The 57,671-nt window shown below is 36.6% G+C and carries 53 protein-coding genes and 1 tRNA gene; 32 read left to right on the top strand and 22 right to left on the bottom strand.

Going from position 1 to position 57,671, the window contains the following annotated elements; genetic code table 11:
- Positions 1 to 85 precede the first annotated feature (85 nt).
- From A2290_00755 to A2290_00745, 3 genes are read right to left on the bottom strand one after another with little or no spacing between them, the layout of a single operon-like run.
- Positions 86 to 1,024, bottom strand: coding sequence for a hypothetical protein (locus A2290_00755; protein ID OGC14190.1), 939 nt, complete (start codon positions 1,022 to 1,024; stop codon positions 86 to 88).
- 2 nt (positions 1,025 to 1,026) lie between these two features.
- Positions 1,027 to 1,251: a hypothetical protein gene (locus A2290_00750; protein OGC14189.1), complete on the bottom strand. Its 225-nt coding sequence runs from the start codon at positions 1,249 to 1,251 to the stop codon at positions 1,027 to 1,029.
- Positions 1,252 to 1,268: 17 nt separating this feature from the next.
- Complete coding sequence (locus tag A2290_00745; GenBank protein ID OGC14188.1) at positions 1,269 to 1,565, bottom strand: hypothetical protein; 297 nt, start codon at positions 1,563 to 1,565, stop codon at positions 1,269 to 1,271.
- 103 nt (positions 1,566 to 1,668) lie between these two features.
- Here A2290_00745 and A2290_00740 point away from each other — a divergent pair, with 103 nt between their 5' ends.
- The gene (locus A2290_00740; protein ID OGC14187.1) at positions 1,669 to 2,076 is read left to right on the top strand and encodes a hypothetical protein; all 408 of its coding nucleotides are present in this window, start codon (positions 1,669 to 1,671) and stop codon (positions 2,074 to 2,076) included.
- 34 nt (positions 2,077 to 2,110) lie between these two features.
- Here the strand turns inward: A2290_00740 and A2290_00735 are convergent, their stop codons facing one another.
- Both A2290_00735 and A2290_00730 read right to left on the bottom strand, forming a co-directional pair.
- Positions 2,111 to 2,740, bottom strand: coding sequence for a hypothetical protein (locus tag A2290_00735; protein ID OGC14186.1), 630 nt, complete (start codon positions 2,738 to 2,740; stop codon positions 2,111 to 2,113).
- A 280-nt stretch (positions 2,741 to 3,020) separates the two neighbouring features.
- Entirely contained in the window at positions 3,021 to 3,518 is a 498-nt protein-coding gene (locus A2290_00730) for a hypothetical protein (protein ID OGC14185.1), read from the bottom strand.
- A gap of 252 nt (positions 3,519 to 3,770) precedes the next feature.
- On the opposite strand from A2290_00730, the gene A2290_00725 reads away from it, so the two are divergent.
- The gene (locus A2290_00725) at positions 3,771 to 5,342 is read left to right on the top strand and encodes a hypothetical protein (protein ID OGC14184.1); all 1,572 of its coding nucleotides are present in this window, start codon (positions 3,771 to 3,773) and stop codon (positions 5,340 to 5,342) included.
- Positions 5,343 to 5,354: 12 nt separating this feature from the next.
- Here A2290_00725 and A2290_00720 read toward each other — a convergent pair whose 3' ends face one another.
- Genes A2290_00720 through A2290_00705 form a run of 4 tightly spaced genes read right to left on the bottom strand, consistent with a single transcriptional unit; the run spans position 5,355 to position 7,838 of the window.
- A complete protein-coding gene (locus A2290_00720) occupies positions 5,355 to 6,815 on the bottom strand; it encodes a glutamate--tRNA ligase (protein OGC14183.1) in 1,461 nt (486 codons plus the stop codon).
- A complete protein-coding gene (locus A2290_00715) occupies positions 6,812 to 7,141 on the bottom strand; it encodes a hypothetical protein (GenBank protein ID OGC14182.1) in 330 nt (109 codons plus the stop codon). The genes A2290_00720 and A2290_00715 overlap by 4 nt, the downstream gene beginning before the upstream one ends.
- Positions 7,125 to 7,487, bottom strand: coding sequence for a hypothetical protein (locus A2290_00710; GenBank protein ID OGC14198.1), 363 nt, complete (start codon positions 7,485 to 7,487; stop codon positions 7,125 to 7,127). Before A2290_00710 ends, A2290_00715 begins: the two co-directional genes overlap by 17 nt.
- Before the next feature lie 33 nt (positions 7,488 to 7,520).
- Entirely contained in the window at positions 7,521 to 7,838 is a 318-nt protein-coding gene (locus A2290_00705) for a hypothetical protein (GenBank protein OGC14181.1), read from the bottom strand.
- A 395-nt stretch (positions 7,839 to 8,233) separates the two neighbouring features.
- On the opposite strand from A2290_00705, the gene A2290_00700 reads away from it, so the two are divergent.
- The 9 genes from A2290_00700 to A2290_00660 all read left to right on the top strand — a co-directional run bounded on the left by A2290_00700 (position 8,234) and on the right by A2290_00660 (position 22,632).
- Positions 8,234 to 8,941, top strand: coding sequence for a hypothetical protein (locus tag A2290_00700; protein OGC14180.1), 708 nt, complete (start codon positions 8,234 to 8,236; stop codon positions 8,939 to 8,941).
- Between the two features lie 4 nt (positions 8,942 to 8,945).
- On the top strand, positions 8,946 to 14,654 hold the full coding sequence (locus tag A2290_00695; protein OGC14179.1) for a hypothetical protein: 5,709 nt from the start codon (positions 8,946 to 8,948) through the stop codon (positions 14,652 to 14,654).
- 37 nt (positions 14,655 to 14,691) lie between these two features.
- Positions 14,692 to 15,039 carry a hypothetical protein gene (locus tag A2290_00690; protein ID OGC14178.1) on the top strand — a complete coding sequence of 116 codons (348 nt, stop codon included), beginning with the start codon at positions 14,692 to 14,694 and terminating at the stop codon, positions 15,037 to 15,039.
- A 36-nt stretch (positions 15,040 to 15,075) separates the two neighbouring features.
- Positions 15,076 to 16,566, top strand: a complete 1,491-nt coding sequence (locus A2290_00685; GenBank protein OGC14177.1) for a hypothetical protein — start codon at positions 15,076 to 15,078, stop codon at positions 16,564 to 16,566.
- Positions 16,567 to 16,645: 79 nt separating this feature from the next.
- Positions 16,646 to 19,006 carry a glycosyl transferase gene (locus A2290_00680; protein OGC14176.1) on the top strand — a complete coding sequence of 787 codons (2,361 nt, stop codon included), beginning with the start codon at positions 16,646 to 16,648 and terminating at the stop codon, positions 19,004 to 19,006.
- A 59-nt stretch (positions 19,007 to 19,065) separates the two neighbouring features.
- Positions 19,066 to 19,296 (top strand): hypothetical protein, encoded by a 231-nt coding sequence (locus tag A2290_00675; protein OGC14175.1) that lies wholly within the window; start codon positions 19,066 to 19,068, stop codon positions 19,294 to 19,296.
- The gene (locus A2290_00670) at positions 19,297 to 19,668 is read left to right on the top strand and encodes a hypothetical protein (GenBank protein OGC14174.1); all 372 of its coding nucleotides are present in this window, start codon (positions 19,297 to 19,299) and stop codon (positions 19,666 to 19,668) included.
- An 88-nt stretch (positions 19,669 to 19,756) separates the two neighbouring features.
- The gene (locus A2290_00665; protein OGC14197.1) at positions 19,757 to 21,925 is read left to right on the top strand and encodes a phosphoribosylformylglycinamidine synthase II; all 2,169 of its coding nucleotides are present in this window, start codon (positions 19,757 to 19,759) and stop codon (positions 21,923 to 21,925) included.
- A 68-nt stretch (positions 21,926 to 21,993) separates the two neighbouring features.
- Positions 21,994 to 22,632 (top strand): hypothetical protein, encoded by a 639-nt coding sequence (locus tag A2290_00660; GenBank protein ID OGC14173.1) that lies wholly within the window; start codon positions 21,994 to 21,996, stop codon positions 22,630 to 22,632.
- Positions 22,633 to 22,713: 81 nt separating this feature from the next.
- Here the strand turns inward: A2290_00660 and A2290_00655 are convergent, their stop codons facing one another.
- On the bottom strand, positions 22,714 to 22,908 hold the full coding sequence (locus A2290_00655; protein ID OGC14172.1) for a hypothetical protein: 195 nt from the start codon (positions 22,906 to 22,908) through the stop codon (positions 22,714 to 22,716).
- A gap of 75 nt (positions 22,909 to 22,983) precedes the next feature.
- Between A2290_00655 and A2290_00650 the strand changes: the two genes are divergently transcribed.
- From A2290_00650 to A2290_00640, 3 genes are read left to right on the top strand one after another with little or no spacing between them, the layout of a single operon-like run.
- Positions 22,984 to 23,874 (top strand): hypothetical protein, encoded by an 891-nt coding sequence (locus A2290_00650; GenBank protein OGC14171.1) that lies wholly within the window; start codon positions 22,984 to 22,986, stop codon positions 23,872 to 23,874.
- Positions 23,875 to 23,895: 21 nt separating this feature from the next.
- On the top strand, positions 23,896 to 24,486 hold the full coding sequence (locus A2290_00645; protein OGC14170.1) for a hypothetical protein: 591 nt from the start codon (positions 23,896 to 23,898) through the stop codon (positions 24,484 to 24,486).
- Complete coding sequence (locus A2290_00640; GenBank protein OGC14169.1) at positions 24,486 to 26,354, top strand: DNA internalization-related competence protein ComEC/Rec2; 1,869 nt, start codon at positions 24,486 to 24,488, stop codon at positions 26,352 to 26,354. Before A2290_00645 ends, A2290_00640 begins: the two co-directional genes overlap by 1 nt.
- 79 nt (positions 26,355 to 26,433) lie before the next feature.
- Here the strand turns inward: A2290_00640 and A2290_00635 are convergent, their stop codons facing one another.
- The 3 genes from A2290_00635 to A2290_00625 are packed head-to-tail and all read right to left on the bottom strand — an operon-like array spanning position 26,434 to position 31,163.
- A complete protein-coding gene (locus A2290_00635) occupies positions 26,434 to 28,512 on the bottom strand; it encodes a hypothetical protein (GenBank protein ID OGC14168.1) in 2,079 nt (692 codons plus the stop codon).
- On the bottom strand, positions 28,509 to 29,234 hold the full coding sequence (locus A2290_00630) for a hypothetical protein (GenBank protein ID OGC14167.1): 726 nt from the start codon (positions 29,232 to 29,234) through the stop codon (positions 28,509 to 28,511). Before A2290_00630 ends, A2290_00635 begins: the two co-directional genes overlap by 4 nt.
- 9 nt (positions 29,235 to 29,243) lie before the next feature.
- Positions 29,244 to 31,163 (bottom strand): hypothetical protein, encoded by a 1,920-nt coding sequence (locus A2290_00625; protein OGC14166.1) that lies wholly within the window; start codon positions 31,161 to 31,163, stop codon positions 29,244 to 29,246.
- Positions 31,164 to 31,241: 78 nt separating this feature from the next.
- On the opposite strand from A2290_00625, the gene A2290_00620 reads away from it, so the two are divergent.
- The 10 genes from A2290_00620 to A2290_00575 all read left to right on the top strand — a co-directional run bounded on the left by A2290_00620 (position 31,242) and on the right by A2290_00575 (position 40,138).
- Complete coding sequence (locus tag A2290_00620; protein ID OGC14165.1) at positions 31,242 to 31,820, top strand: dephospho-CoA kinase; 579 nt, start codon at positions 31,242 to 31,244, stop codon at positions 31,818 to 31,820.
- A complete protein-coding gene (locus A2290_00615) occupies positions 31,807 to 33,789 on the top strand; it encodes an excinuclease ABC subunit B (GenBank protein ID OGC14164.1) in 1,983 nt (660 codons plus the stop codon). Before A2290_00620 ends, A2290_00615 begins: the two co-directional genes overlap by 14 nt.
- Positions 33,790 to 33,843: 54 nt before the next feature.
- Positions 33,844 to 34,728 (top strand): 4-hydroxy-tetrahydrodipicolinate synthase, encoded by an 885-nt coding sequence (locus A2290_00610; protein OGC14163.1) that lies wholly within the window; start codon positions 33,844 to 33,846, stop codon positions 34,726 to 34,728.
- Complete coding sequence (locus A2290_00605; GenBank protein ID OGC14162.1) at positions 34,725 to 35,246, top strand: hypothetical protein; 522 nt, start codon at positions 34,725 to 34,727, stop codon at positions 35,244 to 35,246. Before A2290_00610 ends, A2290_00605 begins: the two co-directional genes overlap by 4 nt.
- Complete coding sequence (locus A2290_00600; protein ID OGC14161.1) at positions 35,230 to 35,862, top strand: hypothetical protein; 633 nt, start codon at positions 35,230 to 35,232, stop codon at positions 35,860 to 35,862. Before A2290_00605 ends, A2290_00600 begins: the two co-directional genes overlap by 17 nt.
- Positions 35,863 to 35,936: 74 nt before the next feature.
- Positions 35,937 to 36,653 (top strand): hypothetical protein, encoded by a 717-nt coding sequence (locus A2290_00595; protein ID OGC14160.1) that lies wholly within the window; start codon positions 35,937 to 35,939, stop codon positions 36,651 to 36,653.
- A 17-nt stretch (positions 36,654 to 36,670) separates the two neighbouring features.
- Positions 36,671 to 37,240: a hypothetical protein gene (locus tag A2290_00590; protein ID OGC14159.1), complete on the top strand. Its 570-nt coding sequence runs from the start codon at positions 36,671 to 36,673 to the stop codon at positions 37,238 to 37,240.
- Between the two features lie 226 nt (positions 37,241 to 37,466).
- Positions 37,467 to 38,297: a hypothetical protein gene (locus A2290_00585; GenBank protein OGC14158.1), complete on the top strand. Its 831-nt coding sequence runs from the start codon at positions 37,467 to 37,469 to the stop codon at positions 38,295 to 38,297.
- On the top strand, positions 38,275 to 39,366 hold the full coding sequence (locus A2290_00580) for an alanine racemase (GenBank protein OGC14157.1): 1,092 nt from the start codon (positions 38,275 to 38,277) through the stop codon (positions 39,364 to 39,366). The genes A2290_00585 and A2290_00580 overlap by 23 nt, the downstream gene beginning before the upstream one ends.
- 208 nt (positions 39,367 to 39,574) lie before the next feature.
- Positions 39,575 to 40,138: a septum formation protein Maf gene (locus A2290_00575; protein ID OGC14156.1), complete on the top strand. Its 564-nt coding sequence runs from the start codon at positions 39,575 to 39,577 to the stop codon at positions 40,136 to 40,138.
- Here the strand turns inward: A2290_00575 and A2290_00570 are convergent.
- A complete protein-coding gene (locus A2290_00570; GenBank protein OGC14155.1) occupies positions 40,124 to 44,722 on the bottom strand; it encodes a hypothetical protein in 4,599 nt (1,532 codons plus the stop codon). The two genes, A2290_00575 and A2290_00570, sit on opposite strands and share 15 nt — an antisense overlap.
- Positions 44,723 to 44,832: 110 nt before the next feature.
- On the opposite strand from A2290_00570, the gene A2290_00565 reads away from it, so the two are divergent.
- Positions 44,833 to 45,558: a hypothetical protein gene (locus A2290_00565; protein OGC14154.1), complete on the top strand. Its 726-nt coding sequence runs from the start codon at positions 44,833 to 44,835 to the stop codon at positions 45,556 to 45,558.
- Positions 45,559 to 45,585: 27 nt separating this feature from the next.
- Here A2290_00565 and A2290_00560 read toward each other — a convergent pair whose 3' ends face one another.
- The 6 genes from A2290_00560 to A2290_00535 all read right to left on the bottom strand — a co-directional run bounded on the left by A2290_00560 (position 45,586) and on the right by A2290_00535 (position 50,157).
- Positions 45,586 to 46,461 carry a dihydroorotate dehydrogenase B catalytic subunit gene (locus A2290_00560; GenBank protein ID OGC14153.1) on the bottom strand — a complete coding sequence of 292 codons (876 nt, stop codon included), beginning with the start codon at positions 46,459 to 46,461 and terminating at the stop codon, positions 45,586 to 45,588.
- Positions 46,452 to 47,234 (bottom strand): hypothetical protein, encoded by a 783-nt coding sequence (locus A2290_00555; protein ID OGC14152.1) that lies wholly within the window; start codon positions 47,232 to 47,234, stop codon positions 46,452 to 46,454. Before A2290_00555 ends, A2290_00560 begins: the two co-directional genes overlap by 10 nt.
- Before the next feature lie 75 nt (positions 47,235 to 47,309).
- Positions 47,310 to 48,389 carry a hypothetical protein gene (locus A2290_00550; protein ID OGC14151.1) on the bottom strand — a complete coding sequence of 360 codons (1,080 nt, stop codon included), beginning with the start codon at positions 48,387 to 48,389 and terminating at the stop codon, positions 47,310 to 47,312.
- A 9-nt stretch (positions 48,390 to 48,398) separates the two neighbouring features.
- The gene (locus A2290_00545) at positions 48,399 to 49,109 is read right to left on the bottom strand and encodes an anaerobic ribonucleoside-triphosphate reductase activating protein (GenBank protein ID OGC14196.1); all 711 of its coding nucleotides are present in this window, start codon (positions 49,107 to 49,109) and stop codon (positions 48,399 to 48,401) included.
- A gap of 4 nt (positions 49,110 to 49,113) precedes the next feature.
- Positions 49,114 to 49,548, bottom strand: a complete 435-nt coding sequence (locus tag A2290_00540) for a pyridoxamine 5'-phosphate oxidase (GenBank protein OGC14150.1) — start codon at positions 49,546 to 49,548, stop codon at positions 49,114 to 49,116.
- A gap of 66 nt (positions 49,549 to 49,614) precedes the next feature.
- A complete protein-coding gene (locus A2290_00535; GenBank protein OGC14149.1) occupies positions 49,615 to 50,157 on the bottom strand; it encodes a hypothetical protein in 543 nt (180 codons plus the stop codon).
- Positions 50,158 to 50,235: 78 nt separating this feature from the next.
- Here A2290_00535 and A2290_00530 point away from each other — a divergent pair, with 78 nt between their 5' ends.
- The 3 genes from A2290_00530 to A2290_00520 all read left to right on the top strand — a co-directional run bounded on the left by A2290_00530 (position 50,236) and on the right by A2290_00520 (position 52,919).
- A complete protein-coding gene (locus A2290_00530) occupies positions 50,236 to 51,795 on the top strand; it encodes a hypothetical protein (protein OGC14148.1) in 1,560 nt (519 codons plus the stop codon).
- Positions 51,796 to 51,854: 59 nt separating this feature from the next.
- Entirely contained in the window at positions 51,855 to 52,163 is a 309-nt protein-coding gene (locus A2290_00525) for a nucleoid-associated protein, YbaB/EbfC family (protein OGC14147.1), read from the top strand.
- Positions 52,164 to 52,313: 150 nt separating this feature from the next.
- Positions 52,314 to 52,919, top strand: a complete 606-nt coding sequence (locus A2290_00520) for a recombination protein RecR (protein OGC14146.1) — start codon at positions 52,314 to 52,316, stop codon at positions 52,917 to 52,919.
- 35 nt (positions 52,920 to 52,954) lie between these two features.
- On the opposite strand, the gene A2290_00515 is transcribed toward A2290_00520, so the two are convergent.
- Positions 52,955 to 54,553: a hypothetical protein gene (locus A2290_00515; GenBank protein ID OGC14145.1), complete on the bottom strand. Its 1,599-nt coding sequence runs from the start codon at positions 54,551 to 54,553 to the stop codon at positions 52,955 to 52,957.
- Between the two features lie 178 nt (positions 54,554 to 54,731).
- Between A2290_00515 and A2290_00510 the strand changes: the two genes are divergently transcribed.
- Complete coding sequence (locus tag A2290_00510) at positions 54,732 to 55,175, top strand: deoxyuridine 5'-triphosphate nucleotidohydrolase (protein OGC14144.1); 444 nt, start codon at positions 54,732 to 54,734, stop codon at positions 55,173 to 55,175.
- Positions 55,176 to 55,223: 48 nt separating this feature from the next.
- Here the strand turns inward: A2290_00510 and A2290_00505 are convergent, their stop codons facing one another.
- On the bottom strand, positions 55,224 to 55,973 hold the full coding sequence (locus tag A2290_00505; GenBank protein ID OGC14143.1) for a hypothetical protein: 750 nt from the start codon (positions 55,971 to 55,973) through the stop codon (positions 55,224 to 55,226).
- Between the two features lie 273 nt (positions 55,974 to 56,246).
- On the opposite strand from A2290_00505, the gene A2290_00500 reads away from it, so the two are divergent.
- From A2290_00500 to A2290_00490, 3 genes are all read left to right on the top strand, one after another.
- On the top strand, positions 56,247 to 56,927 hold the full coding sequence (locus A2290_00500) for a 4-hydroxy-tetrahydrodipicolinate reductase (protein OGC14142.1): 681 nt from the start codon (positions 56,247 to 56,249) through the stop codon (positions 56,925 to 56,927).
- A gap of 35 nt (positions 56,928 to 56,962) precedes the next feature.
- A complete protein-coding gene (locus tag A2290_00495) occupies positions 56,963 to 57,505 on the top strand; it encodes an orotate phosphoribosyltransferase (protein OGC14141.1) in 543 nt (180 codons plus the stop codon).
- A 29-nt stretch (positions 57,506 to 57,534) separates the two neighbouring features.
- Positions 57,535 to 57,607 (top strand) — tRNA-Thr (locus tag A2290_00490).
- The last annotated feature ends 64 nt before the right edge of the window (positions 57,608 to 57,671 follow it).

Here is a 57,671-nt window from a genome sequence, read left to right as displayed (position 1 = left end):
TGTTCTAGTAGTATTATTGTATTTTGTTGCGGCACTGGTGTTTATCGGGTGCAATCAGGCGCCGTCTCCTTTTTGATAATCGGGGTTAATATATCAGATTAAAGAAATATCCAATACAAATTATTCCAATTGTGACTATGCTAAAGAAGATCAGCAATAGTCTTGTTTTCATGACACTTTTTAGCATCACAGCTTCAGGGAATGAGAGCCCCGCTACAGCCATCATCAACGCTAAAGCGGTTCCGGTTGCTATCCCTTTTTGAGTAAATGCGAAAATTATCGGGACAAGAGTTGAGCACCCAGCATAGAGTGGCACTCCGATTAATACCGCTATGGGGACGGCAAAAAGAGACTTTGATTTTATATGTGTTGTTATAAAATCAGTTGGTACATAGCCATGGATAAAAGCTCCGATTGCTATTCCTATTAGAATATATGGAAAGATTCTTTTTAAAATCGAAGCTGTTTCAGAAATTGCATATTCTAGTTTGCCAGATAAGGTTTTAGGCAGATATTCTTCTTCGGCTTTTTTATCAACGCCTATTATATCTTTATCTAATCCAGTCCTTTGTAAAATCATTCCGCCTACAATGCCAAGCAATATTCCAAAAGAAGAATATAGTAACGCTGTTTTTAATCCAAAGGTTCCAATCATTAAAACAAATACTATTTCGTTTACAAGGGGGGATGTGATAAGAAAAGCAAAAGCGACTCCTATTGGGACTCCTGCTTTTGCAAAGCCTATAAATATCGGAACGGATGAACATGAACAAAAAGGAGATATAGCGCCAAATAAAGAGGCAATAAGGTAACTTAAGCCGAATTTCTCTTTCGAGAGGATTTGTTTTATATTTTGAGATGAAAGATATGTTCTTAAAAAACTGATAATTGTTATTATTATAATTATAGAAAAAGTTATTTTTAGTGAATCGTATATAAAAAAATTGACACTTTGACCCAAAGTAGATGCGGGATTAAGCTTAAACAGACCAAAAGATATAATATCCGCTATATATTGAAACATTTTTATTTCTCCTTGCAACAGCAACCGCTGCTTTTTCCACTGCAACAGTTGCTTTCTTTATTTCCTAGGCCCAAAAGTGTTGCAAAAGAAAACTTTTGTTTTATGTTTGTTGATTTGCATTTTGGACAAAAAAACTTCTTAGGATCTTTTTCCTCTTTTTCTTTAATAGACGCGTTGATTTCAAACTTAGAGTTGCAACTTTTACATAAAAATTTATATGTTGGCATTTTTTATTCCTCCCTTTTTAATTTAGTAAGCAGTTTATCTCTTTTAAAAGCTTTTTATATTCTTTATTGTTAATTTTGTAATATGTAAAGTTTCCTTTTTTTGTTGATATTAATATTTTGATTTTTGTGAGTTTTTTTAAATGGTGGCATATCAGGTTGTGAGGGAGATTTAGAAACTCTCCTATCTTGCAAACACACTTTTCTGATTTTTTAAGCAAGCAGATGATTTTTAGCCTGTTTTCCTCTGAAAGAGCCTTTAACGCTTTTACAAGCGGGGTTAGATTTATGTCGCAGCACCTCGGTCCTTTATTCATTATATATATAATAACATTAATTTTTATCTATGTCAATATGTGTTGACATGCTTATTGTTCTTGCGCTCTGTCTGCTTGGCTTGGTATCATTAGGGTGTAAATTATGATTTTATTAAAACGCTTTATAATTTCATTTATGCTTTTTGATAATCTGGTTGTACAATCTTTACGGCATATATTTCCTGCTCGACATAAAATAGGCGGTAAATGCAAGCGATGCGGCAGATGTTGTGAGGAGATACTTCTTCGTGGGACAAATAGGCAGATAAATAACAAGCTTTTTAGAAATATAGCAATTTCCTTTATATCCTGGCTTTATGGTTTTTATATTTTATATGTGGATTATGAAAAAAATTACTTGGCATTTTCATGTAAACACAGGGGGAAAGATGGAAAATGCCAGAACTATTTTTGGAGGCCTTCGATTTGCAGGAATTATCCGATTTTAGATTACTTTGATAAACCAAAACTTTTACCTTGGTGCGGTTTCATCTCCATATCAAAAAAATAATTTGGGGAAGAAACTTTAAGCCTCTAATCGGGGTTTATTCAAAAGTGATAGGCAATCCAAGAGCTTGTTTTAACTTGATGTTATAAGCATCGGCTTTTTCTTGCGCCATGTCCGGATCTATATAGTGTTTTTGAGGAGAATTAAACGCGCTAAGTAAAAATCCCACAGCTGTTATTATCCCTCCTGTTGTTACAGAATAGGAAGAATTATCCGTTCCTGCCGATAGTAACATATATCCTATCCCTCCGAGGCTTATAACATTGCCAATAAATCTCATTTTGTCTTTGTTATTTTCTTTTTCTTTTATTTCAGCGGCCAATTTATAATCTTCTACCAATGAGAGAAATTCGTTATCAGAAAGGGTCTTAATGCCCCCTTTAACAATTATCCAGTCTTCTATCTCTTTTACTTCTGACCTTTGGTTTGATAACGTGGATCCATATCCCCATGTGGAGGAGTAAGCTTCTTGTGTGTATGTTGTAGTGTAAAAATCTGTTTTACTATAACCTGTATTTTCGTTGACCAGGCGTTTTTTTACTAAAATCTCAATTTTATTTCGCTTGTAATTAAGCTCGTTAACATATTGATTTTCCTGTGGGCTTAACGCAAAACCTGTTGAGATTAAATTTAATAAAATTAATAATAAAGCAGCTGATCTTTTCATAATTATAAATAATTATATCACTTAACCCTGATTATTTACAGACTAACCAGAAAAATTCATCCCGATTATGGGACTGTTGCATAATGGTCATTCCCGTGTGGATCCCCGCTTTCGCGGGGATGACAAATTGCAAAAACTGTCATTACGCAACAATCTCATAATTATAATCGGGGTTCAGTCGCAGGTTTCCTCGACAAAAAAAAGGCCAGGGTTTTAATCTGGCCTTTAAAATAAACAATATGAACTCCTATTATGATAATCGGGGTGAAATTATTTTTTCTTATTCACTTTTTGTTGATTCATCATAGACAGCTTTGCCGACATCTTTTCTGAATTCTTCTCTTCCTTCAACCCCGCGGATATCTTCCTTTGTTTTCCCTGATTGTTTGACAACCTCTTTTCCTACAGTCCTTCTGGTATCCTGTCTCCCTTCAACCCCACGGATATCTTCCTTTGTTTTCCCTGATTGTTTAACGGCCTCTTTTCCTACCGCTCTCCTGGTTTCAGTCCTGCCCGATCTACCTCTATAATCTTCCACTGTTTTGCCTGATGCTTTGAGCGCTTCTTTTCCTACAGTCCTTCTGGTATCCTGTCTCCCTTCAACCCCACGAATATCTTCTGTTGTTTTGCCCGATTGTTTAACAACCTCTTTTCCTACGGTTCTTCTGTCATCTGCCCTGCCTGATCTCCCTCTTGGGCTTTTTTGAGCGGATGCTGCCATTGCAAAGATTACAAAACAGAATACAACACAAAGCGCGGTTAATTTTTTGCTATTCATAAAAACCTTTCCTCCTTTATTGATTTGGTTACTCATTATATGTTTGTTATGTTGATTTTGTCAAGGTGACTGACAGGTGAAGACTTTTCTTTTTAAGTTTTTCAAAATAAAGTTTTTTTGGCAGGAGAAAAGTTCGTAACAAACAAACTTTTCGGATGACAACAAAAACTTTTATTTTGAACATTTGACAACACTGACATTGTACTTTTTAAAATCTTGACTCTGGATAGTACCATCTGATAGGATAAAAGAATGTCTGTTGATCCCTTAATTGAAACAGGTAAGAGGGTTATTGTATTGGGTGGAGGCCCTAATCGTATAGGGCAGGGGATTGAATTTGATTATTGTTGTTGTCATGCCTCTTTTGCATTAAAAGAGGAGGGGTATGAAGCTATAATGATAAATTCAAACCCCGAGACCGTTTCTACTGACTTTGATACATCAGACCGACTCTATTTTGAGCCTTTAACTTGTGAAGATGTTTTACACGTGGTAAAAAGAGAGAAACCTATCGGAGTTATTGTTCAATTTGGCGGTCAAACTCCCCTTAATTTGTCCTGGAAATTAAAAGAGGCGGATGTTCCGATCCTTGGAACTTCTGTTGATTCAATTGATCGGGCGGAAGACAGAAAACTTTTCCAGGCCCTTCTTAAAAAATTAAAGCTTACACAACCTCCTAACGGAACAGCTGTTTCCGCGGAAGAGGCAAAAAACGTCGCCCAGGAGGTTGGATATCCTGTTGTTGTTCGTCCTTCATATGTTTTAGGCGGTCGCGCAATGATGATTGTTTATGATGATGCTGATCTTGAAGAGTATATGAACAAGGCTGTTATCGCATCGCCCAAAAAGCCGATTTTAGTTGATAAGTTTATTGAAGACGCGATTGAAGTTGATGTTGATAGCGTATCAGACGGGAAGGACTCTATAATTTGTGGAATTATGGAGCATATTGAAGAAGCGGGCATTCATTCCGGAGATTCTGCTTGTGTTATACCGACTTTTTCTCTGTCAAAAACGATGCTTGATAAAATTCGCAAGGCTACACATGCTTTATCAAAAGAGCTTGAAGTTGTAGGCTTGATGAATATTCAATATGCTGTTAAAGGCGATATCTTGTATGTTTTGGAGGTAAATCCTAGAGCATCTCGAACCGTCCCCTTTGTAAGTAAGGCAACTGGCATTCCATGGGCAAAAATCGCCACAAAAGTTATGGTTGGGAAGACATTAAAGGAACTTGGAATTGAAAAAGAGGTTATTCCTCCTTATTTTTCGGTAAAAGAGGCGGTATTTCCCTTTAATCGCTTTCCCGGAGTTGATCCTGTCCTTGGACCTGAAATGAAATCGACGGGAGAAGTTATGGGGATAGACTCTGATTTAGGGCTTGCTTACATGAAGGCTCAAATTGCCGCGGGGCAGAAACTTCCTATGGAAGGTAAAATTTTTATCTCCGTTGACGATAAACATAAAAGATCAATAGTCGGACTTTCAAAAAGGATTGACACTTTGGGATACAAAATTGTTTCGACATCCGGTACTGCTGATGTTTTGCGTAAAAATGGTTTGGAGGTTGAGGTTGTAGAAAAACTTGGGGAAGGGAGGCCTAATATTTTAGATCTTATCAAAAACAATGAGATTAAACTTGTTATAAACACTCCAGGAGACAAAAAGACAAAGGTTGATGAGACCAAAATACGTTCAGAAGTTATAATGCGGATGATACCCATTGTCACCACTCTATCAGGCGCCCGCGCGACCGTAAACGGTCTGGAATCCTTCAAGAAAAAAGGTTTTGGCGTAAAGGCTTTGCAGGATTATCATTCTTGACCCCGATTATTTTTATCGGGGTGAATAATCGGGGTTAACAAGACTTGTTGTTGAAAGCGTCTTGTCAATCCTTTTTACTGTTTTTTCTTTGCCTAAAACTTCGATAACATCATAAATACCCGGAGATTCCGTGCGGCCGGTTAGGGCGGCGCGGCAGGGGTGGATAATTACGCCGAGTTTTACTCCTCTTTCTGCTGCGAGACCCTTAAAAGTCTTTTCGAGTTCCTCTTTGTTGAAAGGTTCGACTTTTGGAATTTTTTCTCTCAATTCTTTTAAAATTTCGATAGCCCCTTCTTTTTTTAGATTATCCAGCCCTTTTTCCGTAAAGCTGAAATCATCTTTAAAGAAATATTCAGTTAGTCCTACAATGTCGGGAATAACAACAAGCCTATCCAAAAAGAGAGCTACTATTTTTGATATATATCTTATATCATGGTTTTCATATGCATTTATTAAAAGGGGTTCGCAAAGGTCAACAATCCTCTCAGGAATGGCCTTCCTTATATATTGGCCATTTAACCAGTTTAATTTTTCCATATCAAATATGGCGGGGTTTTTGGTGACCCCTTCCAAAGAGAACATTTTTAAGAGTTCATCCCTTGAAAATAGCTCCTCATCTTTGTGTCCCCACCCGAGACGAGCCAAATAATTAATCATAGCTTCCGGCAGATATCCCATATCTTTGTAATCAATTACAGATGTTGCCCCATGGCGCTTGGATAATCTTTTTTTATCATTTCCTAAAATCATGGGAATATGCGCGAATTTTGGCAATTTAAACCCGAACGCTTCATACAAAACTATCTGTCTCGGCGTGTTTGACAGGTGGTCGTCTCCTCTAATAATATGAGTTATTTTCATTAAGTGGTCATCTACTACAGCTGCGAAATTATAAGTTGGAAAACCATCCGATTTCATGATGACAAAATCATCGAGCAGATCGCTGTCAAAGACAACTTTTCCCCGTATTAAATCGTCTATCTCTATTTTTATAGAGGGGGGCATAGAAAATCTTATAACATAAGGAAGATTGTTTTTTATTCTTTCCAACGCCTCTTCTGTTGTCAACCTTCTGCAGTTTTGGTTGTATTTTGGAGCCTCTTTTTTCTCTGCCGCTTCTTTGCGCTGTCTGTTAAGTTCTTCTGTCGTGCAGAAACAATAATAAGCTTTCCCCTCTTTTAAAAGTTTTTCGGTATATTCTTTATAGATGTTTAATCTTTCTGTTTGCATGTAAGGGCCTAAATCTCCTCCTGTTTTTGGCCCTTCGTCCCAGTCCAATCCTAAAAAGCCCATACCATCATAAATTGCTTTTATAGCTTCGTTTGTTGATCTTATTTTGTCTGTGTCTTCAATCCTCAGGATGAATTTTCCTCCCTGAATTCTTGCAAACAACCAATTAAACAGAGCTGTGCGGGCTCCTCCAACATGAAGCGCTCCTGTTGGGCTTGGCGCGAATCTTGTGCGGACTGTCATTTCTCTTCCCCCTTTAATATTATATAATGAACATCTTTAGGATAGTCCATATTTAATTCTTCTTTTGCTGTTTTTTCTATTTTTTGAAGGGATTTTTCAGATGCGAAGTTACTTTTAAGTATCCTGTTTTTACTTTTGAGCTCTTTTTGTTTGATTTTTAAATTTGCCACTTCATACTTTATGGTTATATTTTTTGTATATATATATAAATGTAGCAGGATTAAACATAAAATAATCCCTGACAATATAATGTAAAGTGTTTTTATGTTGAAAGATTGCTTTCTTTTCATGGTGGTTCTTAAATAAGGCTTATTTTCTTCTTTCAATATATTTTTTTATAGAATCTAAAATTAATGAAGCATCATCTATACATTTTACAGCATCATCTCTTGAAACTTTTTTTTCATAATCATAATCACCTATTTCTCTATTTTTCCAAAGTTTCTTGATTTTATTTGCAAAATCAGAGGGGAAAACCCCTTCTTTAATAAAACTTTTTGAAAATCCACCTATGACACCTGAATGTTTTGAAAAGGAAAGATTTTTAGTCAATAAAACAGATTGCAGTATATGAAAGACGGCATAATAAGAACGAGAGGCTGAAGCTCCATAGCTTCCTATATCAAGCAAAGCTTTAGCATCTTCTAACGCTCTTTCTGATTTTTCAATCATTAAAGATATCTGGAGAGAAAGTTCTTCATTCATTTATAGATATATTCCTTCTTTTTTGGCGTTCATTAAAAAAGGTTCATATTTTCTTTGATTAAACTTGTATTCTTCTGTCAAGAAGGTTGAAAATAGGATGTTCTTTTCCAATAACAGTTTAATTTCAATTTCATCAATAAATTTTTCATCTTGGCTTCCTATTTCGTCAACCAATAAAATACAATCATAATCTGATTCAGGAGAAGCATTTCCTCTTGCTCTTGACCCAAAAAAAAGGATTTTTTTTAAGCGCTTGCCAAAATAATCTTTTACATTAACTAAAAACTCCCTTACATTTTTATCTTTTTTTAGTTCCATATGCTTTTATTATACAACATTTTTTATGAACGTGTATCTTGCCAATTTATTGATGGTGTATAAATAGTTGTGTAAATTGTCATTCTGACGAAAGTCAGAATCCATTTCTCTAGTAAAACATAGATTCCTGCTTCCGCAGGAATGACATAAATAGAATTTACACAACATTCTTGACACTATCAATTTATTTGTCTCAAGTATTTTTGTTTTGTTTTTTTGAATTTAAAAAAACATTGAAATTCTAATTTTTTTCATACGATAAAAAACTATGGAAGTGTTGAAACAGATAAGTTTTTGCAAACATACGACTAAATCCCGATTATCTTTATCGGGACGGCTTCCAAATTAGTTTTGATTCATTGGAAATCGGTCATTAAAAATAGGAGGAAACAAAAATGAATACGAGTGTAAATTTAGTTAGGTTTGTAGTAGGCGGTTTGGCAAGAAGGGTGGTCTCTGCTGCCGCAAAGAAAGCATCTTTATCTGTTGGCGTTATCGCGGCCCGCGCGCAGTTTTTATTTATTGATCCTCCTCAGACACTTATGGTTGCAACATGTAATACGAAAGAAATTATTTTTGCAAATTTAGGGGCTGTTATTACAGGACTTGAGGGGCATGATAGAGAGTTAGCACAGAAATTTGAAGCTGAAATTGATAGTATTAAAGGTTTAGTTAATGGGTTTATATCGAAGTTGGTCACGGAGTTAAAGAGAGAGATGGGAGTTGATGCGGTTGATTTTAACTTGGATGAACATGAAATATCCCATGCTTTTGAAGATTGGTTTGAAGCCGCAGATCTATCAAGATTATCTGACAAAGCGCAAGTTGATGCATTAAAAGCATTATTGAGAGATCATATTGGATTAGAAGCTGCTAATCCAGAAGATCAAAGACATATAAAGGCATTGGACAAAAAACTGGCTTCAGATGGCGTTGTTGGTCATCTGGCTAACAAGATGCTTGATCTCTATTCAAAAGTTGAAGCGTTCTCAAGAGAAAAGGCTCTTGCTGTTCCTCCAAAGGCAACCTCTAGTGTTTCTGGAGGAAAGAAAGTTGGCGGAAGTCCAACTTCTAAGCCTGGTTCACAATCTAACGGAAGATAATTAGATGCTGAAAAACAGATTATATTTTCTTTATAATAAAATTGTCTCTGCTAACATACAGAATGTTCCTTCTGCTGCAAATGGTGCGGGGGATGTTGAAATACCTGAATTTTTAACTCCATTTCAAGAGATGTTTAACCTTGAAGAAGTAGATCCTGTTATTGCACGTGATAAACAGATAGAGGATATATTGTCTATTTTGGCAACTGACAGCAATGGGAATGTAATGCTTTTAGGTTTTCCCGGGACAGGAAAGACTGTTTTAGCAAAATATATTGCAAAAGAGTTTATGGAAAAACAGATGGATCCTGCTTTTATCACTGGAGAGGCTAATTCTACAATTGAAATAATGTATATGGATGCTGGAGACCTGTCTGCTACGAATGGGAGTGCTGCTGAAAAAATAAAACAGTTAAAAGCATATTTAAAGAAAAAGCCTAATACATTGATTTTTGTTGATGAAGCACATTGCTTAGGGAAGACAGAAGTTGGAGATTCTTCTCCAATTATTGAACTTATGAAGCCGATGTTGAATGATCCTAATAGCCATTTTATTTTTGCGACAACAGTTGAGGAACATAAAAAATATTTATCTATAATTCCTGCTATGGATAGGCGTTGGACTATTGTGCCGATTCCAGAGGCTACACCGAGTTTGACAAAGTTAATCTTGCGCCAGCATAGAAAGACTATGTTGGCAAGATCAAAATATGCTGCGCTACCTGTTACTCTTGAAGTTCCTGATGCCATGGTAAATCTTATAGTTGAGTTGGCTGTAAGATATATTGATGCTCAGCGGAGTGGATATAACCCTTCTCGTTCAATTAAACTTTTGGAACAGTCTGTTTCTAGGTTGACGACAAAAAGTAATATGTTGAATGTTAGTTTTAGGATGACTTGTAATAATTTATTAAGGATATTTAATGAATATTTAAGGGCATTGGAACAGAAAGATGAGAGATCAGCAAAAGACTGTTTGGATTATTTGTCAGAGAATATTAAAAAGTTTTTAAAAGATAAAAAAACAGCTGAACAGGAAGGGGCGTTGGTGTTAACGGAAGATATTGTTTATGAAGCGCTTGCTGTTTTGACAGGACTCCCCTCTAAAGATTTTGAGGCTTTAGACAGAAAATTACTGGACTCTTTAGTTGATGAATTGAAAAAGGAGGTTGTGGGGCAGGATGTGGTTATGGAGACTTTATCTACTCGTATTAAAAGGGCAAAACTGGGACTTTCAGACCCCAAAAAACCTCTTTTTGTTGGCCTTTTTGCAGGGAAAACAGGTACCGGTAAAACTCAAACTGCAAAATGTTTAGCTCGGGTATTATATAAAAACGCAGATAATTTAGTTGAAATAAATGGTGGAGAATATGCTGAAAAGCAAAATTTGACTAAATTGACAGGTGCGACGGCAACTTGGATTGGATATGGGGATCCTTGTGTTTTTGATAGAATTAAAGCAAAAGGAGGTCAGTGTGTATTTTTGATTGATGAATTTGAAAAAATGCATCCTGATGCTCAGAAGGTTTTGCTTGGAATTTTGGATACGGCTACGGCTGAAACAGGAAAGGGTGAAGTCATTGATTTTAGAGAGACAGCTGTTATTCTTACAAGTAATCTTGGAAGTGAGAGATTAATATATACAGGTATGGGTGAAATTGATGAGGGGTTTGATGAATTGTTAGGGTTTCGAAGAGAGACCGTTTCTGTTATAGAGGCGCTTGCAATAAGATTTGCGCGCGATAGTGAAATTTTGCAACAGGAAACCAGATTTGATGAAGCAGCGAAAGTTTCTGAAAAGGAAGCTTTGGTTAGAAGGTTTTTAACTGAGCATACTGATGATCTGCAACGAGGTGTTTTTCCTGAAGGAGACAAGACAGGCTTAGCCCAACTTGATACTCTTTTGGATGCGCGTAGCCGTGGAGATAAAGAGGTTTTTGCAGCTGTTAATCTTTCAGGGTCTGAAAGATATGATAAGTTGTTATCTTCTCATCGTAGGCTGGTGTTAGAAGAGTTGAAGGAAAAAAGGGAGTTGTTTGCTGTTGGGATAGGTAGCCCTGGTGAAGGGGATGAAAAAGCTCCCTCTCTTAAAGCATTGGATACATATCTTAGTAGTTCTAAGGAGAATATTTCTAAAGGAGATTATCATTTAGATACTCTTTCTGCTGTAAGTGAATTAGCTGAAATAAGAGGATGGTTAAATGATCGGGCAGAGAGTGATAATGCATTGGCTGAACGTCGTCGTATTGTTGAAGAAAGGGCTGCAGAACTCAAAAGAATAGAAAAGGAAAATGCTAAGATAATTCGAGAGGCATATCAAGTTGCAGGCTATAGGCCTGAGTTTTTAGCTCGTATTATGGTTGGTGGAGGAATTTTTGCTTTTAATAGTATTAGCATGGAGATGGCACAGGCGATTATACGGATAACGGCCAGAAAATTTATAGAAGAACAGAAGAAGATGAAAAACTGTGATGTGGAAATTGCTGATGAGGTTTATGATTTACTCATAAAAAAGGTTCCTGACTTAGAAGATCGTGGCGGACGTGGTATTGAAGAGATTTTTGGCAATGAAGTAAGCGATAGACTGGTTAAAGCTTTTGAGTCTAGCTCTAAATCACCAAGCAATACAAGAGTTGTTGTATCTGTTGATAATGAAGCCATTGAAGTAGATATTGTTGAATTAGGAGATCCTGATTTGTCTCTTCTTCCCGATCAGGAGGGTGAAGCAGGTGGATTGGTTAAGCATTTTCATGATCAGGCCGTCGCACTTAATCAGGTTTATGCCAGTTATGATGTATCTATGGAAGAGATAAGACGTTTGTTAAACGGAGAAAAAATTGTTGATCGTGGAACATCCCTTGACTTTGAGCCATCGGAAATAGCTCAGGGAGGAAAACTTATTACCGCTGTTGAAAAGACGACGGTTAACTTTAGAAAGACAGCTGCTTCTATTGGATTAAAATTATTCAGTCAGCACTTAGGGGATATTGGTGTTACAGATGACTTTGCTACAGCGGCGCAAGACGTTGCTAAAGGTTTAGTAAGCATGGCGGCCAAAACCCTGTTTGATTATAGTCTTAGGACCGATTTTGGCAAAAAACAGGAAAGCTTTGATTCTTTGGCTAGAAGAGGCAATGGGGATGAAGTTTTTATTAATAGGGTTATAACAGCGAAAAAAGCTACAAACAGCCTCTGTGAATGGGATCTTTTATCTGGAGATAAAGTTCGTTTTAAAATTTCTATCCCGTGTAAATTGACAGATAGGGAGTTAAAACTGATGAAACTTTACTCTGAAAAGGCTGTAAGTAATTCAGCAGCTGCGCGAAGGATTGTGGAAGCTGCTAATGCGGAGGGAGTGGTGGTAAACGAGTCTCTACTGATAGGGCTTGGTAAACTAATAGATATAGCAGGGCCTGAAGCTAGAATTGGCTTTTATATTGAAGAGGGGAATATTAGTTACTGGATGGAAGCTCCTTTTGTATATCCTCAAGTTGCCTTGCCTAGCAGTTCTTCTCCAGTGGGAGCTCCTATTGAGCTTAATACTGAAATATTTGATATAACCAGATGGAATAATGACGGGGGATATACAAAAAATACAGATTATATGCGAGAGTTCTTGTCTTCTCATGTTGCGGGATGGGAAGTTCAGCCTGCTTCTTTCTTGGAGACAGATCCTATTGTTGGCTCAGTAAGAAAAGCTTTAAGCGCTTATGTAGCTGAACAGAAAGGGGTTGCTGAGGATAGCGGAGATGTTACTAATGATGATTATGCTACATATATTGGAGATGGTTTTAAGTTGATTTTTCCTCAGGGGTCCCCTCTGTTGCAAAATGTTAGTGTTAATGTGTTGTTGCGTGATGCCTTGCGCGCGAGTGATATGAGTTTTATGTCGGAATATAGAACAGCAGAAATGATGATTGCGCAAGGTGGCATTAGGAATAACATTTCTGAACTGGCATCTAAACTCAGGATTGATAAACAACAATTAGATTTATCAACAGTTACAGATACTTTTGCAACATTACAACGTAGAAATGCTATTCGCTATGCTGGTGGGATGGATGGTGTTAAACTTAACGGGATAAAGCCTAAAATTGCTGCTGATCCTTATTTGTGCAGATTATTAGAACGAGAGGATTCTACTATTCTAGCTTCTTCTGAAGAGGGCAATCGTGTTCGTTTTGAAGTTAAAGTAACAGGAGGCTATACTGCTAATTTTGTTTTTAATACAAATGAAGGTGTAAGCGTATCACAGGCTGAAGAAGAAGCTTTAAATAATCGGGTTTCTGATTTTATAAGAGAATTTGATGTTCCAATATCTAATGTTGTGCCCGAAAGATTAGGTTTTACTGAAGCAGCACAGCTTATGAGGGATATAAACAGTTCTCCAAAACAGGACGTTTTTATTAGTAGATTAATAAAGCATGTGGCAATTTCGGGAGGCCCATTAAATTTATTACAAAATGCAATTAGCAACAGAATGACGGGGAGTATAGGAAGTGGTCTTTCTGATCCAACTGCACAACTTGATTTTATTGGCACTGCTAGATCGGCTAGGGAGTTTTGGTTAAAGCTGTATCAAAACTTTGAAGCTGTGACAGAGATGGAGATGCCAAACGATTTAGATACTATGGTAAGTATCTTGGAAGATATTTCTTCAAGAGGAGATAGTGGGTTGGTTTTTGTTATGTATGATTTTTTACATAATATGTCACAGCCTAGTACTGACGCAGGACGTAATTTTTTAAGAGATATTAGAACTTCAACTCGCGCTAATTATAGAATAAAGCAAAAAGCGGAGAGAGCTCGAACCAATGGCTACCATCTAATGGCGCTAATGGATGTCAACTGCTCAGCTTTTACAAGTCAAGATCAGTTTGGCTTTTGGGAAACTGTGTTTGAGAATCTTTTTAAAGAAATTGATCTTAATTTGTTAAAAGGTATTTCCGAGAAAGTCTTAAATGATGACTCTTTTAGAGATACTATATTCCCTTCAGTTTTTGAGATTGTTGTTAGCGCTAAAAAAGCTTATGAGGTCAATTATGATCAGGCTTATCAAGCCTTTGATTTTATATCTCAACTTGCTCAAACATATCGGGATAATAATGAATTAAAACCAAAGATGATTAATTGGTTAAAGACAGAATTTGATAGCCTAGTAAAATTGGCAAATACGCCTGAACGTGTAGGTCAGCTTAAAGCAGCCTTAGAATCGCTTATGGAGGATCAAATTGCCAAAGAAAATCCTGGACCTTTTATTGCTATGGCATTGTTGTTGGAGAGAGAAACACAAGGAAAGACCGACGCTTTGAAAAAAGTAATTGCCAAAAGGGCGCCTTCTATGAAAAAATTTACTGAAGGGTCAAATCAGTTGCTTGGGTATCAAAGTGGTTCCGGTGGACCTCAGGGTGCGGTTGACACATTGGCGCTTTTAGCAGATAATCGTCCTGTTTTGGAGAGCGTTTGTGCTCTTTTGGAAGGAGCAATAAATAGAAATGATGATAAATTTACCTTAGTAATGAATGGGAGCACTGGGAGCTCAAGTGATGTTACTCTTGGGGCCCTTTTAAATAATGATTCTTTCTTCCAAAGGGCTGGAGGGGCTGTGATTATGTTGGCAGTAAGAGAGACTGGTAGTGGTAGAATTTTAAATGTTTCTGTGACAGGAAAAAGGGCCGGCTCTCCCAAGGTTTTTGAGGCAGAGTTGCAATAAATAAGTTTAGTATTATAATAACAGGAGGTGAAATAATATGCCACAACAAGTTCAGATTCCAGTAAGTTTAGGGGTCAGAAAAATAGGAGGACAATTAGTTGGACGGCCTTTGACCGTAGGACAGATTCAGCCTGTAAATGAGCGCCTTTCAGGGTTAGGTCCTAAGGATGCTATAAATGATACTAAATTTAACGCTTTACTTGCAGCAAATCCAGCTGCAATGCAGGAGCTTGCCAGTAAGGTTCCTGATGATCCGAATAAAGTGTACATAGCTTTTGAAGGTCTTACCGGTCCTAACACCGCACAATTGTTGAGTGTTGATGAATTGGTACAGCTTAGTCCCGGATTGGATAGAGACAGTTTTATTGCACAAGCTAGAGCATAGTTTCTGGCGCTTTAAGCTTTAAACTAAGGTACATTAGTGGTAGAAATTGAAAAGTCAATTGAGGAGCAGATCAGGAAGCTGTCTGTAATGCAATATCTTATCTGGCAGAATAAACTGCCGGAAGGTATTAATTGGCAGGCAGTTCAGATCTCTTTTTGTTACCACTTAATGAAGGTGCCGCTTGAAGATAAGCTTAGCAACCTGGCATTTGGAATATTAAATGTTAAGTTGACCGAGTTGATAAAGAGCTACAATCTGCCGACTGAGATAGCTGAATTAAAAAGACTCGAAAAAGAGTTCAGGCTGACTCTTGGGGGTCAGGATTATCCTGTAAGTGATTGTTCGACGATAAACAGGTTATTAGAAGAGGAGGGCTCAAATTTAAGATTGTGCAGCGGTTTTTACGGCGAGCACAAATTTTTTATTTTTGGTGAGGCCTCCTGTAAAAAAGTAAAAGATTATCTTGTCTATCGTTTTAAGAGTGAAGTTGCCGTAACTCCCGGTTGCCATCTTCTGGTTGCTGCCATGGTCAGCGGCAAAAATATATTCTTACGCGAAACCTCCGCCCGTTTTCTATTCTACCAAAAATGGCGAGACTTTTTTCAAAGCAGTGAGCCCCGATTATTCACGGTAAAACCAGAAATCAACCCCGATTTCTTAATCGGTGTGAATAATCGGGGTGAACCTGATCAGAAATTAATTGATAAGATAAAAAGAGTAACGCTTAACCAGTTTGAAATTAAAACCGAAAAAGATTTTAAGACAAAATCAAAAAAGTTTATTTCATCTTTTATGGATAATCTCTTTCTGCATGAGTTAAATCATAATAGCGCTGAAAAATACATAAAAGATAAGGAGCTTTTGAGTATAGCAAAGGCTTCTACTGTGCTTGATGAAAATATTTTGTCTCATCTGCTTGAGGTTTTTACCGATTGGCTCCCGGGTGACGAGACAAAAAGCCCTCTTGGTGAAATGTTTAAAAATAAAAAACTTGACCAGCTTTCGTTATATGTAGCCGACAACTGGTTTTTTGATTCCAGTTTTCCTGAAATGGAGATATTTTCCGCGCTTTGTTTAATCCCTCTTTTTTATAACTTTAAAGAAGGAAACTTTGACTGGAACGCTTTAAACTCCGAGATTTATGATTTGGGCGATAAAACGTTAATGGGACTTTATTGTGAGTATTTTGAGAAGATAGCTTTGGAATTAAAAAAGATTGTTGAGGAATCAGAATTTGTTTTAGTTGATCGGTCTATTAATTTCCGTACTATCTCTCTTTATATTAACGATAAAATCAAAAACAAAAATAAAAATTTAAATGATGAAGATTACCAGGTTACATATTGGAGTGAGGTTTTTAACTATTTAAAACAGTTTTCAAAGTCTGGCTGCAATAAGGCCTTAAGTTTCTTAAAGAAGATGGAGACCGAACTTAAATATGATGTGATTAAAAGGCTTAATCGTCCGGGTGAAACTGTCGGAACCCTTCTTATTTCGAAAACCACGGAGTTTGTTCAAGCATTGTAAAATGTCAGCGCCATTAACAATATTGTGCGCGATAAGACCATATGATATTATTTAATTTGAGAAAGAAAGGAGTTTTTGCATGAGATATGGTTATTTTGATATGGAAAATAATGAATATGTTGTAAAGCGCCCTGATACCCCGACTCCCTGGATTAATTATATAGGAGGAGGAAAGTACGGGGGGATAGTTTCAAATACCGGTGGCGGATATAGTTTTGACAGAGACCCGAAAAATAAAAGAGTTTTGAGGTATAGATATAATTCTGTTCCTGTTGATCAACCGGGGAGGTATATATATCTGAGAGATGAGGAATCGAAAAATTTCTGGTCAGCTACCTGGCAGCCGACTATGACTAAACTTAATAGTTATGAATGCCGTCACGGAATGGGATATACCAAAATCAGTGCTTCTTTTTGTGATGTTGAAACGGAAGTTAAGTATTTTGTTCCCGGTGAAGAGCCTTTGGAACTTTGGGCTTTAAAAATAAAAAATAAGAGCTCTAAACCTAAAAAATTAAAACTTTTCACTTACGCGGAATTTAGTTTTTATGACGCAGTAAAAGATCAGACAAACGTCGATTGGTGCCAGCAGATAAATCAGGCCATTTTTGAAGATAATTCAATCTTTTGGGCCCCTTTTATGAAGACTCTTGGATATACTTTCTTTTCAACCAATGCGAAGATACACAGTTTTGATACAGATAGGGAGAAATTTATCGGAAATTATAGAAGTCTTACGAATCCTCAGGCCTTAATAAATGGAAAATGTTCAAACTCAGAGGTTTTGAGGGGCAATGGAGTAGGTTCTCTTTGTGTCGAAGTGAATCTTGCGCCACAAGAAGAGAAGGAGATTGTATTTATTTTAGGCGTGGATGAGACGCCGGAAGCTGCCCTTCCTTCTATTGAAAAGTACAGGGATTTAAAAGTTGTGCATGAAAGCTTTGAAAATTTAAGAAATTACTGGAATGATTATATAAGCAATGTTCAGGTTAAAACTCCTGATAAAGAAGTAAATCAGATGTTGAACCTTTGGAATCAATATCAATGCAAATCTACATTTAACTGGTCACGTTTTGTCTCTTTGTACCAGCTTGGGGTAAATCGCGGAATGGGATTCCGTGATACAGCTCAAGATACTCTGGGGGTTATGCATACGATTCCACAGGAAGCAAAAGAGACGATAAAAAAGCTTTTGAAAATACAATATAAAAAAGGGTATGCCGCCCACCAGTTCTATCCGTTAACGGGGGAGATTGATGTTGGAGATGCCGCGGAGGGGACTAAAAAGAGCGCTAAATGGTATAGTGATGACCATTTATGGATTATACTTTCAGTCTGTTCTTACTTAAAAGAGACGGGAGATTTTGATTTCTTAAAGGAAAATATCCCTTTCCTGGATGGTGAGGGGACTGTTTTAGATCATCTTCAAGCGGCAATAGACTTTTCAAATAATCATGTGGGTAAACATGGTTTAACATTGGCTGGTTGGGCGGATTGGGATGACACTTTAAATCTGGATACGGGGAAGGGGGAGGCTGAATCTGTCTGGACATCGATGTTGCTTGGGGTTGCCCTGCTTGAAATGATGGGGCTTTGCAAATTTATTAATAAGCCCGCGCTTGTTAAAAAATATAAAGAGATTCATGAAAAATTTAAAAAGGCGGTCAATAAATCAGGATGGGATGGCAAATGGTATTTAAGAGCTTATACGGATGAAGGGAAAAAAGTCGGCGCGTCAAAAAATGATAAAGCTAAAATCTATCTTTTGGTTCAGAGTTGGGCGGTAATGGCAGGTTTTGCGGATAGCAAAAGATCAAAGATTGCGCTTGATTCCGCGCATGAGCATTTGAATACAAAGTACGGGCTTGTTCTAATTTGGCCGGCTTACAATGGATTTGATTGGCGGATAGGGGGGACTACTACTTATCCTCCCGGGGCAAAAGAGAACGGGGGAATTTTTTTGCAAACTAATCCGTGGCAGGTTATTGCTCAGGCTTTGGCAGGTGATGGCGACCGTTCGTATCAGTATGGGAGGCAAATTCTTCCTTCGGCAAAAAATGAAATTGCGGATCAATATGAAGTAGAGCCTTATGTCTATTGTCAAAATATTTTGGGGAAAGAGCATCCCCAATTTGGTTTGGGGCGCAATTCCTGGCTTACCGGGACTGCTGCATGGGCTTATGTTTCATGGATACAATATATATTAGGTGTTAGGCCGGAATATGATGGATTGAGAATTGATCCGTGTATTCCCAAAAAATGGAAGGGATTTGAGATAAAAAAGAATTATCGCGGGACCAATTATTATATAGTTGTAAGAAATCCAAATCATATATCGCGGGGTGTTAAGGAGATAGTTGTTGATGGTAAAAAAATAGCAGGGAATCTTATCCCTATATTTGAAAATGGCGATCATCATGTTGAGGTGATTCTGGGATAGGGTTTTGTTGGGTCAAAATATTCAATAAATGATATAATTTATATATGAGGTGATTTTATATGGCTGAAGAGTGGATAGTTTGTGACAAGGATATTTTTTCAGGTAAACCTATAGTAAAAGGAACACGTATTTCCGTCGCTGTTATCTTACAGGCAATTGCTTCCGGAATGACTATAGATGAAATTCTTAAAGGATATCCCAGTTTAACAAGGGAAGGAGTATTGGCGGCGCTGGAATTTGCGGCTTTTCAAATGGCGGGGGAAGAAGTAAGGATATTGGAGAATGTATAAATGCTAAAGTTTTTTGCAGATGAAAATGTTCATTCCGAAATAATTTCTTCTTTACGTGAAAAAAGCCTTGATATAATGACTGTATTTGATGCTGCGTTAGCAGGGCGTAAAGATTATGAGATTTTGGAATATTGTCAGAAGAGGGGATTTATTCTGTTAACAGGCGACAAAGACTTTGGAGGACTGTTGGAGTTTGGTTGTTTGTTTGGCAAAGGGAAAGTTGTTTTGTTTCGTTATACGTTGATTAATATACAAAAGATTGTATCGGAATTCATGGAAATGTTAAAGAATGAAGAGAAAAAACTTCTTGACTGCAAAAGTGTTTTGGTCGTTTTAACTGAAGGGCGTTATAGAATTCATTGTCCGAAATAAAAAACTAACCTGATCAGGAGAGAGGATGAAATTTTCCTATCCTGCTAATCTGGAATAGTTTCCAAAAACATGTTAAAATCTCTTTGTGATAGAACCTGAAGTTTATCAAAAATTGGGTTTGACCTCTAAAGAATACCAGAGAATCCTTGGTATTTTGGGGCGAGACCCGTCTCCTACAGAAGTTGCAATGTTCTCCGTTGAATGGTCGGAACATTGCGGTTATCCGCGATCGCGAAAATACTTAAAACTTTTTCCTCAAAAGGGTAAATATGAAACATTGGTCGGTGAAGATGCCGGTGGTTTTGTCTATGATGATACAGCTATAATTTTCAAGATGGAATCACATAACCATCCGTCTCAAATTGAGCCAAAACAAGGAGCTGCAACTGGGGTAGGGGGTATCATTCGTGATATTTTTACTGCTGGAGCCCGTCCTATTGCGTGTTTGGATTCTTTAAGATTTGGCAACATATCAAAGCCTTTTAATAAATATATTTTTGACGGTGTGATAGACGGCATTCAGTTTTATGGCAATTGTGTCGGTGTTCCTACAGTTGGGGGTGAGATCTATTTTAATGATGCGTATGAAGGGAATTGCCTTGTTAATGTTATGTGTGTGGGGGTTTGTCCTAAGGATAAAATTGCGCGGGCTAAAGCTGTTGGAATCGGCAACTCCATAATTTATGCCGGATCTAAAACGGGACGTGACGGGATAGGGGGCTGTTCAGTTCTTGCTTCAGCTGAGTTTAAAGAAGGTGAGGAGGAAAAACGTCCCACTGTTCAGGTTGGAGATCCTTTTACTGAAAAATGTTTAATAGAGGCTACCCTTGAGGCGTTGCAGACAGATGTTGTCCTTGGGATAAAAGATATGGGGGCGGCTGGGCTTACATGTTCATCTTCTGAAATGGCGGCTGCCGGAGGTGTTGGCGTTGCTATTGATCTGCAAAAAGTTCCTTTAAGGGAAGAGGGGATGGAACCTTACGAAATTATGATGTCAGAATCTCAGGAGAGGATGCTTCTTTGTGTTGAAGCTGGCAAAGAGGATAAAATTATAAATATATTTAATAAATGGGGTTTGGAAGCTGTTAAAATAGGGGAAGTTCTTTTAGATAAGCTTGTTAAAGTTTACAACGGAGATGTTCTTGTTGCCGATATTCCGGTTGAAGAATTGGCTAATGCTCCGATTTATGATATGCCTTGGGAAGAAATCCAAAATCCAAAATCCAAAATCCAAAACTTTAAAACACCTAAAGATTTTAATAAGCTTATGCTTCAAATGCTATCATCCCCAAATATTGCAAGCAAACGTGCTGTATATGAGCAGTTTGATCATATGGTTCAGGTAAATACTTCTGTTTATCCGGGGGGCGATGCTACTGTCCTCAGGATGAAGAATAAAAAATGGGGACTTGCGGTAACTTCCGATTGTAATGGGCTTTATTGTAAGCTTGACCCTTATATTGGCGCGCAAATAGCCGTAGCTGAAGCTGCAAGAAATATTGTTGTGACAGGTGGGGATCCTGCCGCCCTTACAGATTGTTTGAATTTTGGAAATCCTGAAAAACCTGATCGTTTTTATTATTTTAAACGTTGTATTGAAGGATTGGTAAAAGCTTGCGAGGAATTTGAATTGCCTATTATTTCTGGAAACGTCTCTTTTTATAATGAAAATCCAAAAGGACCTATTTTACCCACTCCTACTATTGGGATGGTAGGAATTTTAAAGGATTTTAGCAAGCGATGTACAGCAGCCTTTAAAGATATCGGGGACTTGGTTATTCTGCTGGGAGAAAATAAAGACGAGCTTGGAGGCTCGGAGTATCTCAGTTTTATTCATAAAAAAGAGGAAGGGCTCCCCCCTTTGCTTGATATAGAATTGGAAAAGAAAATTCAAGCTGCTTGCCATACGGCCATAGATGTTGGGGTTGTAAAATCTGCCCACGATTTATCTGAAGGGGGAATAGGGGTTGCTCTTGCCGAGTGTTGTATTTTGGGAAATATTGGCGCTGCCGTTCATTTTGAGGAAGAGATCGCATCTCATTCATTGTTGTTCTCAGAAACGCAGTCAAGAATTTTGTTGACTATTGATCCTGAAAATATTTTTGCAATTTCTGATATTTGTATGTTGCTTAAAGTCCCTTTTAAGATATTGGGAAAAGTTCAGGGCAAAAAATATATAATTCAGCACAAAGGGAATAAAATTGTAGATCTCCTTGTTAGTAAATTATCAAAAGAGTACTTTGGGGCGATAAGATGATTAAAGGCTACAAACTACGGATTACAGTTGGAAGTTGGTAGTCAATAAAGTCGGTTGTAGGTGAAAAAATGGAAAGTACCATAGCAACAATTGTAATACTTGTTTTTACCCTCTCTATTTTTAGTACAGTCGGAGGGAATAAAAATGCCATCCCTTCGTCTGGAAGTTCAGTCTCTCTTTCTTCTTCGAAAGAAAGTTCTACTACTCTTTGTACCCAGGTTGATCTTGACTCTCCGGGAGAAGATTTTTCTTCTTGTGATCCTGAGGAAAGATATAAGGTGAGAAATTTTGTTATCAATTATGGGAATAATATCTCAGAAGCAGACGCAGATGAAATATCATATAATTTATTTAAGTATTGCAAGTATTATAATTTGAATCCGAAAGTTATAGCGGCTCTTATTGCCAGAGAATCAAAATTTAATAAATTTGCTGTCTCTTCAACGGGGGCTCAGGGGTTGGGACAACTCATACCTTCTACTGCCCAAGGGCTGGGAGTTATAGATCCGTTTAATATAGAGCAGAATATCATGGGGACTACCCGTTATATAAGATCATTACTTGACAGATTTAGTGGGAGTGACAGGCTAAGTTATGCGTTAGCAAGCTATCTGGAGGGGCCTAACGCTGTTAAGAACAAGGGTGGTTTTTGGACTGCATCCAAAAGATATATAGAAGACATATATACTCTTTGCCGAAAAATTTAACCCCGATATTATCGATAGTGTCAAGAATGTTGTGTAAATTCTATTTATGTCATTCCTGCGGAAGCAGGAATCTATGTTTTACTAGAGAAATGGATTCTGACTTTCGTCAGAATGACAATTTACACAACTATTTATACACCATCCGATTATCCTAATCGGGGTTAAATCGTTAAATAATCCTGAAATATCTTTGTTTTTTTTGCGATAATAAACTATAGGAACTATAGGAAAATCAAGATTGTTTTTGTTAGGGAATGAATGTTGGGCTTGTTGCATAATAGCAATTTTTGCAATTTGTCATCCCCGCGAAAGCGGGGATCCATCTGATAATATTCAGGAGGTTTTATTGTAATGCGTGTTTTATCATCGGGGAAACCTACAGATTGTAGTAGTTTGTTGAGAGTTCCCAGAAAAACAATAAACATTCATGTTGCTTTTACAAGCGATGTTCCTATGGAGTTTAGAAACGGAATAAACAGATTGTTTCAATCAATGAAAATAATGGAGGCTATTATTGCTTTAAAAGTGGAAGAGGTTACTATTTTGACCGTAAGAAATTTGCCTCATGATAAAGGCGGTCTTATTGGTGTAACCCCCATTGAAATAGGGGTTGGGAATGACATAAAGCATTTAGATACAATAGCCGATAAAAGCGTTATCTCTTTTCTTTTATATGTTTATGAGGATTTCTTTGAAATTCATGAATCTAAACAACAGGAAGTTATAATGTTGCATGAATTTGGCCATATAAGAGAAAAGATGGAATTTCCTGATGATTTGGATCTTGCAAAGTTTAAAACACATAACAGAGAAGATCTTGTCTTTTGTGTGATTGATTCTTTTCTGGCGGCATTGACTGATTGCAGATTGTTTTACAGGCAGATATCTTTATGGGGGCAAAGAGAGAGCGTTTTGTTGGATATTAGTTACAACAGACATGATTACGAGGGGTATTTTACTGAAAAAGATAAAATTATAGATGACTTTGCCGGCATAACAGAAATAATTCATTTAGCCTTGATGTTGGTAATCCCTTTTTGTAAATCAAGTGATTTTGAATCTCATAAAAATTCTTTTATTGCTTTTTCCAAACGGCTTAGTTTTTCGGATGTTGCAGTTAGAATAGGCTTGGAATTCGCTGAAAAACACGGTATAAACTTTTTAACCACGGGATTTTTTGATCTTAAACTGTTTTTTGAAGATTTTGTGACTGTCATGAGGGGTTTTGCGGATTTGGAATGAAAATTGCTATGTTTTTGGCATATGCAATTGGATTCTAATCAGCGATTGACGATAATTGGCCTTATAATTGCCATCATAATTGGTTCCGGATATTATATTTATAATCATCTATTTATCCCTGAATCCCCTCAAAATTTGATTATTGATCCTCCTCTTACCCGAAAAAATGGGGAAAATTCTGTTTTTGTCCATATATCCGGCGCAGTTAAACGTGAAGGGGTATATAAAGTAAAAGATTCTGATAAAGTTTGCGATGTTATAAACCTGGCAGGCGGAACATTGCCAGGCGCTGATTTTTCGTCAATTAATTTAGCTGAAAAGGTTGAAGATGGAAGGAAAATTGTTGTTCCTGCCACAGACTATCGACAACAAAGAACTGGCCAGGCTACAGATAGTAGCCTACAGAGTACAGATAATAAGACACGCGTTTTAAATAAAGTTAATCTGAATTTGTCTTCTTTGCAGGAATTGGAATCATTGCCTGGGATTGGCGCTATAACTGCTAAAAAGATTGTAGAGGCGAGGCCATTTTCGAAAATTGATGATTTACTTAAAATTCCCAGATTTGGGAAGAAAAAGTTTGACCAATTAAAAGACTTGGTAGTTATTTGATGTTTAGTCGTCCGTTTTTAGCCATTGCAATATTTTACGCATTGATAATCATAATCTTGCGGCCGTGGATTCCTCTCCCAGCCTCTGATTTTCATACGCAAAGTCAGCCTGAAATTCCGATTATCTCTCCTTTAAGCCGTCACTTTGTTGATGTTATCTCTAAAACCACAGAAAAACCTTATGACTTGCTTTTGGCAAGTGTTGTTTTTGGCTCAGGGATGTCTCCCCTTGATCCTGATCTTAAAGATAAATATAAAAAAGTTGGGCTTGCCCATCTTCTTGTTGCGTCGGGGACACAGGTTTCTATTCTTATAGGATTTAGCTTAATGATTGTAAGAAATTTAAGAATACCTCTAAATATAGGAATTGTTTTTGTTTCTATATTTAATATTATCTTTACGATTATGACGGGTTGCGGCCCTTCGATGATAAGGGCTGCGGTGATGGGGGAGATAAGCCTTCTTGGTTTATTGCTTGATAGGAGAGGCGATATCTATAATTCTCTTGGAATTGCGGCCCTTATATTGATGATAATTGATCCTCTGATTATATTTAATATAGGATTTCAACTGACCTTTGCCGCGACATGGGCCCTTGTCTATTTCTGTCCTATACTTGAAAAAAAAGGGATTCCTTCCATTGTTTCTGTTTCCTTAGCCCCTATACTTGTTACAATGCCGATAATACTTTATAACTTTAACCAGTTCTCGGTTGTTGCGTTATTAGTAAATGTCCTTGTTGTTCCATGGATTGAAACTTTAACTGTCATAGGTTTTATTTCAACAATTTTAGGGAGTTTTTTTCTTCCAATAGCTGAAATCTTAAATTATTCATTGTCTTTAATCCTTAAAATATTAAATGGGATAGTTTATGTTTTTTGTGATATCTCTTTTTCTGCTGTTTATTTGCAACAACCTGGATTTTTGTTTGTTTTGTCTTATTATGCGGGTCTGATATACATAGCTGAGGTTTGGAAACGGGGAGAGAAGTTTGTTTTTGATAAAAGAAAGGGAGTTACGCTTTTGCTTTTGTTTATCTCTCTCTTTGTATGGAACGGGGCTTTTGGCGATTCTGAAAAATTTCCAAAAGATAAACTGCAGATATCCGTAATAGACGTAAAACAGGGGGATTCTATATTTATAAGAAGCCCATCCGGCAAGACTATGCTCATTGATGGGGGGCCTTGTTTTAAAAACGGGGATGCAGGAAGATATTTTGTCTTGCCATTTTTATATAAACAGGGAATTAATAAAATAGATGTGGTTGTTTTAACTCATCCTCATGATGACCATGTAGGCGGCTTGCCTTCAATTTTAAAAGAATTACAGGTTGGCCTGATCTTGGATTCTGGACAGCTCCATACGAGTAAAAGATATATGAGTTTTTTAGAATATGTAGAGAGAAAAAACATTTCTTATATGTTAGCAAGAAGAGGCGTAAAAATAGATTTGGGAGGAGGGGTTCTGGGCGAAATCTTACATCCGACAGATAAATTTATTGAAGAATCGGCGCTAAATAATAATTCCGTTGTTATGAGACTTACTTACGGTAAATTTGCAATGATGCTTACCGGGGATTTGGAAAAAGAGGGAGAGGATCAAGTTTTAGCGACATTTTCTAACGAGTTGATAAAGTCTGATGTGTTAAAAATCGGCCATCATGGAAGCAATACAGCAAGTTCATATGATTTTTTAAAGGTTGTAGATCCAAGCATTGCAATTATTTCAGTTGGAAAAAAGAATCAATTCCATCATCCTCATAAATCGACACTTAGCAAGCTAGAGGAGAGAAGAATTTCTGTTTTTAGAACCGATTTAAGCGGAACTGTGACGGTTTTAACGGATGGGAGGGGATTTTGGATTAGGTAAAGAACTTGTTGCGTAATGATGGTTTTTGCAACTTGTCATCCCCGCGAAAGCGGGGATCCATCAAAGAGAAAGAGAAGGATTAATCCTGTGTAGATTCGACGTTTTTTGCTGGCGCTTCTCCTTCCCGTGTAACAGGTTCTTGATTGGTTTTATCTGTTACTGCTTCCTTGTCTTCAAGCATCCAATCAGGAACTTTTCCTTTTTCTTGTGTGGCGCCTTGTTTCCAGAAATCATCGACCATTTTTTGAACCTGTTTTGTTCTGTATAACACTTCAGAGGCTTCAGCTCTTGAAAAATCTTCATCAGGTTTAAATGCTTCCTCTTTTATATAGTTGATTAAACCGCCATCTTTTGCTGAGGCTATAAATTTATTAGCCCAAAAATCTTCTTTTAGATCAGAGAAGACTATAGCATTCTTTTCAGGAAGATTGGCATATCTTGTAATTATAGATATCCCTTCTGCTCTGTTTAATATCTTATTTGGTTTAAATGTATTATCAGGGTATCCTTCTGCCAAACCTAATTTTACCCCTTGATTGATATAATTTTTGGCCCAATGTTTTTCACTGACATCTGTAAAAGTTCGATCATTATTTGCCTCTTCTGATCCTTGAGGTGGAATTTCCAAGGTTCTGACTAAAATAGAAATAAGTTCAGCTCTGGTTATTCCTGCATCTGGTTTAAAGGTATTGTCTGGAAATCCTTTTATAAGGTCTAATTCAGAATCTAAGGCAATTGCCTCTATTGCCCAGTGGGTCATTGTTGTGTCACTAAAAGGTTTAAATCTTAAAATTACAACTTCTGAGGTTACAGGCGTTGCTTCGGGCGTAATCATTCCGATAACTTTTATAACATGTCTTCCATATGCTAAAGGTTCTGTAAAATCCTTTATATCGCCAGTCTGGCCTATTTTTTTATTGTTGATATAGATATCCGCAAGATCATATGACTCTTGAATCTCTTTTGTTTCCGATGAGCTTGAAATTAAAGGAGTTGTCCAAGTGGTTTTTTGCTCATATGTTGCTGTATATTTTGCAGTAGCGGAAACTAAAACAGCTTCGAAAGTCGTTATCAGGCGGTTTGAAGGAGTTAAAATTTTTAAAGCGCTCTCTTTTTTCTTTAATTTTTTATTTGTATTTATAATTTCAGTTCCTATATAAGATAATGAGAAATAGTGAGGATTATCTCCTATTATTCCTGGACGTGCAGCATAAGCATAATCAAACCTAAAGCCTTCTTTTTCAATCCCTACACCCAAGGTTAGACCGGTTCCTCCTGATTCCTGGTTTAAACCGCCTCTTATAGCCAAAAAATTCAAAGGAGACCATTCAAACCCTAAATGCATAAGTGATGACCCTTGTAATGTGTCATGTGGCAAATCATAGTCAAAAACTGCAATTAATTTTTGGTGGTATTCTTTATAGGCTTCGTTTGAGGGGCCTAATAAATTTGCAGCTATACCTAACTTGTAAAATCCTCCTATTTTATCTGTTGAGGAGGAATTCCAGTTAATTACACCTCCTAGTACATTTTGCAGATTGCCTCCGACTGTAAGCCATGATGACATTTTGTAGGTTGCTCCAACATCTAAACTAGTGCCGCTTCCAGAAGAGTCAATTCCTCCTCCAGATATTGATTGGTTGAAAAGTTTAAGGTTGCCGCCTAACGACAAATTACTGAACATTGAATTTTGTAGTTGTGAAAAAGAATTTGCATAACTTAAAAGTATGACATTATTGTTATAAGACATAACTTCTAAACTTGGCTCTATTGAAATTCTATTGTTATTATCTCTTGTTGTTGCATAACTTCCTCCGGTCATTGCCTTTGCATAACCTACTCCAAGACTGCCATAATTTGTTGGGACGATAAAACTTAATATGGAATAAGTTGTTTCATCAAGAAAAATATTTCTGGCGACTCCTGTTATTTTGGGATATTTTATATTACTTAAGCCTGATGGATTAGAAAACAATCCTTCTCCGTCGTTTGAGAGCGCTACATGTGCTCCTCCCATGCCAAGTGTTTTGCCCATATAGATTGTTTGAGAAGGATCGACAGACGTGCCTGCAAAAGCGAAAGACGAAAAAACAATACAAATGATAAATGATAAAATCCAAATCCCTTTATTTGATGTTTGTAATTTTATTTTTTTCATTTTACTACAGCTATCTTTCCTTTTCCGATGACTTTGCCATCTGCTACGATTAAAAATATATAAATGCCGTTGCCTAAAGCATTCCCGTTATCGGTTTTTCCGTCCCATGTGATTTCGTTATAACCTGCTGTCCCGCCGTTTTGCAAAGAGGTATATGTTTTTTTGGTTAATTGGTTTCCCATTAAATCGTGAATGGTTAGGGTTACGTTGCCAGATTTAGATAAAATATAGCTTAGAGAAAGATTTCCTGTTCCATTATATGGATTAGGATAACATAGTGGGATCCCTTGGGTTGCGATCTCTTTTTGTCCTTGGACAATAAGACCTATTACCTCTTTTGTGGTGATGCTGCTATTAGCATCTATAGCTACTATTTTTAGAGAATGTATATCTTCTGATAGTGTTGCCGGATTAAAAAAGGCTTTTGTTATTGTGGGATTATCGGTAGAAATTATTTTAGTTAGAGTTTCAAAGGTGTTGTTGTCCATAGAAGCTTGGATTGAAGAAGTAGTAACTCCTTGTGAACTTATTACGGTAATTTCAAAAGAAGGTTGACTTGAAATAGGATCTCCGCTTAAAAGTGTTTGGCCTCCTGCTTCGATTGAAATACTGGGACGGCTATATGATTTAGATACTATAAGTAATAAAAGAAATAAAAAGCATATAAGGATATTTTTATAATTTTGTTTCTTTCTGATATTTTGTTTTTTGTCTTTTACCATTTTTTTCTCCTAAAAATCAAAGCCAAATGTTAATGTTGATGTCCATTTGAGCAAGGTTATATAATTTGTCCATTCCGATTTTTCAGTGATTGTTCCTGCGGTCTTTGCGTTTGAATATGCGGTGGAGGTAGATATAATATCCAGGTTGTTTTGCATTACACAGTGCCAGTTATCTTTGTTAAGGGATATGCTATAGTACATGGTTTTGCCAAAGTTAGAATTAAGAGTATCCATTTGAAGGGCAGAAAGGACTGTGCTCGCATCAAATCCCATTGTCCCTCCCAACTTGTAACCCCAAAGATTTGTAATCATGTTTAAATCTAATGAAAGGGGCAATAAACCGTATGAAAAGGTATTGTTATAGGTTGATTGAGAGGTGGAATCCAATCCTGATGCCGTTGGTTTTAAAAGAAGAGAGATTCCACCTCTCAACCAAACGGGGAAAGCAAAGACTTGTGTTTCTAATCCGCATCTTATTGTTTGGATATTTGAAAACTCCGCGTCAACATATTCTCCGTTTTGATTTTGGTATCTGATTTTTATAGGATTTTTTTGGAGTTCATAATCTAATGAAATAAGTATAGGCTTGTGAAAGGTAATTCCTAGTTTTGTTCGTTGAGGAAGATCGAAACCTATTTCTGATAACATTCCTATGTTTTCTGTCCCTTCCATTTTAAGAAACGTATCTGAAAATAAGTTCCAGTTTATTTGGTTGTTTGTTGGATCTATAGAGATGCTTTCATTTGTATTAATACGATGATAAACGTATGCTACTTGTCCTGTCCCTTTCATGTTTAAACTTGCGGCGCCGGCATTTTCTAAGGCGGCCCCAAAAGTTAGTATATCTCCAAAATCGTACATCATTCCTATATCCGTTCTGATTGTTGAGGCATTATAAAATCCGGTGTACTTTGCTTCTCCTATGGATTCGCCGGCAGGAACTTCTATGTAGCTTTTGTTGTATCCCGATTCAGTTCCATATTTGGTTGGGTCTGATACCCATGCTGCGACATCTGCTTCATTTGTTGGATTGAAATTAGGAGTATAAAAATATGGATTGCTTGTGCCGGAATTTACTATTGCTTTTGCTGTGTTGTTTACATTGAATCCTGCGGATATGGGAGTAAAATTTATCCCTATGGAGAGATCATTCCATTTTGTAGCGCCTGAAAAAGTCAAATTTGAATCAACCTTTACGTCATTTCTCATGTCTGATATGACTGAAAAAGGGATCCGTTGGGATTGACTAAGAAACCCGCTCCAGGCAGATGCTTCACTTGTATAAACAAATGGAGCGGGAGAAGTTTGCGTAAAAGTTAATTTTCCATCTGATCCGACAGATATCCCCGATCCAAATAGATCATTAGAGTTATAGAGATTCATTTCAGATAAATATTGAGTCGGAAAATTTCCTCCCATCGCAAAAGACATGTTAGTATCTCCTCTTGATGATATCCCCAGCGACAAAAAATCTCCTATTTTAATCGCCTGATTATAATTCATCTTGGCGCTTGATGGAGAGTATGTTCCGGGGGCGGCAAATTCGCGTGTTGTTGCATTTGTTTCTGTTACATCGTCTGTAAACAAGACTTTATTTGTCATGTTTTCGTCTATGTCTCCTCCCATGGTAAATGTTTGATCTTCAACCTGATAGTTCTTTGTCACTTGAGAAGAAAACATTGTTGAACTTAACCCTAGATATGCTTCGGCTTTCTCTGTTTTTGCAAGACTTGCAGGATTCCATAATATAGTGCGGATCCCTTTACCTAAAGAAGAGTAATTTGTGCCCAGTCCCGGATAAGGATTGTCAATCCCAGGGAGCGCTAGTGTCCCTGTAATGTAGGGGAAATATTGTAGACCAAAAGCTCCTGAAGCAAAAATAAGTAAACATATTAATATTATAATTATTTTTGTTTTTTTAAAGTGCATTGTGGACTATAATATATTATGTTTAATTTTTGTCAAGATGGTAAATTGTAACTGTTGTTCTAAATAAGAAGGTTTGTTATGATTATTGGGTTAACAGGTCCTGTCGGATCAGGGAAGACAGAAGCCGCAAAAATCTTTAAAAAAATTGGCGCCTATATAATAGAAGCGGATCTTGTCGGTCATAAAATATTGGCCGATCCGTTGTTTGAAAAAAAATTACTTGATGAGTTTAAAACAGCAAACAGAAAAAAAATAAGTGATATTGTCTTTGCTGATTTGAAGAGATTAAAAAAACTTAATTTGCTTTTGCACCCAAACATTATAGAACGTATACAGTATGCAGTCGAAAGTGTACATAAAAAAGAAAAAAACAGACTTATAGTTATAGATGCCGCGTTGCCATGTTTGTTTGAAAAATTAGTCGATGAAGTATGGGTTGTTTGGGCTTCGAAAAAAAATAGAGTTAAAAGGCTTTTGAAAAGAGGGTTTAAAAAAAAGAAGATTCTTCAGATTATGAAGTCTCAGCCTTCGAAAAAAGATTATATAAAAATAGCTGATAAAATTATAATAAATGAAGGGGATTTCAATCAATTTAAAAGTGAAATATTAGGAGTATTTAGGTGTTGGGGTAAATCAAAATTTAATGCCAAAATTTAAGCTAATTTCAGATTATAAACCAGACGGGGACCAGCCCAAAGCAATAAAGACTCTTGTTGAGGGTATTAAGAAGAAATTTGATTTTCAAACCCTTCTTGGTGTTACGGGGTCCGGTAAAACTTTTACCATGGCTAATATTATTCATGCTATTCAGAAGCCGACACTTATTATATCTCACAACAAAACATTGGCAGCCCAGCTTTGCCAGGAATTTAGATCTTATTTTCCTGAAAATGCGGTTGAATATTTTGTCTCTTATTATGATTATTATCAGCCGGAGGCTTATCTTCCATCGACAGATACCTACATAGAAAAGGATTCTTCTATAAATCAGGAGATTGATCGTTTGCGTCATTCTGCGACGATGTCACTTATTTCTCGCAGAGATGTAATTGTTGTTGCGTCTGTCTCTTGCATTTATTCGCTTGGTGCGCCGGAAAGTTATTTGGAAGCGATGGTCTCTTTAAGAGTGGGAGAGGCCCTTGACAGGGAAACGATGTTAAAAAAACTTGTGGCCATAAAATATGAACGCAACGATATTGAACTAAATCGCGGCAAGTTTAGAGCAAGGGGAGATGTTATAGAGATACAACCGGCTTATGAAAAACGTATTTTAAGAATAGAAATTGATGAATATGATGTTATAAAGAGTATCTTTGAAATAGACCCGATAACAAAAAAACCTCTTAAAAAGCTTGATTTTGCCGGAATTTATCCTGCGACTCATTTTGTGACTTTTAAAGATAAACTGGATTTTGCCCTTAAATCCATTCAGGAAGAGTGCAAGTTAAGAATAGCACACCTTAAAAAACACAAAAAACTTGTTGAAGCCCAGAGATTGGAGGAGAGGACTAAATATGATATAGAAATGATAAGGGAACTCGGTTATTGTTCCGGGATTGAAAATTATTCCAGGCATATGGAAGGGCGAAAAGAGGGGGAACCCCCTTCGACTTTAATAGATTATTTCCCTGATGATTTTTTAATGTTTATTGATGAATCTCATGTTACCATCCCTCAGATTCGCGCAATGTATTTTGGCGATAAATCACGTAAAGACGCTCTTATAAATTATGGATTTAGACTTCCTTCTGCTTATGATAATAGGCCTTTAAAATTTGATGAGTTTGAAGAGAGATTAAATCAAATAATATTTGTTTCTGCGACTCCTGCCGATTGGGAGATTAAAAAGAGCAAAAAAATTGTGGAACAAATTATTCGGCCTACCGGACTTGTTGATCCTGAAGTTGTTATTCGTCCCATAAAAGGTCAGGTGGAAGACATTGAAAAAGAGGTAAGAAAACGGGTTTCTAAAAAAGAGAGAGTTCTTATTACAACTCTCACAAAACGAATGGCGGAAGATCTTGCGGAATATTTAAATGAAAAAGATTTGAAAGTAAGGTATTTACATTCTGATATTAAAACTTTAGATCGTATACAAATTTTAAGGGATCTCCGTCTTGGAAAGTTTGATGTTTTGGTGGGGATTAATTTACTTAGGGAGGGGCTTGACCTGCCTGAAGTCTCTTTGGTTGCAATTTTGGATGCTGACAAAGAAGGTTTTTTAAGGGCGGAAAGGTCTCTTATTCAAACAATAGGAAGAGCTGCGAGGAACGCAAACGGGAAAGTTATTCTTTATGCTGAAAAAATGACAGATTCTATTATAAAAGCTATAAGTGAAACAAACCGCCGACGCAAATTGCAGATGGCATACAACAAAAAATATGGGATAGAACCAAAGACAATCGTAAAAGAAATTGCGGATATTTCTGACCAAATAAGGGAAGCTAAGCTTGAAGAGGTTAATCAAATAAAGGCATTTGTGCCGAAAGAGGAGATACCTTCTTTAATTAAACAGTTGTCAGATGAGATGATTATAGCTTCAACTGAGCTTAATTTTGAGAAGGCCGCAGAATTGAGAGATAAAATCGTAGCGATTAAAAAATCATTTGGATTTGATGTTGAGTAGAGTTTGTACAACATTTTTGTGGTAGAATATAAAAAAAGATTTGGAGGTAGACAAATGGCTGGTTTTGGAAGATTGATTACTGCTATGGTTACCCCTTTTAAAGATGATATGTCAATTGATTTTGACAAGACGGCGAAACTTGCTCTTTATTTGTTAAAGAATGGTTCGGATGCAATTTTACTTCATGGGACGACGGGAGAATCTCCTACTCTTTCTCACGATGAAGAATATGAACTTTATAGAGTTGTAAAAAAGGTTGTGGGGACAAAATGTAAAGTTATAGCGGGAACGGGGTCTAATTCTACCGCAACGTCTGTAAAATCAACAATAGAGGCTGAAAAGATCGGGGTGGATGGGGCTATGATTGTTGTTCCTTATTACAATAAACCATCGCAGGAGGGACTCTATCAACATTTTAAAGCAATTGCTGATAATACGAAGCTCCCTCTTATCATTTATAATATTCCGGGAAGGACCGGGATAAATATGCTTCCTGAAACAGTTGCGCGTATTTCCAAAATAAAAAACTATGTCGGGCTTAAAGATGCCGCGGGAAATATTGACCAGACATCTGCTGTTATTAATCTTTGTCCTCCTGACTTTGTTGTTTGGAGCGGAGATGACAGTCTTACTCTTCCTATGATGTCTGTTGGGGCGGTAGGTGTTATATCGGTTGCTTCCCATGTTGTGGGGAATGAAATAGCATCAATGATAGCCGCGTATCATTCCGGAAATAATAAAAAGGCAAAAGAGATACACTTAAGGCTTCTTCCAATTTTTAAAGCCCTTTTTATCACTGCCAATCCTACTCCGGTAAAGGCTGCGCTTGAAATGATTGGAATGTCTGTTGGCATTCCTAGATTGCCTCTTATCTCCGTAAATAAGCAGGAGAAGGAGATCATAAAAAAAGCTTTAACAGGGTTGGGATTAATTAAGTGAAGAAAAAGGTTTTATTACATACTTGTTGTGCTCCTTGTACTACGCAGGTACATGTTAATCTTGTCTGTGCGGGATATGCCGCCGCAGGTTTTTTTTATAACCCTAATATTTTTCCTGAAAAAGAATATTATGAGCGAAAGTCGGCTATGGAACGTTATTGCAGCATAGTAGAATTGCCGATGATTTATATCGAAAATGATTTGGATCATAAGTCGGGGAATTGTAACTTTTGTTATAAAATGCGTCTTGAAAAGACAGCTCACTTTGCTAAAAGCAGGGGGTTTGACTGTTTTACAACTACATTGCTGATTAGTCCATATCAAAAACATGATTTAATTAAATCAATTGGAAATGATATTGCCAAAGTTGTCGGTATTGATTTTTTATATTTGGATTTTAGGCCTGATTATTATAAAGGAAGGGATTTGGCCAGAATGTATAATTTGTACCGTCAAAAACATTGCGGTTGTTCAGTAAGCATTAAAACTAAAGGAGGAAAAAATGAGTCGCCTGCTTGATGCAATGAAATCAAAAACTTTAACACTTATTGTCCATATTCCTGAAAATGTGGTCGATCTTGCAAAGGCCGCAGAATCATCCGGCGCGGATGTTTTGATTGTTTCATATGATAAAGAAGCAGATAAAATACCAAAAGAGGTTTCTATCCCCGTTGGATTGGATTTGTCTCTCTCCGCCCCCAAAGACATTGAGTCTCTTTCTGGCTTTGATTTTATAAATTTCAATCACAATGCCTTGGATAATTATGCAAATTTTAAAAATACCAAGGTTATAATTCTTGATGACTATTATACGCTTGATAAGTTGATGTCTATTACTGCTAAAAATATTGACGCAATAAATGCGGCGATAATTCCCATTCGCCAGAAGGGGAAAGATCTGCTTGTAGGAGATCTTCAAAATTACATTGCAATAGCCTTGTCTTCCAATTTGCCTGTTATTATTCCTACTCAACGCAGCATAAAAGTTTCTGAGGTTTCTATAATTTGGGATACGGGAGTTAAGGGCCTTATTTTGACTGATGTTGTTTTAGGGAAAAACATTAAATTATTGTCTAAAGCGATAAAAGAATACAGAGTTGCGATTGATGATATTGTTGTGACTGAAGAAGAATAAATTATGCCTGTTTATTTTGCCTCGATATTTTGAACCTCGAAAATATGTATAAGATATTATTTTGGGTAATTTTCTTGTCTTTTTTAATTTTACCTCTGCCAGCTTATCCTTTTTCATTTGCTGTTTTTGGCGATAGTTTGAAGGGGGATTCGACATATAAAAGACTTATCGAAAAAATAAATTCTGATAAAGATATAAAGTTCTGTATCCATTTGGGGGATTTTGCGGAAGAGGGAAAATTAAAAGAATATAATAAGCATATAAAAATGAATAAACTTTTAAATGTTCCAATCTATCATGTGAAAGGCAATCATGATGCCGTACATTTAGGCTATAAATATTTCAAGGATTTTTTTGGGAGATCATATTATTCTTTTGATTATGAAAATGCACATTTTATTGTTTTGGATAACGCCTTAAAGAATAATTTTACAAAATACCAGTATGACTTTATGCTTGAAGATTTTAAAAAGAATAGCAAAGATCATATTTTTGTTTTTTTCCATAAGCCTGTTTTTGATAGCACAACTTTTTTCCCTGATTTTTTAATGGATAGTAGGCAGATGGGGGATCTAATGATGAAAGTTTTTAAAAAATATACTGTAAAATATGTTTTTTCCGGGCATCTTCATGCTTATGGCAGGGCCGAAAGAGAAGGAGTTGTTTATATAGTAAGCGGAGGAGCAGGCTCTCCCTTGCATCTTCCTCTTTTTGCGGGTGGTTTTCACCATTATATAAAAGTTACTGTTAAAGATAATAAGGTTGTAGATGAAACTGTGAAAATATATTAGAATGATTGAAGGATCAAATGATTACTGAAATAGAAAAACGTAATTTAATTTCTTTTGCGATGCTTTTGCTTGCTAAAGATAAGATGTATCTAAATCTTTCCGTAGATAAAAGATTGGAAGTTGTTTTTGATGTTATTTCTTTAGGTTACGAAATAGCAGATTGGGTATTGTCTGAGTTTGGAGATAGTGATCCCAGGAAAATTGCTTTAAAATTAGGAGCAAATATAGTTGGTATAGATAGCGGAAATTTTAAGAGAAGTGAATATAGATTTAAAGAAAAAGAGATAATAATATATAGGGATGCTTTAGACAGGTTATGTTCAGAAATAGTTATACCGGAGCTTGCGCCTAAGATGCTTGGTCTTTTGGTCTCTCTTGAATTGTTTCATCATTTAGAGAAAGTTAAAACCGGATTTATATATAAGAGATATAAATTTAAAAGAAAATTTAATTTTGGGTTTTATATAAAGAGCCTTTCTGATATCGCGGCAATAGCTTTTGCTGTTAAACTTTTAGACATTAAATTTTCTCCTCAGGTTTTTAATTATTTGATTTATATTATGTTTATGTCTGATTTTAAAAATTAACCTCGATTATTATAATCGGGGTTAAGAAGCTTTACTTATAATAAATTTACTAAATTCTGTCCTCTAAATCCCCTAAATTTGCCACAGCCCCAATTTTTCTCTTCCGTTCTTTTCCCTTTTAGGCTTGTTGCGTAATGATAGTTTTTGCAATTTGTCATCCCCGCGAAAGCGGGGATCCATCTTATTTTTTATTGAAAATTCAGCAAAAATTTGATAATATAATTATATGCCCGCAGATTTGCATATTCATACAAACCTCTCTGATGGCACAGATTCACCTGAAGATGTAGTAAAATTAGCGAAAGCCTCAGGGCTTACCTCTATTGCGATTACAGATCATGACACAGTAGCAGGGGTTTTGAGGGCGGTTGAAGAGGGGGATAAAATAGGGGTGGATATTATTCCCGGAATTGAGTTTACCACGGAGATACCAAAAACAGAAGTTCATATATTAGGTTATTTCTTTGATATTAACGATTATTCTCTTTTGAATTTGTTAAGCAAGATTCAACAGGGAAGGAGAGATCGTATTTGTACTATGGTTGAAAAGCTTAACGCTCTTGGATTAAAGATTGCTTCTGAAGATGTTTTTAATCTTGCAGGAAATGATTCTCCGGGGCGGCCTCATGTGGCCAGAATTTTAATAAAAAATGCCGCTGTGTTAAATTTTAAAGAAGCTTTTGACCGATACATTGGGTTTAATGGTCCTGCCTATGTCTCTCATTATAAACTTACTCCTGTTGATACTATTAAAGTTATAGTTGATGCGGGTGGGGTTGCCGTTTTCGCGCATCCCGGGCTTTCAAATTGTGATAACATTATACCCGAATTAATATCGGTAGGGCTTAGAGGTCTGGAAGTTTTTTACCCATCACATAAAGCAGAGCAAGTTGAACGTTATAAAGCAATTGCTCAAAAAGAGGGATTGTTAGTTACGGGGGGGACAGATTTTCACGGTTCCAATTCAGGAAGGCAAATTTCTCTCGGAGGCATTACTGTTCCAGATGAAACGGTTTTAAAATTAAGAGGTTTAAGTGAATACTTACGCAGAAATTGATTTAGAAGCCATAAAGCATAACATAAATGAAGTAAAAAAAATTATTCCGGATAAAACACGTTTTATGGCAGTTGTTAAAGCAAATGCCTATGGACATGGGGTAGTGGCTGTATCACGGGCGGCTATGGAAGCTGGGGTTTTTTATCTTGCAGTTGCAAATTTAAGGGAAGCTTTAGAACTTAGAGAAGCAGGGACAAGGCTTCCTATATTGATTCTTACGGAATCTCCGACTTCTGTTGTTGATGAAATTGTACATTATCGTTTAACTCAAACAGTCTATTCCTTTTCAGAGGCAAAAGCTCTTTCTGATGAATCTGTTAAAAGAGACAGAAAATCAAATATACATATAAAAATAGATACAGGTATGGGGAGAGTTGGCGTTGCTCCATCGGAAGCGGTAGCTCTTTATAACAAAATTTCTTCACTGCCTAATTTAATTGTGGAAGGATTGTTTACCCATTTTGCAAAAGCCGAAGAACACGGAGACAACTATACTAAAGAGCAGTTTGATAAATTTAAAAATATTATTATTCGTTTTAATAATATTCCTATTAAGCACGCTGCCAATTCTGCTGCCACACTTTTTCATCCTGATACTCACCTTGACATGGTTAGAATTGGCCTTATGATGTATGGGTTATATCCTTCAGGTGGGACGCATCGTTTTATTACTTTAAGGCCGGCTCTCTCTTTTAAAACGAGAATAGTTTATTTGAAACGTGTTCCGGAAGGTACTATGCTGTCTTATGGGGGGACATATGTTACATCAAAAGAGACTGCGATTGCGACCATTCCAGTAGGCTATGCTGATGGATATAGCCGTAGTTTAAGCAACCGCAGCCATGTTTTAATAAGAGGCAAAAGATGTCCTGTTGTTGGCTCTATAAGCATGGATATGACCTTGGTTGATGTAGGAGATATGAATGTTGAAATTGGAGAAGATGTTGTTTTAATAGGAGCTCAAGGACTTGAGTCAATTACCGCAGATGAAATAGCAAGACTTGATAGAACTATAAGTTATGAGATAATATGTGGAATTGGAAAGAGAGTCCCTAGGATATATAGGTGATAAATCATGGTAAAAAAGAAAAAAAAGAGTGATAAGAAAAAAAAGAAGATTGTGAAGGTTAAAAAAAGTAAGGGGAAGAGTAATGTTAAGAAAATAACAAAAACCAAACCGTACAAAGATTATTGGTTTTTAGGCTATAACCTTAAATGGTGAGAAAGGGATAGTTCTCAGGAAATAAAATGCTAACTTTTGATCCGGTAGAATTGATATGAAAAATAAAAGGATTATACTTGCTTCAGCTTCTCCTCGCAGGAAAAAACTCTTAAAAAAAATTATTACAGATTTTGAAGTAATTACAAGTGGTGTTGATGAATCCAAAATACAACTTTCTAGTCCCGACGAATTTGCTGTTTCTGCAGCAATTCTTAAAGCAAAAGAGGTCGCTTTACAACTTAGCAACGCTATTGTTATAGGGGCGGATACTATTGTTGTGCTAAAAGATAAAATTCTCGGGAAACCTAGTTCTAAGAAAGATGCAATTTATATGTTAAAGAGTTTGTCTGATACTATTCATCAGGTTATAACAGGAATAGCCCTTGTTGACGCCGACACTTTAGAAGTAAAATCAGATTTTGAGATAACAAAAATTAAAATGAAAAAATTAGATGAAAAAGAAATTATTGAATATGTAGATACGGGGAAACCGCTAGATAAAGCCGGAGCCTACGGCATTCAAGAAATAGAAGATCCTTTTATAGAATGGATAGACGGTGATTATGACAATGTAGTTGGCTTGCCGGTAGAAAAATTAAAAAGATTATTGTGTTTTTAAAAAATCTTCATAAGATACCCATCCCCCTTGTTTTTTTACCATTAAAAGAGATGGAGGCACTTTTGAGACAGTTCCTTCCCCTAACTGGCATTCTACAAGTGTTGTTTGGATCTCTTTTCCTCCTAATTCTGTTTTAAAGGTGAAAAGAGTGGTTGGGGTTGTAATTACTCCCAACGTATTTATGCTTCCGTCTCTTAGTTTTTTTCCTATTTCCATTCCTGAGGGGAGAAAAGTTTTGCTTGTTTTATCATCCGAAGATGGCGCTAGTTTTTCTTTTATTTCATCTGCCAAAGGCATTTTTTGTATTTGAGGTATAAACGCTAAAGAGGGAATTTGTCCAGATCGTCTTATGTATGGGGCGAGATATTGAAACCCTCTTGAGAGTGAGTCAAAGCCTGAAGTGATCTTAAAATCTGATGTTTTTGCTGCTATTGCTGCTACTTCGGAAAGGAGGGATTCTGGAGAGGAAACAATTTCTCTTTTTTGGGATATTACTTTTAACGCTGATATAAGTTGTGATTCCTTTCCTTTTCTTAGTTGGGAGAGATGTTGTATATTTCCTTGCTGCAACAGCATTGCGGCTGCTCCAGGCAATCCTTCTCCCCTGAAAGAGGAAATGGTTGAGATAAAAGAGAGTAATTCGCTTGCTGTGACAAAGGTAGTAAGTCCGCAATCTGTAAGATATAACTTATTATCCATGCTAAGAGTTAGATTCCCTTCATGAAATTCCGGGTTGAATAAGAAAACTCCTTTGGGTGTAGGGTTCATAAATTGTGCTGTTACTCCTTCAATAACCAAAGGAGAAAATTTATCTTTTTCATCTTTTGTTAGAGCATTAAATGATTTTCCTTTTACCCATTCCATCCTTGCGTAACCAAGTTCCGGATGTGCTTCTAGTATTTTAGGAATAGTTAAATTTCCAAGTTTCCAGCCGAAGAATTCTCCAAATCCATTGTGGTTTAAAAAGCCATTTCTCCTTTCGTCTTCAGCCTGCCTTGATCCTATGATATATTGTTCCGGAGTAAGCGGGAAATATATTTCTTTCTTTCTCATATCTGTAATAAACATGTATATTCCATCTCTTGTAGTTACATCCATTGCGGGAGCGTGTACTATGAGGAATGCTTCATCATGTATCCTTCCGTTTTCGCCTGATATAGCTGTCCTTATGGATCCTGATCCTAGAAGGGAATATTTCTCGTGTATGGCAAAAGGGTCAAGTCCCCTAAAGGCCAAAAATTTTATACCGTCTAAAAGATCCAAAGAGGATGTGTCACTTAAAGAGAGTCTTGTTGCCTGTTCAAGTTTTGGTTCAACTCCTGATGTTAAGGAATGGATTGGCTGCATAAGTTTTTTCCCGTCTATTCCTAGCGGTTTTACAGCCTCCCTGGTTATTTCTTCTATAGGTTGTTTTTGCGCTATTCCGGCTAATATTTTTGCCCATATTTTTATTCTGGTCCGCAAGTTTTGATTTTTCAGAAGATTTTCCAGCCCATTTTCTGTGGCTTTTGCGGCGCTTAAAGAGACTTTTTCTGTCTGAAGAATAAGCCCTATTCCTTTTAAGAATATTTTTTCAAGTCGAGCTAAAATTTCTTTGTCTTCCGACAAATCTATTAAAGCCTCTTCATAAAAAGCTGAGGATTCTTCCCAGCCTACCGCGCTCATAAAACTGAAAAATGATTTAGTAATGTCCCATTGTTTCATCTCTTTTATTTCTTGGGAAATCTCTTCTTCTATTGAACTTTTTTTGAAGAACGGTTGAGGTCTCGGCATATCATCGACCATCGGTATTGTGTGTATTGAAAAAGGGATCCTTTCTTGTATTATTTGAGATACCATAAGAATACTTGACGGTAAGAGCGGGTAATAGTTGGATATTGCAAGCATTTCTTTTGGATCATAATATCTTCCGATAGGGTCTTCTCTTTGCTCATAACTACTTTCATCATCATCTTCTTCTTCATAAGTTTCGGGAGAAGTCTCGGAATCTTGTCTTTGTATGCTTAAAAAAGAGAAATCTTCTTTAGTAATTGCCGGAGTAAACGTGCCCAAGCATATTGCTATTTTGGAGGCAACACTTGCTTTTTTTGTTTCGGAGAACGTAATTCCTTTTAAAATATCTGTCGCGTCTACTTCTGAATAAGCTTTTACTGCTTTAGGGTAGATAGTTTTTGATACTCCAAATCTATTTGTCCATTCTTTTGTCATCCTTCTTTTTAGTGATGGGTATTTTTTTGTCAGTTTAAATATATCTTCAAATGTTTTTGTCTCTTGTCCTGAAGGAGAATTGATCCATCCCTTTGAAATCTGATAGGCTTTTGCGTACGCGGCAGGCGGACTAAAATAGGCATTAAGTAAAAGTTCGGCCTCTTTTAAATCTTCGGACTCGACGCGATCTAAAATTTTGTCTCTTCCCGGACTTGGGCGTGGAATTAAACTGCAGGCGGTTTTAAGTTCTATCGTTCCGGTTTTTGGCAATCTTTCAGCAAGAAAACTATCCAGCATCCTTTGTCCTGTAGGATATATCTCTTCTGTCGCGTCAGTGTCGACAAATCCAAAAAAATCTAAAAATGATGCGGAGGATGTTTTCATTTTAACTGTTTCAAATTTTAATTCCGAGTCTAAAACGTTCCTCCTTCCTGCTTTTGCCATTAATATTACTAAAAGGTTCTTTTCATTTGAAGGAGGAAGCGCCTCAATAAATTTAATTGTATGGTTGTTCCATTGGTCAGCGGGAATTTTTTCTAATTTTTTAGCTAGAATCAGTCTGCTATAAGTTAAAGCTCTCTTTTTTATTGTTTTGCTGGTGTGTTTCTCTGCTGTTTTTTTTCTTTTTAGATAAGCTTCTATAATACTTTCTTGTGTATGAACTGCCAATATTTTTGCTGTTGTATTTTCTTCTCTAAAAGAGGCTTCGAATTTTTTTATGCTATAAGGAAAACCTTCCTCTAGTATAAAGTAATCTAAGTCATGCATCTCCATCATATCTTGATCATAGGGATATTCACCAAGTCGTTCTGTGGGTTTGTAGATATCATCAGATGGCGGAGCATTGAATAATCTTATTGCGTCTGGTTTTAATCTTGCCACTAATTCTTTAGTAGACAGCTTTTTTTTAAAAAATTTGTCAAGTGATAGATCCACATATCTTTCTGCGTCCGGGATTATTGTGTGGACACTTAATATTTTAAGCAAAAATAAATCTCTTAAGTCTGAATACGAAAAAGGGGCGAGAATCTCTTCAAGGTTATAATTGAAAGGGAGTAATTTATTAATGTAATAAAGAAAGAGGGGGCTTGCTTCTTCAAGGTTGAAATCCTCAAAAAATAAAAAAGATACATTATCAAGCAACTCCATTAGCGCCAAGAGGATTTCTTCTTGTTTTATATTACATTTTTCTCTAAGCCACTTTATCTTTTGGATAAGAGTTTTCCCCGTGCAGGATTTTGAGCATATAACACATATTAATGCTTTAAGATATAGGGTTGATACAAAGTCTCCTTGTAATTCGCGTTTTTTTAATTGTAATATGAAATTGCTTAATTGATCAGAAAGTTCGATCTTTTGTTTATGCAAAATATAATAAAATACAAATACAATAAAATCTTTTTTAAAAGAGTATTTTTGTGAAAGATAGTCTACCGTTTCAAGATTAAAAGGGTCTCTTAAACTTGGATCCCTTGCCATTTTTTTCAATCTTTCCCAAAAAACAGGGAATAAATGTATATTTAATTTATGAAACTTAATTAATCTTACAGATGATGGAAGATCTAATTCTGTTGGCAGGGCGATTTTTTTTATTTTTGCAATAGAGGATTCTAATAAAGAATGGGTGTAAAGTTGCGATTTTTCTTTTGTGTTTAACAGTTGTTTTTTGACGTTGTTTATGTTCTTCCATAAAAATTTTAGATTTTCAATATTTGATTCAGTCTTTGCGAGCCTTGCTCCCCAGTCGGGATGGGTGCTTGTTGGGTCTAACCATCTTGTATCGGTACTATTTGGATTTGTATTTAAAGATAATTTTTTGGTGATACTTAAAGCCTCGTTTACTGAATAACCTGCTGCATCCATAATTATTAATGCCAGTTCATCCGCTTCAAATTCCTCAAATTGTCTTTGAGCTAATTTAGCCCAAACTTCATATAATTTGTAGGTTTTATTTTTTTGAGATTGAGGTTTAATTTTTGAAGATTTTAGGTAATGCGCTATTTCATGGCTTAAAATCGCCGCGTATTCCCCTTCGGACATATCTTTTCCTTCTAAAAGGGCTGTAGTCGTGTAGATCTCTCTACTCCCTGTAAAAATATAAGCATTAGGAATTTCTTCTTTTATTATGTGGAGTTTAAATGTCTCTCTTGGTAAACCTGTTACAGTAAGTAGATTATTTAATATTTGATTGCATTTTCCATATAATCTCCTTGCCTTTTTGGAAGATATCAATGATTGAGATGTAATATACGGATTTAACAGAAATGCGGCATTATTTCTATTTGCGTCCGAGATAGGAGGGGTGTTTGTATTTACGGCATAGCATAGCCTTAAAAAGTTTATAGGTTTTCTTTGCGTTCTAACTTGAGCTTGCATTTTTTACTATCGATTGGAAGGGTTATAAGTTTCAGATTGAATTTTGTGCTTGTGTATGATAATTTGAATGTTAGTATAAATAGTTAAATATTAAATAAGGGGTGTTTTTTGTGAAAAGAATTTTTAGTTGCTTGTTGTTTTTTTTGTTTTTTACATCGGTTGTTTTTGCTGCTCCGTCAGCTCAGGATATTATTTCTAAAATCCGCCAAAACCAGGATAAAATTAAAGATATGTCTGCGAAGGTTGTTACTATAATAAAATCGGACAAAGAGGGGAAGGCTCTTGAGCAAAAGGGAGTTATCTTGACTAAAGGTAAAGATAAGGTTCGTATAATGATGGAAACTCCCATGAGACAACTTACCATTACCAATGGCAATAAAATGTATATTGAAAATAAGGATACGGGCCAAAAATTTGTTCAGGATTTACAAAAGATCAGGGAGAAAACAGGACAAAAAAATATAGGAGGAGATCCGCTTGATCAGACAAAAATTTTGGACACTTTTTATCTTTCTCTTGAGGAAAAAGGGATTTTTAAAAAATCTTATATAATTACCGGAGTGCCAAAAGATACAAACTCGCTTTTTGGAAAGGTAAAATTTTATGTGGATGCTTCTAGCTATGTACCTACAAAACTTGAAGTTTATGATACTGATAATAAGCTTCTAACTAAGTCTGAAGTAGAGTATAAAAAGATAGGCGATATCTGGGTTCTTTCTCAAAATAAGTCTTGGTTGAATGTTCCGGGAGGCAAGATGGATGTTGTTATGAAGCTTGAAGATATCAGGGTTAATAAAGGGATCCCTGACAGTGAGTTTGTAATAAAAGAAGAATGACTTGATTAAAAAAGACTAATATTTTTATTATTTATTTAAGCAGCCGATTAATTTTTCAAGATCGTATTTTTCCATGTCATTTATAATATCGATTGCGGAATTTGCATCCACAAAATTAGCAGTGCCTACTTGAACAGCTTCTGCCCCAACCATAAAAAATTCCAGGGCATCTTCTGCCGTCATAATCCCTCCAAGTCCGATAATTGGTATTTTTATGGCTTGAGCGACTTGCCAAACCATTCTGACCGCAATTGGCTTTATAGCAGGGCCTGATAATCCTCCGGTTTTTGTTGACAATTTAAATTCTTTTTTCTTAATATCGATAGCCATCCCCATAACGGTATTAATTAAAGAGATAGCATCGGCTCCTGCTTTTTGTGCTGTAAGAGCGATTTCGGTTATGTCTGTTACATTTGGAGAGAGTTTTGCGATTAAAGGGAGATCAGTTGAATCCCTTACTGTTTTTATGATTTCTTGGGTTCCCAGTACTGAGCAGCCAAATTGCATTCCGCCTTTTTGAACGTTTGGACAAGAAATATTTACTTCTAAACCTTTGACTTTTTTTTCTTTTGATAAGGTTTTTGCGAGTTCGGAAAATTCTTTAGCGTTTTCTCCCGCGATATTTACAATAACTGCCGTATCAAACTTTGATAAAAACGGCAATTGTTTTTCGATGAATTCTTTTAACCCGTCGTTTTGCAGGCCGATAGTATTTAACATCCCTGATGGGGTTTCGCATATACGGGGTGGGGGATTGCCTTCTTTTTTATTTAAAGAGAGGCTTTTAGTTATTACGGCTCCAAGTTTATTAAGGTCAACTAGTTGTGAATACTCTTCGCCGTATCCAAAAGTACCGGACGCGACCATTACTCGGTTTTTAAGTTTAATGCCTGCTAATTCCATATAATCTCCTTGGAATCAAAGACTGGACCGTCTTTACATGCCATTTTATATCCACTTATGGTTGATACCGCACACCCTTTGCAGGCTCCAATCCCGCAAGCCATGTAAGCTTCAAGTGATAATTGACATGGGATATTTTCTTTAATTGCAATTTCAGAGACGGCCTTAAGCATAGCTTTGGGACCACAAGCAAAGATTGAGGCTGATTGTTTGTCTGTTAAAGCTTTTATCAGATTTTGTAATATATCGGATACAAGTCCTTTTGTTCCGCATGATCCGTCTTCAGTTGAGGTTTTTACTTTTATACCTAGAGTAGTTAAATCTGATTCGCAGATTATTAACCTTTTTGATTTTGCGCCTATCAAAACATTTACATCGATCGGATTTTTAATCAAAACTTCAGCAAGCGCAAATAGGGGTGCGATCCCCATGCCGCCCCCAACTAAAATTGCCGACGTTTTATCTGACCTTACAGAAAAACCTTTTCCCAAAGGACCCAGAATATTGATTGTTTCCCCCTCTTTTTTTTGAGATAAGATTGTTGTCCCTTTTCCTATGATTTCATACAGCAATTCAATAGTTTGATTCTGCCTGTTTATTTTATGGATTGAAATAGGTCGCCTAAGAAGGGGGGATGTTTCAGTTGAAACCCTGACATTTACGAATTGGCCGGGAAGGGCATTTTCTGCGATATGTTTTGATTGAAGTGTTAATTTGAAAAAATGGGGAGCGATATGTTTGTGGGCTACTATTTTAACTTTTTCTTGGCGCATCCTTTATATATTTTAGCATAAAAAAAGGGTAAGGGATCAAGGTTTCTTATTCACCTCGATGATCCTAATTGGGGTTCAAATAGCAATCGTCTCTTTGATATGTTTTCTATCCAACTTAAGTTCTGAAATGTCGATGATAGGGGGTTCTTTTTTGACTAATGATGTTACAATTTGTCCGGTAGCTGGAGAATGCATAAAGCCATGACCGGAAAACCCTGTTGCGATTATTAATCCTGGAACTGGCGCGTCGATTATCGCATGCTTATCGGGCGTTTCATCACTTAAACTCGTTAAAATTTTCTTAATGCCGGATTTTTCAAGTTCCGGGATTCTGTTGATACTTGCTTCAATTGTTTCATCGACCGCCTCTGACTGTCTTTCAAAATCTTTTTCTTCTGCTTTTCCAGACATCCCCACCAGCGCATCGTCTCCTTCTTTTTTGATATACCAGCCAGTTGGAATTTCCATGATAAGGGGATAATCAAACTTGAAGCTTTCAATAACCAGAATATATTTTCTTTTGTGTACAATCGGGATATCGATCCCAATTGTTGCTCCAAGTTCTCTTGATTGTACCCCGGCAGAGAGGATAACTGTTTCTGATTGAAAATAGCCTTTGTCAGTTTTTATTCCTGTGATTTTTCCTTCTTTTTTTGTTATTGATAAAACAGTTGTTTCGTTTAAGAATTTGACTCCGTTTGCTTTTGCCCCTTTTTCATAATAGGCAAGGAGCGCCGCGGGATCGGCAACTCCGTCTTCCGCGAAAAAACTCCCGCTTTTTACCCCTTTAAGATTTAAAAAGGGGAATCTCTCTTTTATTTGTTTCACAGATAGGGCTTCACTTCTTATCCCCAGAGAATTTTGCATTTTAACTCGAGGGACGGACATCCCTTCTTTCATATCCAAAATTAAATACCCGTATTTTTTATAATCTATCTCTTTTGCAAGGGCGTTTATTTTTTTCATTGATTCGATAGAGAACTTACAATTAATTTCTGTTGTAAATTGATGTCGGACTCCACCGGAACAATACTGGGTAACAGCTGTTCCCAGGAGTTTCTCCTTTTCGATCAAGATGATATTATTTAAAGAGGCAGAAGAGAGATAATATGCTATTGCAGCTCCAACTATCCCTCCGCCGATAATTATTATCATTTGTTTGTTTTACACTCCTCTAATAGATGTATTTTTAACATAAACTTTTGCTAATTGAACCATCTCTTCAAGCTCTTCTTTTGAGTAAGGTTTAACTGATCTTAGATTCTCATCCCATGTATGCTGAGCCACAAATTGTTGAAGGATAAATTTTTGAGCATTAGGAATCTCTTTTGCTATCTCTTCAATATCTTTTTTGTCCAAAAGGGTAGGTACGACTGTTGTTCGAAACTCGTATGGGATTTGGCTTTCCATAATGAGCTTTATGCTCTCTTTTATGTTGTCTAAATTGACACTTGTCCCGCAAAGTTTTGAATATTTTTCATTCAAAGGACCTTTTATGTCCATTGCTATATAATCGGCTAATTTTTCATCGATAACTTTTTTTAGAACATCAGGTTCATTTCCGTTTGTATCAAGTTTAATTTGAAAACCCAGATCTTTTATCCGTTTCATAAATTCAAAAAGGCCTTTGTTTTTGTGAAGAGATGGTTCTCCTCCTGTCAGACAAATTCCATCTAAAAAATCTTTGTGTTCAATTAGAAATTTTTCTATCCTGTCGACGGAAATTGTTTCGTAACCTTCCGGGTTTTCAACCAATCCTGAATTGTGGCAAAAAGGGCATCTGAAATTACAGTAGGGGATATATATAGTTGATACAACTTTCCCATCCCAATCCAAGAAGGAAGTTTCTATAAAGCCTTTTATTTCGATGTCCATTATTTTATAAAACAACTTCTACTTTTGGAGCAAAGTTTGTTTCCATTGTCCAATAAACAGCTTTTCCCCCCTTTAAACAGTAAACTTTAAAGCTATCGTAAAAGTTAGCCAAAGTGCCTGATTCTCTCCAGGATTTGAGAAATTTTCGTGATGGATGTTCACAAATCTCATCTTTGAACACTTTATCTTCTGAAATTTCCAGTTTGCCTGAAACTCTGACTTGAATCCCTTTTTTAAAATCGTTAAAACAAAGTTCAACTTTGGGGTTTTTGCTTATTTGTTTGTGAACGTCCTTCATTATCCCGCTATGAAAGATAATCCCGTTTTCATCAGCACGAAAAAGAAACATTCCTCTACAACGTGGCTGATCTCCTTCAACAGTGGCCAAATGAAAAGCCGGATTCGCATTCATCAATTCAAACATTTCTTCTTTCTTCATAAATAGCTCCTTTTTAAAATTATTCTACAATATATTTTTTGATAGTGTCAATTTCAACCCGATTACTCACGGTGAACTTTGGATGATCTTTTCTACTCCATTTACAAACCTCTTAACATTTTTAAAGTCTCTCCGTTTTTTTAAAATGGCAAATTGTCTTAAATTTTCTCCTTTATAATCTTTTGGATCTTTGGTTGTTATGTTGAATTTGTCTTTTAATATTTTATGGAATAGGTTTTCCGCTTTGTCATTTGTCTCTCCTCTTATTTGAACTCTTTGAACCGTAAATTTTTTCTTTTCCAGCTCTTTTTCAGAAAAATTAAAAAGACTTCCCTGGCAAATTTTTAAGATGGTTTTTTGCGGGCTTGCGCTCAGGTTTTTTAACCCTTTTTTTATTATTTTAAAAATCTCTTTTTGTACGACAGCAGATCTTTTCTTTTTGTCCTTTATCCTAAAAGTTTTTAAGGATACTTCACCATAAGAAATGTTTTCCCCGTCATTTAAAAGAATCATTATTCCGCCGTATAAAGAGCCGGAGCCACTGTCGTCAATTTCTATTATTGAAGGATTTTTCCCTCTTGCAAATAAAGACCTTAAAAATTTTATCATATCTTTTTATTATATAGGTTTTTTAAAGAGATGAAAACTCCGTATTATTGGTGTGTAAATATGCAATATGAGTAGAATATGATAAAATATCAAAATCTATTAGCTAATACTGGAATTTTTAATATGACCTATATTTCTCTTTATCGTAAGTGGCGATCACAAAATTTTGATGAAATTGTTGGACAGAAGCATATTGTTCAAACGCTTAAAAACGCAATACTTCAAAAACGCATTGCCCATGCTTATCTTTTTTGTGGACCACGTGGAACCGGCAAAACTTCAATTGCCAGAATTTTTGCTAAGTCTTTGAATTGTAGAGAAGGGATTACTGTTTCTCCTTGCGGTAAATGTGACAGTTGCGCCAAAATTCGTGATGGCCATTCAGTCGATGTTATAGAAATAGATGCCGCAAGTAATAGAGGGATTGATGAAATAAGAGATTTACGCGAAAAGGTTCGCTATATGCCTGTAGAGGGGCAATATAAGGTTTACATAATTGATGAAGTTCATATGTTAACAACCGAGGCGTTTAATGCTTTATTAAAGACTCTTGAAGAACCTCCTCAACATGTAATCTTTGTTTTGGCTACAACAGAAGCATCCAGGGTTCCTGCAACAATTAAAAGTAGATGTCAAAGACTTGATTTTTCCAGAATATCTCTTGAAGAGGTTAAAAATCATTTAAAGAATATTGCCCTTTCAGAAAATTTTGACATTGAAGATAAAGCCATTGATATTATTGCCCGTTTGGGGGAGGGAAGTATGAGGGATTCGGTCTCTCTATTAGATCAGTTGGCTGCTTATGCGGGAAATAAAATCACTTTAGATGATGTTGTTTTACTTTTGGGTTGTGCTGATGAAGAGATGTTGTTCTCTTTGGCTGATGCAATAGCCAAAAAAGACGCGGCCGGACTTTTGAATGTTATAAGCCTCGGAATTGACCATGGTCGCAGTTCCTTGCAGATGTTAAGGGATCTTGTAATGCATTTTAGAAATATTTTGTTTTTAAAGTTTAAAGCGGATGAAGTTTTGGAATTGACAAATGATCATCTTGAAAAGTTAAAAAAACAGTCTGATCTTTTTAGTCTTGGCGATGTTAATCGTATAATTAAAATTTTAGCTAAAACAGAACTGGACATGAAATGGCATCCTTATCCGAGGCTTGTATTTGAAGTCGGCCTTTTGGATGTGTTACAAGCTGATGATCTTAACCTTAAAGAAGTTGTAAGCAAGTCCCATCCGCCAAAATCTTTAGTGGTAAAGGAAGAGAGCTCTGTTAATATTAATGATTCTGAGGTTGTTGGAAATTCTACTTTTAACAAGCTAAAAGCTAATTGGCCTGTTATATTGGATAAAGTCAAGAAGAAGAGTTTGTACGGGTTTGTCTCTTTACATGAGGGACAGCCTGTCGATGTTACTTCTAACAATGAGCTCATCATATCTTTTAAGAAAGGATATTCTTTCCATAAAGATCGTCTGGAAGAGACAAGAAACAAAGAAGTGGTTGAGTCGATTATTTCAGAAGTTATGGGCGAGCCTTTAAAGGTTAAGTGTAGTGTAGATGTAAGTGTAGAGACAAAAAAGCCTCAAGTTACAGTTGGTACCGTAAAAGAGATTTTTGAAGGGGAGCTTGTTTGACTAAGAGAAGCTGTCATAGCAGGAAGAGAGAAAATTACGCAAAAAGGAGCTGATTTGAAATGGTATTTGGCAATTTAGGTAATATGGGAAATATGATGAAACAGGCTATGGAGATGCAGAAAAACTTAAAAAGGATAAAAGATGAACTGAAGCATGCAAGATATGATTCTGAAGAGGGGGGGGTAAGTGTTGTTGTAAATGGAGACATGGAAATTCAAGAAATAAAAATACCAACTGGAATTGACGAAAGAAGGCTTGAAGATACAGTTAAAAAGGCTGTCAATAAAGCATTAAAAAAAGCAAAAGATGATGCTGCGGGTAAATTAAAAAATATTACTGGAGGGATGTCTATTCCAGGCTTGACTTAATCCCGATTATCATAAATCGGGGTTAAGATGGATCCCCGCTTTTGCGGGGATGACAAATTGCAAAAACTGTCATTACGCAACAAGCCCTACAGGGTACAGGAGTCAGGATTCTTTTTTCTGAACCTGATTTAAACTTAAAGGAAATCTGAAATGAGCCGATATTCTTCAGCAATGAATAACTTGATAGAAGTTTTAAAGCGTCTTCCCGGCGTTGGGCCTAAGTCTGCACAGAGGCTTGCTTTTTATATTCTTGGGGTGACAGAACAGGAAGTAGAAGAGCTTGCCAGGACAATTGTGGAGGCAAAAAAGAATATCAAAAATTGTTCTCAATGTTTTCATATAACGGATAAGGACCCTTGTGAAATATGTATTGATGAGTCTCGGGAAAAGGATATTATTTGTGTTGTTGAAGAGCCAAAAGATTTGATGGCAATAGAGAGAAGCAGAAGTTTTAAGGGGGTTTATCATGTTTTGGGTGGGGTTATCTCTCCTTTGGACGGTGTAAGTCCGGATGCTTTAAGAATAAAGGAACTTCTTCAAAGGATTGTTGCTTTAAAGATTTCCGAAGTTGTCCTTGCGATGAACCCAACGACAGAGGGAGAGGTTACTGCTATGTATATTACAAAACTTTTGTCTCCTTTAGGAGTCAGGGTGACTCGGATAGCTTACGGGTTGCCAATTGGAGGGGACTTGGATTACGTGGACGAAGCTACGCTGTCAAAATCTTTTGAGGGGAGAAGAGACTTTCATTCTTGATCCCTTTTTTATGATTTATCTTATCTATGCTTTCCTCAAAAGCCAAGAAATGATTGCATTAAATAAAACAAACCAGATCTTGCGGCAGTATAAATTGATCCTATTGCCGCGATAGACATTCCTGCTGCTATTAGCTGTTCCTTTCTTGTCATATCATTGTATAGGGTTTGTTTTACCGCTGTTTCAAAATCCATAGCTCTTATCCCTTTTAAGATATTCATTCTTCTGATACCTGCCATATAAAGTTTTCTTGCTAAAGAAGAAGATCCGGGGATAATGATGTTCTGGTTAGGAGAGTAATTAGTTTGTTGAGATTCATCATTATAAGTTAGAAAATAACTTGAGCTTGCTTCACCCCGATTAGGAAATTGGGGTTCATTATATGCAACAGTCACTTCCAGCCTGGTGTTTTTTGCCGCGGCTGCAATGGTACAACCTAAATTATAAGTTGAAGGGCTTATCCATCCTCTTAATCCACTTAATGTTTGTGTGTTGTTATCTGACTCAGTGAAAAATTCGACAGCAGGATCCGCGTAATATACAAAATCAGGGTCGTTTATTATATCCGAATGGTTTTCTCCGAAAACAATATCATCAGCCTCATCTTTTGTTATATTTTCTCTGAAGAGGATCCTTTTTTCCCTGTTTAAGATAAATTGGTGAAGTCTTTCATTTAGTGTGTAGATCCTTAAACGCCCAATGCCGTCTTCATCAAGCCAAAAGAGTATAGCTCTTCTATCTTCTGTTATGCTAAATTCCCATGCGGGAGATGGTGTAAATTTTGTTGGAGTTAGTTCGTTAATGTCTCCTAATACAGATCTGTCAATATGTCCTAAAATTGTATTATGCCCTAATCTTATTGTATTGATATTGTATGGATCAAATCCCATAAGTCTTGCGGCTGTCGCATCGACCGCTACAGGATCAGTGCCAAATAAAATAAAAGGAGAGGTCGGATCGACAGGATTCCCAAAATGAGGGCCCATTCCATCCTGACCAAATCTTCCGTCTACAATGTCAATAACCGGAATTTTCATCCCATATCTTATAATATTGTTTGCCCTTATTATTGATTTGCTTAAATTTTGATGCATATTATCTCTGTTATCTGTTAACCCCATCCCAAGGTTTTTAAGGCAAAGAGATAAAAAGTCCTGATGATGGGTTTTTGGAAGTGTCATGTTGATTATTAATAAATTTGGATCATTTAAAAGAGCGGGGAAGAATAGTCCCTCTCTTTCTTCAAAATTGACGCGATGTAAATCGTAAAAAGCTATATTATGCTGTTGAGCCAAAGATTCTAAACCAATATCAGCGCTAAAAAATGGGATATAGTCTGGAACGTGATAAAGCTGGTTTGTATAACCTGCACAATGGTCTGCGATTATGACTTCAGATGCCCCGCCTTCTTGCGCGAATCTAGCCATTGCAATCATCAGATCCCTGCTTGTCATAGAATATTGATGTGGAACAGAGCTTGGCCCTGCCAAGTTCGGTTTTATTAAAACTTTTTTACCTCGCATTGTTTCAGAGGTTATTCCAATTCCCTGCAATCCTCTTGTTATTGTTGTGTGAAGAGCCTCCCTTGATGGATATTGAAGACTTTTTGCGGCGAATATTTTTTGTGAAAACATTTTATTTCCTCCAGTAGAATTTTCTTACTATTTCCTAAATATTTATCGGCAAAAATAGGTTGGAATTTCATATACAAAGTTAACCCCGATTATGATACTCGGGGTTAATTTCTGGTTTTACTGTGAATAATCAAGGTTAAATTTGTTATAATTGATTATTAAAAAAAGGAGCAATTTGATGAACATAAAAGTGCAAGTGAAACGATTAGCCCATGGAGAAGATTTACCTCTTCCTAAGTATATGAGTGATCATGCGGCGGGGATGGATCTTTATGCTGCAGTTACGGAAGATCTTGCAATTCCGCCTGGCGGCTGGAAATTAATACCGACAGGGCTTGCGATTGCTCTTCCAGAAGGGTATGAAGCTCAAGTTAGGCCGCGTTCCGGACTCGCTCTAAAACAGGGTATTTCAGTATTAAATACTCCCGGAACTGTCGATGCCGATTATCGTGGAGAGGTTGGTGTTATCCTTATGAACCACAGTAAACAGGATCTTGTTGTTAAACGCGGCGACCGTATTGCGCAGATGATTGTAAATAAAATAGAGCGAATTGAGTTTGAAGAGGTCTCTGATCTTTCATCGACAGACCGTGGTGTGGGGGGGTTTGGGCATACAGGGTGATCAATCGGTGTCAAATGAAGAAACGGAAAAAACAAAAGGACGGAAGAACTAAAAGATAAATTTTATAGATTCAAATTCTGCAAAAAAGAAATCAGATGGGCTCATGAATTCTACTGCAAGATAAGCGATGGAGATAGGATAATCTGTTGCGGAAACATCTATAGCGTGTGATCCTTCAAAAGCGGTATCATCTTCAAAAGTCAAGAAATTGTAAGAATAATTAAAACCTCCGGGGGTTTGAATATCTTTTCCCACTTCAATTGCATAAGCCCCAGCTGCTCTAACAGATAAAAAATTCTGCTGCATTCTAAAACTAAAACTTTGGCCGGAAAGGTTTAAATCTATTCCATTCAAGTCCTTTACTTTAAGATGCACAGTTGCCTTTTTTGTGATTTCTATTGGAGTTTGAAGCGCAAATATTAAAAAAGTATAATTATATTCCATCATGTTTTCGCATTTTATTCCTATTGTATTTGATTTTTTATCAGTATCAACAAAACATATCCCTTGATCTTCATATTTCTTTTCAACATAACAGTCAGCATTTTCTTCGCAATTTAGAGTTAATGGAGTTGTTTCCGTCGAAGGAGTTTGTGCAGGGGTGGGGGAGTTTTTTTGATCTTCTTCTGTTTCACATCCAAACATTGATAATGCTGTTATCGGCATAAAAGTTTTTAGAATAAAAATAGCAGTGGTTAAAAGTAGACGCAGTTGATTACAACTGTGTCGCATTGAAAAGCCATTTGTTGCTTGGGGTCTCTTTGGAACTCGGAGTTCATTGATTGTATTTATTTTCACAATCCAACTCCTTTGCCCTATTACACGGGCTTTGGTATAATGATGTCGCAAGACAGTTTAGAAAATTTCAGGTGATATTATGGGACTGTTGCGAAATGGTCATTCCCGTGAAAACGGGAATCTATTTCTCGTAAAACAACCCCGATTATAATAATCGGGGTTAAGATGGATCCCGCTTTTGCGGGGATGACAAATTGCAAAAACTGTCATTACGTAACAAGCCCATTATACGAGTAGAAGGAGCTAACGTAACAGGGATTAGGAGGAAATGGTATGTCAAAAATAAAAGTTGTAGTCAATGGAGCCCGCGGGAAAATGGGGATAGAGACAGTTAAAGCTGTTTTAAATGAAAGCGATTTAGATCTTGTCGCTCAAATTGACCTTGGCGATGATCTTGTTAAAGCTATAAAAGAAAAAAAAGCGGAAGTAGTTGTCGATTTTACTCATCCAAAAGCTGCTTTTCAGAATGTAAAAAATATTTTGGAAGCTGGCGCGCATGCTGTTGTCGGCACAACAGGGCTTACAATTAATAACTTGAAAAACATGGAGGATTTTTGTAAAAAGACTAAAAGAAATTGTATAGTAGCCCCTAATTTTGCGATAGGAGCTGTCCTTATGATGCAATTTGCAAAAGAGGCTGCAAAATATATGAAAGATGTTGAAGTAATCGAATTTCATCATCAGCATAAAGTTGATAAACCGTCCGGGACCGCCATTAAAACGGCAAAAATGATTCAGGATGTTATTGGTAAGGAGAGAGAGATACCGATTCATGCTGTCAGATTGCCCGGACTTGTGGCGCATCAAGAGGTTATATTTGGAGGCTTGGGTCAAACTTTAACGATTCGTCATGATACAATTAATAGAGAATCATTTATGCCTGGAGTTATTCTTGCTATCCGTAAAGTTGGAGATCAAAAAGGTTTAGTTTACGGATTGGAGGAGATTTTATAGTCCTCACTCTGAGAGGAAATTAGTGTGGGTAGTAGTTGGCAAAAGAGGTAAATAGTATGTTAAATGAACTTAAGAAATTGCTAAGAGAGACGGGAGCGTTTAAAACGGGAGAATTTACTTTATCTTCCGGCAAAAAAAGCAATTTCTATATTGACTGCCGCAGGATTACTCTTCATCCTCAAGGAGCAAAGCTGATTGGCAAGATTATCCTTGAAAAGATAAAAGGGATGAAAATAGATGCGGTTGGAGGGATGACACTGGGGGCCGATCCTATAATTGGGGCGGTTATAACTCTTTCTGATATTCCGGGTTTTATAGTTCGTAAAAAAGAGAAGACTCATGGAACAGGACAAAAAATAGAAGGTATTATTGAAGCAGGTTTTAATGTTTTAATAGTGGAAGATGTTTCAACTACTGGAGGATCTGCTTTGCAAGCGATAGAAGCAGTCGAGGCTGTCGGGGCTAAGGTTGTGAAAGTTATATCTGTTGTTGATAGGGAGGAAGGGGCTTCCGAGGCTTTTAAACGCTATGATTTTGATCCGATTTTTAGAAAATCAGAGCTTATCCATAAGCCATAAGCTATAAGCCATAGGCCATAAGCTAATATGCCCGTGTAGCTCAGTTGGTAGAGCACGTCCTTGGTAAGGACGAGGTCACCGGTTCAATCCCGGTTGCGGGCTAAATTTTTTATGTATTACTTATATATAATTCAAAGTGAAAAGATGGGGAGATATTATGTTGGAG

The organism is candidate division WOR-1 bacterium RIFOXYB2_FULL_36_35 (assembly GCA_001771505.1).
Classification (GTDB): domain Bacteria; phylum Margulisbacteria; class WOR-1; order XYC2-FULL-46-14; family XYC2-FULL-37-10; genus XYB2-FULL-36-35.
This window is presented reverse-complemented; position numbering and strand designations above follow the sequence as displayed.

Bases quoted from the DNA above. Each gene is read 5' to 3' on its own strand.
- A2290_00670 (OGC14174.1), top strand. From the start codon at position 19,297: ATGCTAAAGTTTTTTGCAGATGAAAATGTTCATTCCGAAATAATTTCT.
- A2290_00585 (OGC14158.1), top strand. From the start codon at position 37,467: ATGCCCGCAGATTTGCATATTCATACAAACCTCTCTGATGGCACAGAT.
- A2290_00650 (OGC14171.1), top strand. From the start codon at position 22,984: ATGCGTGTTTTATCATCGGGGAAACCTACAGATTGTAGTAGTTTGTTG.
- A2290_00610 (OGC14163.1), top strand. From the start codon at position 33,844: ATGGCTGGTTTTGGAAGATTGATTACTGCTATGGTTACCCCTTTTAAA.
- A2290_00590 (OGC14159.1), top strand. From the start codon at position 36,671: ATGATTACTGAAATAGAAAAACGTAATTTAATTTCTTTTGCGATGCTT.
- A2290_00570 (OGC14155.1), bottom strand. From the start codon at position 44,722: ATGCAAGCTCAAGTTAGAACGCAAAGAAAACCTATAAACTTTTTAAGG.
- A2290_00720 (OGC14183.1), bottom strand. From the start codon at position 6,815: ATGACAGTCCGCACAAGATTCGCGCCAAGCCCAACAGGAGCGCTTCAT.
- A2290_00525 (OGC14147.1), top strand. From the start codon at position 51,855: ATGGTATTTGGCAATTTAGGTAATATGGGAAATATGATGAAACAGGCT.
- A2290_00500 (OGC14142.1), top strand. From the start codon at position 56,247: ATGTCAAAAATAAAAGTTGTAGTCAATGGAGCCCGCGGGAAAATGGGG.
- A2290_00735 (OGC14186.1), bottom strand. From the start codon at position 2,740: ATGAAAAGATCAGCTGCTTTATTATTAATTTTATTAAATTTAATCTCA.
- A2290_00625 (OGC14166.1), bottom strand. From the start codon at position 31,163: ATGCACTTTAAAAAAACAAAAATAATTATAATATTAATATGTTTACTT.
- A2290_00630 (OGC14167.1), bottom strand. From the start codon at position 29,234: ATGGTAAAAGACAAAAAACAAAATATCAGAAAGAAACAAAATTATAAA.
- A2290_00695 (OGC14179.1), top strand. From the start codon at position 8,946: ATGCTGAAAAACAGATTATATTTTCTTTATAATAAAATTGTCTCTGCT.
- A2290_00635 (OGC14168.1), bottom strand. From the start codon at position 28,512: ATGAAAAAAATAAAATTACAAACATCAAATAAAGGGATTTGGATTTTA.
- A2290_00520 (OGC14146.1), top strand. From the start codon at position 52,314: ATGAGCCGATATTCTTCAGCAATGAATAACTTGATAGAAGTTTTAAAG.
- A2290_00545 (OGC14196.1), bottom strand. From the start codon at position 49,109: ATGGACATCGAAATAAAAGGCTTTATAGAAACTTCCTTCTTGGATTGG.
- A2290_00645 (OGC14170.1), top strand. From the start codon at position 23,896: ATGCAATTGGATTCTAATCAGCGATTGACGATAATTGGCCTTATAATT.
- A2290_00740 (OGC14187.1), top strand. From the start codon at position 1,669: ATGATTTTATTAAAACGCTTTATAATTTCATTTATGCTTTTTGATAAT.
- A2290_00745 (OGC14188.1), bottom strand. From the start codon at position 1,565: ATGAATAAAGGACCGAGGTGCTGCGACATAAATCTAACCCCGCTTGTA.
- A2290_00550 (OGC14151.1), bottom strand. From the start codon at position 48,389: ATGATAATAATTATCGGCGGAGGGATAGTTGGAGCTGCAATAGCATAT.
- A2290_00575 (OGC14156.1), top strand. From the start codon at position 39,575: ATGAAAAATAAAAGGATTATACTTGCTTCAGCTTCTCCTCGCAGGAAA.
- A2290_00655 (OGC14172.1), bottom strand. From the start codon at position 22,908: ATGCAACAAGCCCAACATTCATTCCCTAACAAAAACAATCTTGATTTT.
- A2290_00640 (OGC14169.1), top strand. From the start codon at position 24,486: ATGTTTAGTCGTCCGTTTTTAGCCATTGCAATATTTTACGCATTGATA.
- A2290_00535 (OGC14149.1), bottom strand. From the start codon at position 50,157: ATGATAAAATTTTTAAGGTCTTTATTTGCAAGAGGGAAAAATCCTTCA.
- A2290_00555 (OGC14152.1), bottom strand. From the start codon at position 47,234: ATGCGCCAAGAAAAAGTTAAAATAGTAGCCCACAAACATATCGCTCCC.
- A2290_00560 (OGC14153.1), bottom strand. From the start codon at position 46,461: ATGGAATTAGCAGGCATTAAACTTAAAAACCGAGTAATGGTCGCGTCC.
- A2290_00750 (OGC14189.1), bottom strand. From the start codon at position 1,251: ATGCCAACATATAAATTTTTATGTAAAAGTTGCAACTCTAAGTTTGAA.
- A2290_00530 (OGC14148.1), top strand. From the start codon at position 50,236: ATGATAAAATATCAAAATCTATTAGCTAATACTGGAATTTTTAATATG.
- A2290_00510 (OGC14144.1), top strand. From the start codon at position 54,732: ATGAACATAAAAGTGCAAGTGAAACGATTAGCCCATGGAGAAGATTTA.
- A2290_00680 (OGC14176.1), top strand. From the start codon at position 16,646: ATGAGATATGGTTATTTTGATATGGAAAATAATGAATATGTTGTAAAG.
- A2290_00615 (OGC14164.1), top strand. From the start codon at position 31,807: ATGCCAAAATTTAAGCTAATTTCAGATTATAAACCAGACGGGGACCAG.
- A2290_00540 (OGC14150.1), bottom strand. From the start codon at position 49,548: ATGAAGAAAGAAGAAATGTTTGAATTGATGAATGCGAATCCGGCTTTT.
- A2290_00660 (OGC14173.1), top strand. From the start codon at position 21,994: ATGGAAAGTACCATAGCAACAATTGTAATACTTGTTTTTACCCTCTCT.
- A2290_00705 (OGC14181.1), bottom strand. From the start codon at position 7,838: ATGGAACTAAAAAAAGATAAAAATGTAAGGGAGTTTTTAGTTAATGTA.
- A2290_00730 (OGC14185.1), bottom strand. From the start codon at position 3,518: ATGAATAGCAAAAAATTAACCGCGCTTTGTGTTGTATTCTGTTTTGTA.
- A2290_00600 (OGC14161.1), top strand. From the start codon at position 35,230: ATGAGTCGCCTGCTTGATGCAATGAAATCAAAAACTTTAACACTTATT.
- A2290_00690 (OGC14178.1), top strand. From the start codon at position 14,692: ATGCCACAACAAGTTCAGATTCCAGTAAGTTTAGGGGTCAGAAAAATA.
- A2290_00515 (OGC14145.1), bottom strand. From the start codon at position 54,553: ATGTTTTCACAAAAAATATTCGCCGCAAAAAGTCTTCAATATCCATCA.
- A2290_00725 (OGC14184.1), top strand. From the start codon at position 3,771: ATGTCTGTTGATCCCTTAATTGAAACAGGTAAGAGGGTTATTGTATTG.
- A2290_00620 (OGC14165.1), top strand. From the start codon at position 31,242: ATGATTATTGGGTTAACAGGTCCTGTCGGATCAGGGAAGACAGAAGCC.
- A2290_00700 (OGC14180.1), top strand. From the start codon at position 8,234: ATGAATACGAGTGTAAATTTAGTTAGGTTTGTAGTAGGCGGTTTGGCA.
- A2290_00675 (OGC14175.1), top strand. From the start codon at position 19,066: ATGGCTGAAGAGTGGATAGTTTGTGACAAGGATATTTTTTCAGGTAAA.
- A2290_00710 (OGC14198.1), bottom strand. From the start codon at position 7,487: ATGATTGAAAAATCAGAAAGAGCGTTAGAAGATGCTAAAGCTTTGCTT.
- A2290_00755 (OGC14190.1), bottom strand. From the start codon at position 1,024: ATGTTTCAATATATAGCGGATATTATATCTTTTGGTCTGTTTAAGCTT.